Origin of the sequence: Haemophilus sp. CCUG 66565, assembly GCF_001679495.1 — a bacterium.
Taxonomy (GTDB): Bacteria; Pseudomonadota; Gammaproteobacteria; order Enterobacterales; family Pasteurellaceae; genus Haemophilus; species Haemophilus haemolyticus_K.
In genome coordinates this window covers 230,685-288,355 of record NZ_LZOX01000001.1, presented here as the reverse complement: position 1 = coordinate 288,355, position 57,671 = coordinate 230,685, and the positions used below count along the sequence as shown (strand labels likewise).

At 38.1% G+C, this 57,671-nt stretch carries 48 protein-coding genes and 2 pseudogenes (2 of these 50 cut by a window edge); 25 read left to right on the top strand and 25 right to left on the bottom strand.

The genetic code is table 11. The features are described from left to right. The 4 genes from A9501_RS01340 to aceE form a co-directional block, all read right to left on the bottom strand. Window positions 1-319 carry the 5' portion of an LTA synthase family protein gene (locus A9501_RS01340; RefSeq protein WP_065264629.1) on the bottom strand. It extends 1,607 nt beyond the left edge of the window, so only the first 319 of its 1,926 coding nucleotides appear in the window; the start codon lies at window positions 317-319; the stop codon falls past the left edge of the window. A gap of 266 nt (window positions 320-585) precedes the next feature. Continuing rightward, a complete protein-coding gene (gene lpdA / locus A9501_RS01335; RefSeq protein ID WP_065264621.1) occupies window positions 586-2,010 on the bottom strand; it encodes a dihydrolipoyl dehydrogenase in 1,425 nt (474 codons plus the stop codon). 109 nt (window positions 2,011-2,119) lie between these two features. Beyond that, window positions 2,120-4,009: a pyruvate dehydrogenase complex dihydrolipoyllysine-residue acetyltransferase gene (gene aceF / locus A9501_RS01330; protein ID WP_065264620.1), complete on the bottom strand. Its 1,890-nt coding sequence runs from the start codon at window positions 4,007-4,009 to the stop codon at window positions 2,120-2,122. Between the two features lie 63 nt (window positions 4,010-4,072). After that, window positions 4,073-6,733 carry a pyruvate dehydrogenase (acetyl-transferring), homodimeric type gene (gene aceE / locus A9501_RS01325; RefSeq protein ID WP_065264619.1) on the bottom strand — a complete coding sequence of 887 codons (2,661 nt, stop codon included), beginning with the start codon at window positions 6,731-6,733 and terminating at the stop codon, window positions 4,073-4,075. A gap of 303 nt (window positions 6,734-7,036) precedes the next feature. Here aceE and mgsA point away from each other — a divergent pair, with 303 nt between their 5' ends. Next, window positions 7,037-7,495, top strand: coding sequence for a methylglyoxal synthase (mgsA, locus tag A9501_RS01320; protein WP_065264618.1), 459 nt, complete (start codon window positions 7,037-7,039; stop codon window positions 7,493-7,495). A 68-nt stretch (window positions 7,496-7,563) separates the two neighbouring features. On the opposite strand, the gene A9501_RS01315 is transcribed toward mgsA, so the two are convergent. Next, window positions 7,564-9,003: a YdgA family protein gene (locus A9501_RS01315; protein ID WP_065264617.1), complete on the bottom strand. Its 1,440-nt coding sequence runs from the start codon at window positions 9,001-9,003 to the stop codon at window positions 7,564-7,566. Between the two features lie 265 nt (window positions 9,004-9,268). On the opposite strand from A9501_RS01315, the gene dnaK reads away from it, so the two are divergent. The 6 genes from dnaK (at window position 9,269) to hda (ending at window position 15,944) form a co-directional block, all read left to right on the top strand. After that, window positions 9,269-11,176, top strand: coding sequence for a molecular chaperone DnaK (gene dnaK / locus A9501_RS01310; RefSeq protein WP_065264616.1), 1,908 nt, complete (start codon window positions 9,269-9,271; stop codon window positions 11,174-11,176). Window positions 11,177-11,410: 234 nt separating this feature from the next. Beyond that, window positions 11,411-11,815, top strand: coding sequence for a GyrI-like domain-containing protein (locus tag A9501_RS01305; RefSeq protein WP_065264615.1), 405 nt, complete (start codon window positions 11,411-11,413; stop codon window positions 11,813-11,815). A gap of 62 nt (window positions 11,816-11,877) precedes the next feature. Beyond that, on the top strand, window positions 11,878-13,026 hold the full coding sequence (gene dnaJ, locus A9501_RS01300) for a molecular chaperone DnaJ (RefSeq protein WP_065264614.1): 1,149 nt from the start codon (window positions 11,878-11,880) through the stop codon (window positions 13,024-13,026). A gap of 178 nt (window positions 13,027-13,204) precedes the next feature. Next, the gene (upp, locus tag A9501_RS01295; RefSeq protein ID WP_065264613.1) at window positions 13,205-13,831 is read left to right on the top strand and encodes a uracil phosphoribosyltransferase; all 627 of its coding nucleotides are present in this window, start codon (window positions 13,205-13,207) and stop codon (window positions 13,829-13,831) included. A 106-nt stretch (window positions 13,832-13,937) separates the two neighbouring features. Further along, window positions 13,938-15,179, top strand: a complete 1,242-nt coding sequence (locus tag A9501_RS01290) for a nucleobase:cation symporter-2 family protein (RefSeq protein ID WP_065264612.1) — start codon at window positions 13,938-13,940, stop codon at window positions 15,177-15,179. 69 nt (window positions 15,180-15,248) lie between these two features. Continuing rightward, complete coding sequence (gene hda, locus A9501_RS01285; protein WP_065264611.1) at window positions 15,249-15,944, top strand: DnaA regulatory inactivator Hda; 696 nt, start codon at window positions 15,249-15,251, stop codon at window positions 15,942-15,944. Between the two features lie 28 nt (window positions 15,945-15,972). Here the strand turns inward: hda and yciH are convergent, their stop codons facing one another. The 10 genes from yciH to A9501_RS01235 form a co-directional block, all read right to left on the bottom strand. After that, window positions 15,973-16,293: a stress response translation initiation inhibitor YciH gene (yciH, locus tag A9501_RS01280; protein ID WP_065264610.1), complete on the bottom strand. Its 321-nt coding sequence runs from the start codon at window positions 16,291-16,293 to the stop codon at window positions 15,973-15,975. Between the two features lie 5 nt (window positions 16,294-16,298). Further along, the gene (gene pyrF, locus A9501_RS01275) at window positions 16,299-16,991 is read right to left on the bottom strand and encodes an orotidine-5'-phosphate decarboxylase (protein ID WP_065264609.1); all 693 of its coding nucleotides are present in this window, start codon (window positions 16,989-16,991) and stop codon (window positions 16,299-16,301) included. Between the two features lie 23 nt (window positions 16,992-17,014). Continuing rightward, entirely contained in the window at window positions 17,015-18,205 is a 1,191-nt protein-coding gene (lapB, locus tag A9501_RS01270) for a lipopolysaccharide assembly protein LapB (RefSeq protein ID WP_065264608.1), read from the bottom strand. Further along, window positions 18,205-18,498 carry a LapA family protein gene (locus A9501_RS01265; RefSeq protein ID WP_065264607.1) on the bottom strand — a complete coding sequence of 98 codons (294 nt, stop codon included), beginning with the start codon at window positions 18,496-18,498 and terminating at the stop codon, window positions 18,205-18,207. Before A9501_RS01265 ends, lapB begins: the two co-directional genes overlap by 1 nt. Window positions 18,499-18,579: 81 nt before the next feature. Further along, the gene (locus A9501_RS01260; RefSeq protein WP_065264606.1) at window positions 18,580-18,861 is read right to left on the bottom strand and encodes an integration host factor subunit beta; all 282 of its coding nucleotides are present in this window, start codon (window positions 18,859-18,861) and stop codon (window positions 18,580-18,582) included. A gap of 122 nt (window positions 18,862-18,983) precedes the next feature. After that, the gene (gene rpsA / locus A9501_RS01255; protein WP_065264605.1) at window positions 18,984-20,633 is read right to left on the bottom strand and encodes a 30S ribosomal protein S1; all 1,650 of its coding nucleotides are present in this window, start codon (window positions 20,631-20,633) and stop codon (window positions 18,984-18,986) included. 96 nt (window positions 20,634-20,729) lie between these two features. Then, a complete protein-coding gene (cmk, locus tag A9501_RS01250) occupies window positions 20,730-21,407 on the bottom strand; it encodes a (d)CMP kinase (protein WP_065264604.1) in 678 nt (225 codons plus the stop codon). 48 nt (window positions 21,408-21,455) lie between these two features. Next, window positions 21,456-22,682: a M20 family metallo-hydrolase gene (locus A9501_RS01245; protein WP_065264603.1), complete on the bottom strand. Its 1,227-nt coding sequence runs from the start codon at window positions 22,680-22,682 to the stop codon at window positions 21,456-21,458. Continuing rightward, entirely contained in the window at window positions 22,679-23,185 is a 507-nt protein-coding gene (locus A9501_RS01240) for an L-2-amino-thiazoline-4-carboxylic acid hydrolase (RefSeq protein ID WP_065264602.1), read from the bottom strand. Before A9501_RS01240 ends, A9501_RS01245 begins: the two co-directional genes overlap by 4 nt. Before the next feature lie 11 nt (window positions 23,186-23,196). Then, window positions 23,197-25,575: an ABC transporter permease subunit gene (locus A9501_RS01235; RefSeq protein ID WP_083071870.1), complete on the bottom strand. Its 2,379-nt coding sequence runs from the start codon at window positions 25,573-25,575 to the stop codon at window positions 23,197-23,199. Window positions 25,576-25,843: 268 nt separating this feature from the next. Between A9501_RS01235 and A9501_RS01230 the strand changes: the two genes are divergently transcribed. From A9501_RS01230 to A9501_RS01210, 5 genes are all read left to right on the top strand, one after another. Further along, the gene (locus A9501_RS01230) at window positions 25,844-27,439 is read left to right on the top strand and encodes a lactate permease LctP family transporter (RefSeq protein WP_048954077.1); all 1,596 of its coding nucleotides are present in this window, start codon (window positions 25,844-25,846) and stop codon (window positions 27,437-27,439) included. Between the two features lie 68 nt (window positions 27,440-27,507). After that, window positions 27,508-28,239 carry a (Fe-S)-binding protein gene (locus A9501_RS01225; protein WP_048954078.1) on the top strand — a complete coding sequence of 244 codons (732 nt, stop codon included), beginning with the start codon at window positions 27,508-27,510 and terminating at the stop codon, window positions 28,237-28,239. Window position 28,240: 1 nt separating this feature from the next. Continuing rightward, a complete protein-coding gene (locus tag A9501_RS01220; protein ID WP_048954079.1) occupies window positions 28,241-29,653 on the top strand; it encodes a LutB/LldF family L-lactate oxidation iron-sulfur protein in 1,413 nt (470 codons plus the stop codon). A gap of 5 nt (window positions 29,654-29,658) precedes the next feature. Continuing rightward, window positions 29,659-30,357, top strand: a complete 699-nt coding sequence (locus tag A9501_RS01215) for a LutC/YkgG family protein (RefSeq protein WP_048954080.1) — start codon at window positions 29,659-29,661, stop codon at window positions 30,355-30,357. A 178-nt stretch (window positions 30,358-30,535) separates the two neighbouring features. Then, window positions 30,536-33,382 carry a TonB-dependent receptor domain-containing protein gene (locus A9501_RS01210; RefSeq protein ID WP_048954081.1) on the top strand — a complete coding sequence of 949 codons (2,847 nt, stop codon included), beginning with the start codon at window positions 30,536-30,538 and terminating at the stop codon, window positions 33,380-33,382. 96 nt (window positions 33,383-33,478) lie between these two features. On the opposite strand, the gene mtnN is transcribed toward A9501_RS01210, so the two are convergent. The 4 genes from mtnN to dsbC form a co-directional block, all read right to left on the bottom strand. Further along, window positions 33,479-34,168 (bottom strand): 5'-methylthioadenosine/S-adenosylhomocysteine nucleosidase, encoded by a 690-nt coding sequence (gene mtnN, locus A9501_RS01205; protein ID WP_048954082.1) that lies wholly within the window; start codon window positions 34,166-34,168, stop codon window positions 33,479-33,481. Next, entirely contained in the window at window positions 34,168-34,872 is a 705-nt protein-coding gene (locus A9501_RS01200; protein ID WP_048954083.1) for a thiol:disulfide interchange protein DsbA/DsbL, read from the bottom strand. Before A9501_RS01200 ends, mtnN begins: the two co-directional genes overlap by 1 nt. After that, window positions 34,865-36,592: a single-stranded-DNA-specific exonuclease RecJ gene (gene recJ, locus A9501_RS01195; RefSeq protein WP_065264601.1), complete on the bottom strand. Its 1,728-nt coding sequence runs from the start codon at window positions 36,590-36,592 to the stop codon at window positions 34,865-34,867. Before recJ ends, A9501_RS01200 begins: the two co-directional genes overlap by 8 nt. A 75-nt stretch (window positions 36,593-36,667) precedes the next feature. Then, window positions 36,668-37,357, bottom strand: a complete 690-nt coding sequence (gene dsbC, locus A9501_RS01190; protein WP_065264600.1) for a bifunctional protein-disulfide isomerase/oxidoreductase DsbC — start codon at window positions 37,355-37,357, stop codon at window positions 36,668-36,670. 132 nt (window positions 37,358-37,489) lie between these two features. Here dsbC and prfB point away from each other — a divergent pair. Together prfB and lysS are read left to right on the top strand one after the other, a co-directional pair. Continuing rightward, a protein-coding gene (gene prfB, locus A9501_RS01185; protein WP_106013382.1) for a peptide chain release factor 2 occupies window positions 37,490-38,588 on the top strand; the annotation gives its coding sequence in 2 pieces (ribosomal slippage) (window positions 37,490-37,564 and window positions 37,566-38,588; 1,098 coding nt in all). A gap of 112 nt (window positions 38,589-38,700) precedes the next feature. Next, a complete protein-coding gene (gene lysS / locus A9501_RS01180; RefSeq protein ID WP_065264598.1) occupies window positions 38,701-40,209 on the top strand; it encodes a lysine--tRNA ligase in 1,509 nt (502 codons plus the stop codon). Between the two features lie 86 nt (window positions 40,210-40,295). Here the strand turns inward: lysS and mdh are convergent, their stop codons facing one another. Next, window positions 40,296-41,231, bottom strand: coding sequence for a malate dehydrogenase (gene mdh, locus A9501_RS01175; RefSeq protein WP_005634845.1), 936 nt, complete (start codon window positions 41,229-41,231; stop codon window positions 40,296-40,298). Between the two features lie 207 nt (window positions 41,232-41,438). Between mdh and argR the strand changes: the two genes are divergently transcribed. Together argR and A9501_RS01165 are read left to right on the top strand one after the other, a co-directional pair. After that, complete coding sequence (gene argR, locus A9501_RS01170; protein ID WP_005638679.1) at window positions 41,439-41,894, top strand: transcriptional regulator ArgR; 456 nt, start codon at window positions 41,439-41,441, stop codon at window positions 41,892-41,894. Beyond that, window positions 41,894-42,784 (top strand): TIGR01777 family oxidoreductase, encoded by an 891-nt coding sequence (locus tag A9501_RS01165; protein WP_065264597.1) that lies wholly within the window; start codon window positions 41,894-41,896, stop codon window positions 42,782-42,784. The genes argR and A9501_RS01165 overlap by 1 nt, the downstream gene beginning before the upstream one ends. Window positions 42,785-42,850: 66 nt before the next feature. Here the strand turns inward: A9501_RS01165 and purF are convergent, their stop codons facing one another. From purF to yfbV, 3 genes are all read right to left on the bottom strand, one after another. Beyond that, window positions 42,851-44,368, bottom strand: coding sequence for an amidophosphoribosyltransferase (purF, locus tag A9501_RS01160; protein WP_065264596.1), 1,518 nt, complete (start codon window positions 44,366-44,368; stop codon window positions 42,851-42,853). 10 nt (window positions 44,369-44,378) lie between these two features. After that, window positions 44,379-44,870: a CvpA family protein gene (locus A9501_RS01155; RefSeq protein WP_065264595.1), complete on the bottom strand. Its 492-nt coding sequence runs from the start codon at window positions 44,868-44,870 to the stop codon at window positions 44,379-44,381. 86 nt (window positions 44,871-44,956) lie between these two features. Then, entirely contained in the window at window positions 44,957-45,400 is a 444-nt protein-coding gene (gene yfbV / locus A9501_RS01150; protein WP_048954091.1) for a terminus macrodomain insulation protein YfbV, read from the bottom strand. Window positions 45,401-45,620: 220 nt separating this feature from the next. Between yfbV and A9501_RS01145 the strand changes: the two genes are divergently transcribed. From A9501_RS01145 to pta, 3 genes and pseudogenes are all read left to right on the top strand, one after another. Then, window positions 45,621-46,826: an acetate kinase gene (locus A9501_RS01145; RefSeq protein WP_048954092.1), complete on the top strand. Its 1,206-nt coding sequence runs from the start codon at window positions 45,621-45,623 to the stop codon at window positions 46,824-46,826. A gap of 65 nt (window positions 46,827-46,891) precedes the next feature. Further along, a pseudogene (locus A9501_RS09870) lies at window positions 46,892-47,215 on the top strand (AAA family ATPase); the annotation flags it as partial. Between the two features lie 75 nt (window positions 47,216-47,290). Then, window positions 47,291-48,340 (top strand): annotated as a pseudogene (pta, locus tag A9501_RS01140) (phosphate acetyltransferase); the annotation flags it as partial. 66 nt (window positions 48,341-48,406) lie between these two features. On the opposite strand, the gene grxD reads toward pta, so the two are convergent. Both grxD and ompA read right to left on the bottom strand, forming a co-directional pair. Next, window positions 48,407-48,730: a Grx4 family monothiol glutaredoxin gene (gene grxD, locus A9501_RS01135; RefSeq protein ID WP_065264593.1), complete on the bottom strand. Its 324-nt coding sequence runs from the start codon at window positions 48,728-48,730 to the stop codon at window positions 48,407-48,409. A gap of 151 nt (window positions 48,731-48,881) precedes the next feature. Then, window positions 48,882-49,958, bottom strand: a complete 1,077-nt coding sequence (ompA, locus tag A9501_RS01130) for a porin OmpA (protein WP_065264592.1) — start codon at window positions 49,956-49,958, stop codon at window positions 48,882-48,884. A 381-nt stretch (window positions 49,959-50,339) separates the two neighbouring features. On the opposite strand from ompA, the gene ydiJ reads away from it, so the two are divergent. The 6 genes from ydiJ to cydD form a co-directional block, all read left to right on the top strand. Continuing rightward, window positions 50,340-53,423, top strand: coding sequence for a D-2-hydroxyglutarate dehydrogenase YdiJ (gene ydiJ, locus A9501_RS01125; RefSeq protein WP_065264591.1), 3,084 nt, complete (start codon window positions 50,340-50,342; stop codon window positions 53,421-53,423). 14 nt (window positions 53,424-53,437) lie between these two features. Beyond that, window positions 53,438-53,854 carry a hotdog fold thioesterase gene (locus tag A9501_RS01120; RefSeq protein ID WP_048954097.1) on the top strand — a complete coding sequence of 139 codons (417 nt, stop codon included), beginning with the start codon at window positions 53,438-53,440 and terminating at the stop codon, window positions 53,852-53,854. Continuing rightward, window positions 53,851-54,837, top strand: coding sequence for a ferrochelatase (gene hemH / locus A9501_RS01115; protein ID WP_065264590.1), 987 nt, complete (start codon window positions 53,851-53,853; stop codon window positions 54,835-54,837). The genes A9501_RS01120 and hemH overlap by 4 nt, the downstream gene beginning before the upstream one ends. A gap of 63 nt (window positions 54,838-54,900) precedes the next feature. Further along, window positions 54,901-55,758: a co-chaperone YbbN gene (locus tag A9501_RS01110; protein ID WP_065264589.1), complete on the top strand. Its 858-nt coding sequence runs from the start codon at window positions 54,901-54,903 to the stop codon at window positions 55,756-55,758. A 109-nt stretch (window positions 55,759-55,867) separates the two neighbouring features. Further along, the gene (trxB, locus tag A9501_RS01105; RefSeq protein WP_065264588.1) at window positions 55,868-56,824 is read left to right on the top strand and encodes a thioredoxin-disulfide reductase; all 957 of its coding nucleotides are present in this window, start codon (window positions 55,868-55,870) and stop codon (window positions 56,822-56,824) included. 62 nt (window positions 56,825-56,886) lie between these two features. Continuing rightward, window positions 56,887-57,671, top strand: the 5' portion of a protein-coding gene (gene cydD / locus A9501_RS01100; protein WP_065264587.1) for a heme ABC transporter permease/ATP-binding protein CydD. Its footprint extends 976 nt past the window's final position; the window shows 785 of its 1,761 coding nt (coding positions 1-785); it begins with the start codon at window positions 56,887-56,889; its stop codon lies beyond the right edge, outside the window.

Sequence of the window (57,671 nt, the reverse complement as noted above, 5' to 3'; positions counted from 1 at the left end):
AGGTTTCAATAAAGGCAGGTGTGGCAATTTCCATAAAGATAATGAACACGCTACCAAGGGTTAACCAAATGCGTAAAATTTTTCCCCAAACTTTGCTGCTATGAAACAATGTTGTGAGCAATGCAGGTACGCCAAATAAATAACAAAGTGCCACAACATCCATTCGTACGCCTTGCAAAAATAATTGCAACCAGCCATCTACGGCGGACACACGCTCTGATTGCCATACAGCAAGTCCCAAACGTGATAAGGAAAGGATAATGAGATTAATCAACACAAATGTGAAGATGGGGAATAAAGGGGAATGCGCTTTTTTCATTGTAAAAACCACTAACACAACGGCATCCAAGCCGTATTAAATTGAAGAAAGATAGGCAACTGTCTATCGGTCGGTTCCTTTTCGACACGACAAAAGCCTTAAAGTGCGGTCAATTTTCGCATAGTTTTACTTAATCTCAAATGTATTCATAGATTATCAATCAATTTCACCGTTAAAATCTTAATGCCCCATGTTAAAAAATAACATTTGCTTTACTGATATAAAAAAAGCGAGTTTAACACTCGCTTTTCTTTATACTTAAAAAATTATTTTTTCTTCGCTTTTGCATTTGGAAGGTCAGTGATTGAGCCTTCAAATACTTCCGCAGCTAAACCAACAGATTCGTGTAAAGTTGGGTGAGCGTGGATAGTTAATGCAATATCTTCTGCATCGCACCCCATCTCGATGGCTAAACCGATTTCACCTAATAATTCACCACCGTTAGAACCAACGATTGCACCGCCAAGTACACGATGAGTATCTTTATCAAAGATTAACTTCGTCATACCTTCTGAACATTCAGATGCAATCGCACGACCTGATGCAGCCCAAGGGAATTTAGCGACTTCGTAGTTTAAACCTTCTTGTTTACATTCTTTCTCAGTTTTACCTACCCAAGCCACCTCTGGTTCAGTATAAGCGATTGATGGAATAACTTTAGGATCGAAGTAGTGTTTTTGTCCCGCAATGACTTCTGCAGCAACGTGGCCTTCGTGAACACCTTTGTGCGCTAACATTGGTTGGCCAACAATATCGCCTATTGCAAAGATATGTGGCACATTGGTGCGCATTTGTTTATCAACATGAATGAAACCACGCTCATCTACTTCAACCCCTGCTTTACCTGCATCAATCAATTTGCCATTTGGTGTACGGCCAATCGCGACAAGCACCGCATCATAACGTTTGGTGTCATTGCATGCTTTGCCTTCCATTGAAACGTAGATACCATCATCTTTTGCTTCAACAGCGGTTACTTTGGTTTCAAGCATTAACTTGAATTTTTTCTCGATTTGTTTGGTGTAAATTGCAACAACATCTTTATCCGCTGCTGGGATAACTTGGTCGAACATTTCCACCACTTCAATTTCTGAACCTAATGCGTGGTAAACCGTACCCATTTCTAAACCGATGATACCGCCACCCATAATGAGAAGTTTTTTAGGTACTTCTTTTAATTTAAGTGCATCTGTTGAATCCCAAATACGCGGATCTTCATGTGGAATGAAAGGTAATTGAATTGGGCGAGACCCGGCTGCAATAATAGCGTTATCAAATTTGATTGTTGTTGGGTGACCATCACGATCACGCGCCACTAAAGTATGAGGATCAGTAAATGCTGCTAAGCCTTCAACCACAGTGACTTTGCGCGCTTTTGCCATACCCGCTAAACCACCAGTTAATTTAGCGACAACCGCTTCTTTACCCGCACGAACTTCATCTAAATCAATTCTTGGCTCGCCAAAGTAAATACCATTTTTACTTGCGTGTTTTGCTTCTTCAATCACTTTTGCTACATGCAACAACGCTTTAGACGGGATACAACCTACATTTAAACATACCCCACCAAGAGTTGAATAACGTTCAACTAATACAGTTTCTAAGCCTAAATCCGCACAACGGAACGCCGCGGAATAACCTGCTGGGCCAGCACCAAGCACGACGACTTGGGTTTTAATTTCTTTACTCATTTTTACCTCGTAAAAACGTTTAAAATATTGACCGCACTTTTTGCGATCTTTGCGATCATAATGGATTTGCTAAAACGTCCTTTCTTCTAATTAGAAGAAAGGGGCTTTATTACATAATCAAACGGCGTAAATCTGCTAATACAGCACCGATATAGCTGATGAATCGTGCACCATCCGCACCATCAATGACACGGTGATCGAATGATAATGACATTGGAAGAATTAAGCGTGGCGCAAATTCTTTACCATTCCATACAGGCTCCATCGATGATTTAGAGACACCAAGGATGGCCACTTCTGGAGCGTTTACGATTGGTGCAAAGTGAGTTGTACCAATACCACCAAGACTTGAAATGGTGAAACAGCCACCTTGCATATCAGATGCAGTCAATTTGCCTTCACGGGCTTTTTTCGATACTTCCATTAATTCACGCGAAAGTTCGATAATGCCTTTTTTATTCACGTTCTTGAATACTGGAACGACCAAGCCATTTGGCGTATCTACTGCGACACCGATGTTAATATATTTTTTCAGGATTAAGCGTTGAGCATCTTCGGTAATTGAGCTGTTGAAACGTGGATATGCTTCTAATGCTTTTGCCACCGCTTTCATAATGAACACAACTGGAGTAATTTTCACGCCAAGTTTTTGTTTTTCTGCTAACGCATTTTGTTCTTTACGGAATGCTTCCAAATCCGTGATATCTGCTTTATCGAAGTGAGTAACATGTGGAATCATGACCCAGTTACGATGTAAGTTAGCGCCTGAAATTTTATTGATACGGCTTAATTCGACTTCTTCTACTTCACCGAATTTACTGAAATCAACTTTTGGCCATGGTAATAAGCCTAAGCCAGCGCCATTTGCTACACCATTGCCAGCAGCTTGTGCTGTTACACCGCTTTCATAAGCTTTAACGGCGGTCTTCACATAAGCTTCGATATCTTCTTTAACGATACGACCTTTACGACCTGTACCTTTTACTTTATCTAAGTTTACGCCAAATTCACGTGCTAAACGACGAATCACTGGGGTAGCATGCGCATAGCCAGCACTTGCCACCACTTGTTCTTGGCTTAAGCCAGATACATTGCCAGATTGAGCAGGTTGTGCAGCTGGCGCAGGTGATGCAACTTGTGGTGCTGGAGCAGATGTTGCCACAGCTGGCGCTGCACCTGCTACTTCAAAGCGCATAATTAATGAACCAGTCGATACTTTATCACCTGATTTCACGAGAATTTCTTTTACTACACCGCCAAATGGAGCCGGAACTTCCATTGATGCTTTATCACCTTCAACGGTAATTAATGATTGCTCTTCTGAAACGGTATCACCAACTGCAACCATAATTTCAGTCACATTGACTTCATCACCACCAATATCTGGCACATTCACATCTTTAATTGCAGATGTTGTGGCAGCTACAGGCGCAGCTGTTTGAGCTGGTGCTGATGCAGCAGCTGGAGCAGATGATGCCGTTTCAAATTTCATGATGAGTTTGCCAGTTGAAACTTTATCACCGACATTAATTAAAATTTCTTTTACTACACCTGCGATTGGTGCTGGAACTTCCATTGAAGCTTTATCACCTTCAACATTGATGATTGATTGATCAACTTCAACGCTATCACCCACTTTAACCATAATTTCAGTAACGTTTACTTCATCAGAACCGATATCTGGTACGTTTACTTCAACAACAGCCGACGCAGTTGGCGCAGTAGCGGCTACTGGTGCAGCAGGTGCTTCAGCTGCTGGCGAAGCGCCTGCTGCCTCTAAAACGAGCATTGGGGTGCCTGTTGTGACTTTATCACCGACTTTGACTAAAACTTCTTTTACAACACCAGCTTCTGGTGCAGGCACTTCCATTGAAGCCTTATCGCCTTCAACGTTAATGATAGATTGATCAACAGAAATGGTATCGCCTACATTTACCATGACTTCTGTTACTGTAACTTCATCACTACCAATATCAGAAATTTGAATTTGTTTTGACATTTTTTTGTTCCTTTTAAAGTGCGGTCATAAAACACGATGTTTTTTGACCGCAGTTTTCATCAATTACGCGTAAAGCGGATTGATACGATCTACATTCAAACCGAATTTCGCAATCGCATCTGCAACAACTTGGTTAGATACTGTACCTTCTTTCGCTAATTGAGAAAGTGCAGCAACCACAACATAACGTGCATCAACTTCGAAGTGTTCACGTAAGTTTGCACGGCTGTCTGAACGACCGAAACCATCTGTACCTAACACATGATAATGACGACTTGGTACGAATGCACGGATTTGATCTGCGTATGCTTTAACATAGTCAGTTGAAGCAACGGTTGGTAAATCAGCTAATACTTGAGCAACGTATGGTACGCGTTGTGTCTCTGTAGGGTGTAATAAATTCCAACGTGCCGCATCGTGACCTTCACGCGCTAATTCATTGAATGACGGTGCAGAGAATACATCGGAGGTGACACCATAATCTTTTGCAAGAATTTGTGCCGCTTCACGAACATGACGCATGATGGCACCAGAACCTAACAACTGAACGTGGCCTTTGCCTTTTTTACCTTCAACTGTTTCAAATTTGTATAAACCTTTTCGGATACCTTCTTCCGCACCAGCAGGCATTGCAGGTTGATCCATGACTTCATTTAATGTTGTCATGTAATAGAATACATCTTCTTGTTTTTCGCCGTACATGCGATTAATACCGTCTTGCATAATTACAGCAACTTCAAATGCAAATGATGGATCATAAGTGATACAGTTAGGAATGATACCTGCTTGAATATGGCTGTGGCCATCTTCGTGTTGTAAACCTTCACCGTTCAGGGTTGTACGACCAGAAGTACCACCTACCATAAAACCACGAGCTAATTGGTCACCAGCCGCCCACATCATATCACCCACGCGTTGGAAACCAAACATGGAGTAATAGATGAAGAATGGAATCATTGGTTGGTTATTAACAGAGTATGAATTCGCTGCTGCTAACCAAGATGCGGTTGCACCTAATTCATTGATACCTTCTTGTAGCACTTGACCATCTTTTGCTTCGCGGTAGTAAGCAACTAAGTCACGATCTGAAGGAACATAGTTTTGACCATGTGGGTTATAAATACCAACCTGGCGGAATAAACCTTCCATACCGAAAGTACGTGCTTCATCAGCAATCATTGGAACGATAGTTTTACCAATGTTTTTATCTTTTAATAAGATGTTTAATGCACGAGTAAACGCCATTGTGGTTGAAATACCACGAGGTTGTTCTTCTAATAATGCTTTAAATTCCTCTAATGCAGGAACTTTATATTCAACATCAAATTTAGTGCGACGAGCAGGAACATAGCCGTTTAATGCTTTACGGTGACCATGTAAATATTCATACTCAGGTGTGCCTTCAGCAAATTTAATGTATTCTAATTTTTCTACTTGCTCATCAGTCAATGGTAAATCGAAGTAGTCACGGAAACCTTTAAGGCTTTCGTAAGACATTTTTTTAGATTGGTGAGCGGTGTTTTTACTTTCCGCTTCGGGAATTTTATAACCTTTAACTTGATGCGCTAAAATCACAACTGGTTTCGTTGCATTTTGTGCTTTTGCATAGGCTGCATATAATTTTTCGCTATCGTGTGCACCACGGCGTAATGCCCAAATTTCATCATCAGTCATATCTGCAACTAATGCAGCAGTTTCTGGATAACGACCGAAGAAGTGTTCACGAATATACGCACCATCTTTAGATTTAAAGGTTAAATAGTCACCATCAACCACTTCCATCATTAACTGAGTTAATTTACCAGAAGTATCTTTCGCGAATAATTTATCCCAATCGCTGCCCCATAAAACTTTAATCACTTCCCAGCCCGCACCAGTAAATAATCCTTCTAATTCTTGAACAATTTTACCGTTACCATTAACCGGACCGTCTAAGCGTTGTAAGTTACAGCTGATAGTGAAGATTAAGTTATCTAATTTCTCACGAGCCGCAAAAGTTAATGCACCTTTAGACTCAATTTCATCCATTTCACCATCGCCTAAGAATGCATAGACTTTTTGATCTTTGGTATCTTTTAAGCCACGGTTATCTAAGTATTTTAAGAAACGCGCTTGGTAGATGGCGTTCACAGGGCCTAAACCCATAGAAACCGTAGAGAATTGCCAGAATTCAGGCATTAATTTAGGGTGTGGATATGAAGATAAACCATCGGTAAAGGCTTCTTGACGGAAGTTATCCATTTGTTCTTCAGTTAAACGACCTTCTAAGAATGCACGCGCATACATACCTGGAGCAGCATGGCCTTGGAAGAAAATTAAGTCACCACCGTTTTTCTCGGTTGCTGCTTTGAAGAAGTGGTTATAGCAAACTTCATACATGGTTGCAGCAGATTGGAAAGTTGAGATATGGCCACCTAAGTCAAGATCTTTCTTCTGACTACGCAATACCATAGCAATAGCATTCCAACGCACAGCAGAACGAATACGACGCTCAATAGCATGATCACCTGGGTAAGCAGGTTGTTCAGAAGCAGGGATAGTATTGACATAATCGGTAGTTACACCTGTCGGTAATGAAACACCGTTGGTGCGTGCTTGGCCGATAACTTGCTCAATAATATATTGTGCACGCTCTACGCCTTCTTCACGAATCAAAGAATCTAATGATTGTAACCAATCTTGAGTTTCGATTGGATCAACGTCATTTTTTAAAATCTCAGACATAGGTTTTCCTTATCTGTTAATTAAGTGAACATTAGTTTAGTCAGCACTAAACACGAATATCAGAAATGCTTGCCTTTTTACAAACATTTAACAAATCTTGCAAATTTTAGAAGATTTTTTGAGATAAAGATAGTAAATTTTCATCAAATATCCCTGTTGAGTGCTGTGTTAATCGGTAATCTTTTGAAAGTGCGGTAATTTTTTCTCGCCTTTTGTAAAGCCTATTAAAATCATAAGTAAAACATTGCATTCTGTAGGGCTTTGCTTTAAAGTTTTCAAACTTATTTCAAAAAGGAATCAATCATGCATATAACGACTCGAACGCTCACTCAACACAAACGTATTGCGCTTGTGGCTCATGACAGCTGCAAAAAAAATTTACTGAATTGGACGCAAAAACACAAAGATGCCCTTAAGCCTCATATACTTTATGCAACAGGTACGACAGGGCATATTTTAGAACGAGAAACAGGTTTAAGCATTCAATCTTTATTAAGTGGTCCAATGGGCGGCGACCAACAACTTGGCGGATTAATCGCAGAAAAGAAAATCGACATGATGATCTTCTTTTGGGATCCAATGAATGCCGCACCCCATGATCCCGATGTGAAAGCCCTCATGCGTATTGCAACAGTGTGGAATATCCCTGTTGCGATTAATCAAAGCTCCGCAGATTTTATGTTAACTTCAGTTTTATTTGAACAAGATGTCGAAATTGAAGTGCCAGATTATGAAGGGTATTTAGAAGAGCGTTTAGCTTAAAAAGATAAAGAATATTGACCGCTCTTCATCGTAAAACAGGGCGACAATTTATCGCCCTGTTTTTGTTATCATCCAAAGCCCCCCATCACAAGCATAAAGAGTACCATTTTCAGCTGTTCTTCTGGGATTGGCTTGCCGTTTAGTTTCAATTCGTTATTCTCTAAAGCAAGCGTTAATGTGACGGTTTTATCGGTGTTTACGATAATGCCATTTGCTTCGTCTTCAGCAATTAATTCGTCCATTCTGTAAACTAAATCTTGTTTTTGATTTTCTGGTACAAATTTAGATAATAATGAAATCGCGGTCTCTTTATTCACATCAAAATTGATCGAAAAATCTTTGAATTGTTTGTATAAGCCGCTGCGCATTAAATCAAATTTAGGATTTGGCACTAAAGCAATGTTCAGATCTAATGCCATTTTGCCTTTTTCATCAGAAATAGAAAGAGGGGCTAATTTAATTTGAGGCTGATTATTCGCAATGACCATGCCTGCTTGTTGTAATTTTTGCACCAATGGTTTAGGTAACGGCATATCTGAATCAGCCTTGCCTATTGCTACTAAAATGTTTAAAAGTTCTTGTAATGCGTTGCCATCAATATGGTTGAATTCTACATTGTTGGTCACTTTACCTAAGTTGTTACCGTTAATATTTAATTCATCCAGATTTGTTTTATTGATGATATTTACTGTATCACCCTGAACTTGTGTAGTTAAATTTGCTTGGCTGTTTTTCTGAATCAGAGAGAATTTTTCCCCAGTCTCTGCAGATTCGGTATTTTGCTCAAAATAGCCTATTTTACTATTGATATTTCCGCTATAAATAAGTGGCCATTTTGTGCTTTGTAGTGAGCCTTGTACGACAAGATCTTTTATTTTAATTGATGAAGCGGTTGAAACTGCATGATTTGGGTCATTTGAATTAAATGCATCTACAGATAGTGTATAATTGCTTGGTTCATTTTTGTCTAAATCTATATTTAATACGACATTTGACCAATCAAAATCAGCCTTGGATTGCTCATTGTGATATTGCCCCGATGCAAGTTTTAATTCCGCATTACCGCTTAATGAATAATTCATTGCGACATTTAGTTGTAACGGTTTCTCTGATTTTGTGATATCAAAGAATGCCTGAGTTGTTGCATTTTTTCCTAACAAGGTTTGGCTTGAAAAAATGGCTGGAACGAAATTTAGTTTCGCCACACGATCAAGCGGCAAAGGCCCGTGATAAAGTGTTGATGATAAAGGAATAAGGATCGTTTCATTTGCCTTGTGGATTTCTATTTGATCTTGAATATGAGATGCAAATAATCCTCTATCAAATTTTATATTTTTATAAAAAATTTTACTTTCTTCTAATGCATCTGTTTTGGCAAATAGTTGATTTAACTGTTTTAGTTGATGTAAATATTCTTCTTCCGCTTTTTTCCCTGTAAACCATGCACCGGTACACCAAACGGCAGCAAGAGCAACGACTACGCCTGCAGCAATTTTTGATTTTTTCATTTATTTCTTTCCTATTTTAAAGTAAAAATTTTCGCCAAATTTATCACAAATCCCTTTTTCTTGCCTGAAAATTTTTGTTTTCCCCTTGAAGTTCATCATTTGAGACTTATCTTGAAAACAAGAACGGAAATCACCGCACTTTAAGAAATAAAAAATTTTTAAAATTTTCTCTTGAAATGCGAAAGAATATCCACATCTTACAATTCGTAATAAATGGGTCTAAAAGCCCTACCCCGAATTTTAAAATTTTTACTAGGAGTACAAAATGGGAAAAATTATTGGTATTGACTTAGGTACAACAAACTCTTGTGTAGCAGTAATGGACGGCGACAAAGCGCGCGTAATTGAAAATGCAGAAGGCGCACGTACTACCCCTTCAATTATTGCTTATACAGATAATGAAACCTTAGTGGGTCAGCCAGCAAAACGTCAAGCAATCACTAACCCGAAAAATACATTGTTTGCGATTAAACGTTTAATTGGTCGTCGTTTTGAAAGCGAAGAAGTACAACGCGATATTAAAATCATGCCTTTCGAAATCGTGCGTGCAGATAACGGCGATGCGTGGGTAAATGTAAAAGGCGATAAATTAGCGCCGCCACAAATCTCTGCTGAAGTATTGAAAAAAATGAAAAAAACTGCAGAGGATTTCTTGGGTGAATCTGTAACAGAAGCAGTAATCACCGTGCCTGCATACTTCAATGATGCACAACGTCAAGCAACTATTGACGCGGGTAAAATCGCAGGTTTAGATGTTAAACGTATCATCAATGAACCAACAGCAGCTGCCTTAGCATTTGGTTTAGGTTCAAGCAAAGAAAACCAAGTGATCGCTGTTTACGACTTAGGTGGTGGTACATTCGATATTTCAATCATCGAAATTGATAACTTTGATGGCGAACAAACTTTCGAAGTATTAGCAACTGGTGGTAACACTCACTTAGGTGGTGAAGACTTCGATAACCGTGTAATTGATTACATTATTGATGAGTTCAAAAAAGAACAAAACATCGATTTACGTAATGACCCAATGGCATTACAACGCGTAAAAGAAGCAGCAGAGAAAGCAAAAATTGAACTTTCATCAGCGCAATCTACCGAAGTAAATTTACCTTACATCACTGCAGATGCTACAGGTCCTAAACACTTAGCATTAAATATCACTCGTGCAAAATTAGAAGCATTAGTAGAAGATTTAGTGGCAAGCTCAATTGAATCTCTGAAAGCAGTATTAAAAGATGCAGGTAAGAGTGTAAACGAAATCCACGATATTATTCTTGTGGGTGGACAAACTCGTATGCCACTTGTTCAACAAAAAGTTGCTGAGTTCTTTGGTAAAGAAGCTCGTAAAGATGTTAACCCTGATGAAGCGGTGGCAATCGGTGCGGCTGTTCAAGGTGGTGTATTAAAAGGTGATGTGAAAGACGTCCTTTTATTAGACGTTACTCCATTATCACTTGGTATCGAAACCATGGGCGGCGTGATGACCACTTTAATTGAGAAAAACACAACGATTCCAACCAAAAAATCGCAAGTTTTCTCAACAGCGGAAGATAACCAAAGTGCGGTAACCATTCACGTTCTTCAAGGTGAACGTAAACGTGCGGCAGACAATAAATCTTTAGGTCAATTCAACCTAGAAGGTATTAACCCTGCACCGCGTGGTATGCCACAAATTGAAGTAACATTTGATATCGATGCAAACGGCGTAATCAACGTATCTGCGAAAGATAAAAATACGGGTAAAGAACAACAAATTCGTATTCAAGCATCATCTGGTTTATCTGATGAAGAAATTCAACAAATGGTTCGTGATGCAGAAGCGAACGCAGATGCAGACCGTAAATTTGAAGAGTTAGTACAAGCGCGTAACCAAGCTGATGGTATTGCTCACGCAACACGTAAACAAATTGCAGAAGCTGGCGATGTATTGAGTGCCGCAGACAAAGAGAAAATTGAAGCAGCAGTTGCTGAGCTTGAAACAGCAGCAAAAGGTGAAGATAAAGCAGAAATTGAAGCGAAAATTGAAGCGGTAATTAAAGCCTCTGAACCGTTAATGCAAGCAGCTCAAGCAAAAGCTCAACAAGCTGGTGGCGAGCAACCACAACAATCATCAGCAAAAGATGATGGCGTGGTAGATGCTGAATTTGAAGAAGTGAAAGATAATAAATAATTCACCGCTCTTCTTAGCATAAACAAAGGGCGTGGAAACACGCCCTTTTGGTGTATATAAATGATCCCCCTCTTTAGAAAAGAGGGGTTAGGGGAGATTTGATAGCGATATCAAATTTTCTTATGAGCTAAATTTACTTCTGCCAAATCTCCCCCCCGCCCCTCTTTGCTAAAGAGGGGAGTATGTTATAAGCGGTCAAATTTACCCAGAATTTTGTAAATTTAAGGAATAGTTATGCCACTTACACTTTATCCACTTGCTACAATTCGTACGCATAACACAAAAGAAAATCCCGCAGAAAAGATAGGACAGCTTTGGCAGAATAATTTTGCAAAATTGCCTCAAAATGAGCCTTATTATGGTGTTTATCTGAATTACGAATCGGATTTTACGGGCTATTATGATGTTGCTGTTGCTCAAGAAAGTAAACCTGAAGGCAGTTTCTTAACCATTGAAATTGAAGATCTGACTTGGTATGAAATCTTCCCCACGACTTATGAATCAGTAGTTCAAACGTGGCAACGCATTTGGAATAAAGAAAAGCAAGGCTTATTAAAACGTGCTTATAAAGTGGATTTTGAGAAATATTATCCAAATGGAAAAGTGGATATTTACATTTCAATTTGCCCACATTGCTAAAAATAGCGAATGTAAGCGGTCAGAAATGACAAAATATTTGCAAATAAAAATACGGAAACACTATGGCAAAAAAAGATTACTACGAAGTCCTTGGATTGAAAAAAGGGGCGAGTGAGAATGATATAAAACGTGCGTATAAACGTTTAGCGTCTAAACATCACCCTGATAAAAACCAAGGTAGCAAAGAAGCAGAAGAAAAATTCAAAGAAATTAATGAAGCTTACGAAGTATTAGGAGACGATCAAAAACGCGCAGCTTATGATCAATATGGTCATGCAGCCTTTGAACAAGGTGGTGGCGCTGGTGGTTTCGGTGGCGGCTTTGGCGGTGCTGATTTTGGCGATATGTTCGGCGATATTTTTGGCGATATTTTTGGTGGCGGTAGCCGTGGTCGTCAACGAGTTGTTCGTGGCGAAGACTTACGCTATGACTTAGAAATCACTTTAGAAGAAGCCGTAAAAGGTACAACCAAAGATATTCAAATCAATACTCTTGCCCATTGTAATAGCTGTGGTGGTTCTGGTGCTGAAAAAGGCTCTAAAGTGGAAACTTGTCCGTATTGCCATGGTTCTGGTCGAATTCGTCGTCAGCAAGGTTTCTTTGTATCTGAAAGTATCTGTCCAACTTGTCATGGTAGCGGTAAGAAAATTGAAAAACCTTGTCGCAGCTGTCATGGAGAAGGACGAGTTCATAAGAAAGAAAATCTTTCAGTAAAAATTCCTGCAGGCGTAGATACGGGCAACCAACTTCGCTTAGCTGAAAAAGGAGCAGCGGGCGAAAATGGCGCACCAGCTGGAGATTTATATGTTGTGATTCATGTGAGAGAACATAACATTTTTGAACGTGACGGTAATAACTTATATTGCGAAGTACCGATTAGTTTTGCTACTGCAGCGCTTGGCGGTGAAATTGAAGTACCGACCTTAGATGGCAGAGTAAAACTTAAAATCCCAGCTGAAACGCAAACTGGAAAATTATTCCGCATGCGAGGCAAAGGTGTCGCCTCTACACGTAGTGGCTATGCGGGCGATTTGATTTGTCGTATCGCGGTCGAAACACCCGTTAATTTAACTAGCGAACAAAAAGAATTACTTCAAAAACTTGAGAAAAGTTTACAAGGTAAAGATTTAAGTAAGCATGCGCCAAAATCTTCAGGATTTTTGGACGGTGTGAAAAAATTCTTTGATAATTTGGGTAAATCTGACAAATAAAGATAATGAAAAAGTCCGCTTTCGCGGACTTTTTGCTTATAGCCTATCCAAATTATTATAGTTGTCCCTATTCCATTCTTGGTATTCTTTAAAATATTTTCATAAATTGCTACCTTTTTTCTTTTTTTTAATCTAGAATTCTTCAATTTGTTTTTTAAACGCCAAAAGGAGAGTAAATATGAAACTGGTTGAAGTAAAACACCCACTTGTTAAACACAAATTAGGTGTGATGCGTGAAGCTGAGATTGATACAAAAAAATTCCGTGAACTGGCAACAGAAATCGGTAGCCTATTAACCTACGAAGCAACGTCAGATTTAGAAACTGAAAAAGTAACGATCAACGGTTGGAATGGCCCAGTAGAAATCGACAGAATTAAAGGTAAAAAAGTAACGGTTGTCCCAATTTTACGTGCAGGTTTAGGTATGATGGATGGTGTACTTGAACATGTACCAAGCGCACGCATCAGTGTAGTGGGGATCTACCGTAATGAAGAAACCCTTGAACCAGTCCCTTACTTCCAAAAATTAGCTAGCGATTTAGAAGAGCGCCTTGCAATTGTTGTTGATCCGATGCTTGCAACGGGCGGTTCTATGATTGCTACCCTTGATCTTTTAAAAGCAAAAGGTTGTAAGCATATTAAAGTATTAGTTTTAGTCGCTGCGCCAGAAGGTATTAAGGCTCTTGAAACGGCACATCCCGACATTGAAATTTACTGTGCTTCTATTGATAGCCACCTAAATGAACATGGTTACATTATTCCGGGTCTCGGTGACGCGGGTGATAAAATTTTTGGGACTAAATAATCCCAGAAACAAAAGACGGTATTCATACCGTCTTTTTTCGGTGCATGAAATATTAAAAATATATTGACCGCACTTTCAGTTAATTCAAACAGAGAGTTGAAACTAAATGACACATCAAAATTCTTCCGTGGTAGAAAACCAGAGTAAACTTAAACAATCTTTTGTTGGCCTACAGATGCTCTTCGTCGCATTTGGTGCGCTCGTTCTTGTACCATTAATTACTGGTCTTGATTCCAATACTGCATTACTAACTGCTGGCGTTGGCACCCTACTCTTCCAACTTTGCACTGGCAAACAAGTTCCTATTTTCTTAGCTTCATCTTTTGCCTTTATCGCACCGATTCAATATGGTATTCAGACATGGGGGATTCCAACCACTATGGGGGGATTAGCATCGGCGGGTCTTGTATATTTAGCACTAAGTATATTGGTAAAATTACGTGGAACTGAAGCATTACAACGTATTTTCCCACCGATTGTTGTGGGGCCAGTGATTATTATTATTGGGATGGGGCTTGCCCCTGTAGCAGTTGATATGTCATTAGGCAAAAACAGTGCTTATGCTTATAACGACGCTATATTAGTTTCAATGGTAACACTTCTCACTACTTTATCTGTAGCTGTGTTTGCCAAAGGATTGATGAAACTCATCCCAATTATGTTTGGTATTACTACGGGCTATATTTTATGCTTATTCCTTGGTTTAATTAATTTCCAACCAGTGATTGATGCGCCTTGGTTCAGCTTACCAAAATTAACTGCTCCTGAATTTAACCTAGAAGCTATTCTTTATATGTTGCCAATTGCTATTGCACCGGCGGTAGAACATGTTGGCGGTATTATGGCTATCAGCTCTGTAACAGGTAAAGATTTTTTAAAAAAACCAGGATTACACCGCACTTTATTAGGCGATAGCTTAGCAACTGCAGCGGCTTCTTTAGTGGGTGGCCCACCAAATACAACTTATTCTGAAGTGACTGGTGCCGTAATGTTAACCCGAAATTTCAATCCTAATATTATGACATGGGCTGCCATTTGGGCTATTGCGATTTCATTCTGTGGAAAAGTAGGCGCCTTCCTATCAACGATTCCAACTATTGTAATGGGTGGGATTATGATGCTTGTTTTCGGTTCAATCGCAGTCGTGGGCATGAGCACCTTAATTCGTGGCAAAGTTGATGTTACCGAAGCACGTAATCTGTGTATTATTTCTGTCGTCATGACATTTGGTATCGGCAATATGTTTGTAGATGTAGGCAATGTATCACTAAAAGGTATCAGCTTATGCGCAGTTGTTGCTATCATCTTAAACCTTGTTTTACCGAAAGCAAAAAATGAAGTAGAATAAGAGTTCTTTTAAAAGGGTTAAATCCCAATTTAGCCCTTTTCTTACTTATAATCTGTAATACATAAATATTTGAATAAGCAGCTTCCCTTACCCATTCATCAAATTGATGATGCCACATTAGCAAACTTTTACGGCGATAATAATCTTTTATTGCTCGATTCTTTACGCAAAAATTCATCTGAGTTAAAACAACAGTTTTTCTATATTTGGGGAAATAAAGGTTCTGGAAAAACTCACCTTCTTAGAGCATTCAGTAACGAATATTTAATCAATCAACGTACTGCTATTTATGTACCGCTCAGCAAATCTCAATATTTTTCTACCGCAGTTCTTGAAAATCTAGAACAGCAAGAATTAGTATGTCTAGATGATGTACAAAGTGTGATCGGAAATGACGAATGGGAATTAGCTATTTTTGATCTATTCAATCGAATTAAAGCAAGCGGAAAAACGCTTTTGCTTATTAGTTCAGATAAATCGCCTTCTGCACTTTCTGTAAAATTGCCTGATTTGAACTCCCGCTTGACTTGGGGTGAAATTTATCAATTAAATTCCCTAACTGACGAGCAAAAAATTAGTGTGCTACAACATAACGCTTATCAACGAGGAATTCAATTACCCGATGAGACGGCTAATTTTTTACTTACACGACTAGCACGAGACATGCACACATTATTTGAAGCACTTGATCTACTAGATAAAGCCTCGTTGCAAGCACAACGAAATCTTACGATTCCTTTCGTTAAAGAAATTTTAAATCTTTAACAAAAAAGGCGCTAATGCGCCTTTTTAATCATCCACCTGATAATTTAACGGTAAACCCTTTTTGCTCTAAAAATTGCTTGAGCAAATCACGCTTTTCACCTTGAATCTCAATCATTCCATTTTTAACTGAACCACCACATCCACAACGTTTTTTTAATTCAGCAGCTAATTTTTTCAATTCCTCATTAGATAAATCTAAACCAGTTATAACCGATACGCCTGCACCTTTCCTACCACTCGTTTGTTTTTGGATACGTACAACACCGTCTCCTTTTGGACGAACTACAGAAGCCCTTTCCTCTTTAATTCGCCCCACATCAGTTGAATACACTAAAACAGAATCTGACATCATTCTTACCTAATAGACGCGTTAATAGAACGAAGAACCTCTACTGGATTATCAGCTTTAGTAATAGGACGCCCTATTACTAAATAATCTGAACCAGCACGAATCGCAGCAGTAGGAGTCATCACTCGTCTCTGATCACCAAAATCAGCCCCAGTTGGACGAATACCTGGGGTCACCAATTTAAACTCTTCTCCACAAGCGTTACGTAAAATTTCAACCTCTTGCGGAGAACAAACCACTCCATCCAAACCTGCGCGTTGGGTTAAATGAGCTAATCGTAAAACTTGTTCCATTGGCGATGCATTAATCCCAATTTGTAATAAATCCAAATCTTCCATACTAGTTAATACCGTCACAGCAATAAGCAATGGCGCATCTTTCCCATAAGGTTCAAGAATTCTCTTAGCTTCTTCCATCATTCGTAGCCCACCGCTTGCGTGCAAATCGACCATCCATACCCCCAAATCAGCGGCGGATCGGACCGCTCTTGCTACCGTATTTGGAATGTCATGATATTTAAGATCTAAGAAAACATCAAAATGACGTTGATGTAATTGTTTTACAAAATTCATACCAAGTGTAGTAAACATTTCTTTACCCACTTTTAATCGACACAAATTCGGATCAATTTGATCAACTAAAGCAAGAGCATCTGATTCTTTCTCATAATCCAATGCCACAATAATTTTGCTTGTCATAATGTTACCTCACTGAGTATCAATTAATTATGTTCTTGACTTGAAACTGGTTTAATACATTCCCATTGACGGCAAGATGGGCAATTCCATAACAACTTGTGGATTTGATAACCACAATTTGTACAACGATAAGCTGAAGTTTGCTTAATTCGTTCCCCCACCATTTTATGTAATAAAATTAGACTTTCTTTTCCACGTCCGTCTTCTGCCTCATCAATTTGATACTGCATAAAACGATGGAAAATTAAAGTACTTGGCTTTTTCGTGAGTTGCTGATAAAGCTTAGCTTGAGCAGCAGGTTTTCCATCTTTTTCTTCAATTAATTTAACTAGGGCTAACTCTACCTCATCATTATTAGTAATTTGGCCAGCACGGATTAAGAATAACTCAAAGTTATCTAACTGATTTAATTCTTCATAACAATGTTTTAAAGGTGATAAAATTTCACCAGTATAAGCTGGATTTTGCTCCAAAACATTTTCTAATATTTTTGCTGCTTGTTGATATTGACCTTCAAGCATTTCTAAATTTGCGAGTAATAAAGAAGCGCGAACACAAGTAGGAGAAACCAACAAGGCTTTTTGTAAAATACTGCGTTTTTCAACCTCATTTTCAGGCTCTAAACTTTGTGAACATTCACAATAACATTGCGCAAGTTCAATATTATTCTCTTGTGGTTTGATTTTTGCGAGTTTTTCAGCAATATTAACCGCTTTTTTCCATTCTTTAGTTTTTTGATAAATCACTAAAAGTTGCTGCAAAGCATTTTCTGCAAATTCAGGTTCATCCACTAGTAAAATATAAAGACTTTCAGCTCGGTCAAAAAAACCAACCGTCATAAAATCTCGAGCAAGCTGCTGCTTAGCGAGCAGTTTTTGTTCAAAAGTATAATTTGGGCTACGATCTAAAGCCTGATGAATGCGAAGAGCACGATCAACTTCGCCTCTAGAACGGAATAGATTGCCAAGTGTAAGCTCCGCTTCAAATTGGGAGTGACTTTCGATTTCATTTTCGGTTTCTTGCTTCTGAAGCATGTCCAAAAACAAATCTACAGCTTTATCGGTTTGATTGGAAAGTAAGAAGTTTACCCCCGTAACATAATCTCGGGAGAGTTTATTACTAATGTCATCTTGATCTTTCTTTACACTACGCTGCCCCATGTACCAACCATAGGCTGCAGCGATGGGCAATAGTAGAAAGAGTAATTCCAGCATTAGACAGCCTTATCGCGGGTAGTCGTTAATTCATGAAGTTGTAATGTTTGACGTTTAACTTGGCGCGCTAAAACCATATTCTTGAATTTTAATTTTAAATAGAAAAATCCACTAATTAACCAACCAAGAATTAACCCAAAACCAAATAAAATCGCGACAAGTGTAGAAAGTTGGAGCTGGCTTTCTGCCACAATATAGTTAAAGGTTATTATTTGATCGTTATTGGCTCCAACAGTAATCGCAACAAGTACAATAGCAATAACAATCACAAAACCTAAAATATACTTAATCATAATTCCCCTCTCAAATTACGCCACTATTATGCCAAACTTTCTAATAAAAAACGACACTTACGCGCCGTTTGTACTAATGAACTATAAACAATTTACTCGTTCTTTTAATTCTTTACCCGCCTTGAAATGTGGCACTGATTTCTCATCTAATTTTACTGAATCACCTGTTTTAGGATTACGCCCTAAACGAGGCTGACGATAATGTAACGAAAAACTACCAAACCCACGAACTTCAATACGATCACCATTTTCGAGAGACTGAGACATAAACTCAAGAATATCTTTTACAATATTTTCAACCATTTTCAGAGGTAACATTGGATGCTTTTCTGATAATTTTTCGATAAGTTCTGATTTAGTCATCGTCTTTTCTCCCCTCATATTATTCAAATTAAGATCTATTGCTAATACATTATTTCAATACATTAGCAATAAGCCCTAACAAATAAGGCTGGACATGAGCCCAGCCTTATTATGTGAATTAATTATTCACCTTTAGCTGCTTTAAATGCTTCAGCCATTGCGTTTGGAATAGCAACTTCTTCTTGTTTGTTATTCACATTTGCAACTGCTGCAGCTTCTTCAGCTTGATCTTTTGCTTTCACTGATAAGTGAACGATACGAGATTTACGATCCACCCCAGTGTATTTCGCTTCAACTACATCACCTGCAGTAACTTCATTTGTTAAATCAGCTGCGCGGATATAACCTTCAACGCCGCCCGCTAATTCAACTTTAGCACCTTTTGCATCTGCTTCAACTACAGTTACAGATACTACAGCACCTTTTTTGTTGATTGCTACGAAGTTATTGAATGGATCTTCTTCAAGTTGTTTGATACCTAAAGAAATACGCTCTTTCACTGCATCAACTGCTAATACTACTGCAGAAACTTCGTCACCTTTTTTGTAGTTACGAACGGCTTCTTCACCTGATACATTCCAAGAAATATCAGATAAGTGAACTAAACCATCGATACCACCTTCAAGACCGATGAAGATACCGAAATCAGTGATAGACTTGATTTTACCAGTTACTTTATCGCCTTTATTGTGAGTTTCAGCAAATTGAGTCCATGGGTTAGCTTTACATTGTTTTAAGCCTAAAGAAATACGACGACGTTCTTCATCAATTTCTAATACCATTACTTCTACAGTATCGCCTAAGCTAACAACTTTAGATGGGTGGATATTTTTGTTAGTCCAATCCATCTCAGAAACGTGAACTAAACCTTCAACGCCATCTAAGATCTCAACGAAACAACCATAGTCTGTTAAGTTAGTTACTTTACCAGTTAATTTGCTGTTTACTGGGTGATTTTCAGCAATTGCAGCCCATGGATCTTGGCCTAATTGTTTTAAGCCTAAAGATACACGAGTACGATCTTTATCAAATTTTAATACTTTAACAGTAACTTCATCACCAACATTCACGATTTCGCTTGGGTGTTTAACGCGTTTCCAAGCCATATCGGTGATATGTAATAAACCGTCAACACCACCAAGATCAACGAATGCACCGTACTCAGTTAAGTTTTTAACGATACCTTTAACTTCTGAACCTTCAACAAGATTTTCTAATACTTGTTCACGTTCTTGGCTGTTTTCAGATTCAATCACTGCACGACGAGAAACAACAACGTTGTTACGTTTTTGATCTAATTTGATTACTTTGAATTCTAATTCTTTACCAAGTAAGTGATCTGCTTCACGCGCTGGACGAGTATCAACTAGAGAACCTGGTAAGAATGCACGAACACCGTTTAACTCAACTGTGAAGCCACCCTTCACCTTGCCGTTGATTAAACCGATAACGGTCGCTTTTTCTTCGTAAGCTTTTTCTAATTCAATCCAAGATTCGTGACGAACAGCTTTCTCACGAGAAAGTTTAGTTTCACCGAAACCATCTTCAACTGCATCTAATGCAACATTTACAGTATCGCCAACTTGGATTTCAAGTTCGCCTTGTGCATTTAAGAATTCAGCAACTGGGATTGCAGACTCAGATTTTAAACCTGCATCAACAAGCACAAAGCCTTTTTGGATAGCTACTACAGTACCGCTAACGATTGAACCTTGACGAGTTTCAAGGCCTTTTAATGATTCTTCAAAAAGTTGAGCAAAAGATTCTGACATATAAATAATCTTCTTAATTTAAGTTAATAACATCCACATTAAAATCCATAAAATGCGGGGTTGAGGATAAATGTTTATTCTTCCTTGAACAAACAGTTAAATCGAAACTGACACCTTTTCTTGAATATAAGCTAACGCCCGATCAATAACTTCACCAATACTCAACGTTGTGCTATCCAATAACAGAGCATCATCAGCCGGTTTTAGAGGCGCAACCTCTCGATTTCTATCACGAAAATCACGCTCTTTTATCTCGGCTAAAATCTGCTCAAAGTTACCATTTATTCCTTTATTTTGCAACTGTTTATAACGTCTTTTTGCACGTTCTTCAGCACTCGCATCTAAAAATAACTTCACTTGAGCATTTGGGAATACCACAGTACCCATATCTCTACCATCAGCAATTAATCCATCATTTTTCGCAAAATCTTGCTGAAGTTGTAGCAAAGCTGACCGCACTTCTGGAAACACGGCTATTTTAGATGCAGCATCAGCGACTTCTTGAGTGCGAATTAAATGGCTTACATTCATTCCAGCAAGCAAAATATTCACCTCGCCATTTTGAGGAATGAATTGAATATTTAAGTGACGAGCTAATTCAGCTAGCGCCGACTCATTTGTTAAATCAGTTTTACGTTGTAATGCAGCTAATGCTGTAACGCGATAAATCGCTCCACTATCCAACAACGCATAACCTAGCTTTTCAGCCAAAGCGTAACAAAGCGTACCTTTCCCAGCACCGCTAGGCCCATCAACGGTAATAATCGTTCCCATGTAACAAATCTCTCTATAAAAATTTTGTATATTATAGAGAGAATTTGGTTAACTCGCTAATTTTAATAGCATATTAAATAAAATATTTCCCCCTTTTTCACACCATTCATCTGTAATATTTTCCTGCTCGTTATGACTTAATCCATCTATACATGGAATAAATATCATCGCTGTTGGCATTTCATTATTCAAATGACAAGAATCATGACCAGCACCAGAAACAATATCTTCTCGACTATAACCCAATTTATCAGCTATTTGTCGAATAATTCTGAGTAAATCAGAATTAAATACCAATGGAGGAAGATTGACTACTTGTTTAATCTGAGCATCTAACTGGTATTTATTCGATATATTATTTACAATTTTATAAATCTCTTTATCCAAACGATTTAATGCTTGTTGATCAGGATGGCGAATTTCTAATGTAAAATTTGCTCGCCCTGGAATAACGTTAGGAGAATTTGGAGTAAGTTGAATTGAACCTATCGTCACTCGTCCTTGATGTTTTATTTCTTTCATACCCAACTTATTAAATTCCATCATTGCTTCCGCCATACCTATACCAGCATCTTTGCGCATATTCATTGGCGTCGTTCCAGCATGAGAAGCCAGACCATCTAATTGAATCTGATACCAATTTTGCCCTAAGGCACCACTTACGACCCCAATATCTGTATGATTTCTTTCAAGAATAGGCCCTTGTTCTATATGAATTTCAAGTGCAGCATATGGTCTATAATTTAAAAAATCATCTTTTCCTAAATAACCAATTCTTTCTAGTTCAGACTCAACAGTTATTCCATTTTTATCTTGTTTCCTGAATGCTTCTTCAATAGATAATTTACCAGTAAATACTGCGGACCCCATCATGGCTGGAGAAAAACGAGAACCTTCCTCATTAGTCCACATTACAAGATCAATAGGTCGTTCAGTTTCAATCTGATAATCATTTAATGACAATAGTGCTTCTAAGCCTGCTAATACTCCATAAATACCATCATATCGACCTCCTAAAGGTTGAGAATCTCCATGAGAACCAACCAAAATAGGGGATAGCTTAGGATATTTTCCTTCTCTTCTAACAAAAATATTACCAATAGGATCAACTTTAACAGAAAAATCAGCTTGCCTTGCTAACTGAATGAAATAATCTCTCGCTAACTTATCTTCATTAGACAAAGCAAGTCGAGTCACCCCATTATTTTCTGTTTTACCAAATTGAGCAAAATCATCTAGTAACTTTAATAATCGTTCATTATTAATTTTTCTCATGATTGATTCTCATCAATTTTAAGTTTAAGTTGGTATCTAAAATCACAGAAACCATCACCATTCATCACTGTATGCGGACGAGTTAATTTAATATTGGGAGCATAACCTTCAATAAATTTACTATCGCGATTACAAGAAAGGAGAAAACCAATTTCCTCTAATCCCATTTCTTTGTACATTTCCGCATATCGGCAACGATGTACGTTATAGCTATATTTTTCATGTGTGTTATCAAGCACCTCAATACGCAAGGCATCATCTTTTTCCCATAAATATTGCAATGCAACAAAGCTTTCTACGCTTGTACCATTTGGTTCTCGTTTTGCATATTCTTTTCCAGCCTCTAAAGCAGCATTCGCGACTGCTTCTTCAATAATAGTCTTAGCCTTTTCCAAACCAAATTCACGTTTCATAATTTCGTAGATTGGTTTAACTATTTCTGCTTCAATTTTACGTTGTTGCAAAATACCAATTTCAACAAATTCAGAAAAATCTTGTGACATATTATTACTCCTTAAATACTAAAATCATTTAATAAAATTTCGTTATTTATAAAGCGACGTATACGCGGATCATCATTTTTTCTTAATTCACCTGGTGTTTGTAAAAACACAATTTCACCAGAATCCATAAAGGCAATTTTGTCAGAAATTTTTAACGCAAACTGCATTTCATGGGTCACAATAATCATCGTCATACCTTCTTTAGCAAGCCCTTCCATCACCAATAAAACATCACTAACTAATTCAGGATCAAGTGCCGATGTTGGTTCATCAAAGAGCATAATTTTGGGTTTCATAACTAGAGCTCTAGCTATGGCAACACGTTGTTGCTGCCCTCCTGATAATTGATGAGGGTATTTATTTGCATGCGAAAGTAATCCCACTTTATCCAACATTGCTAAGGCTAATAAATATGTTTCCTGTTCGGGTTTACCGTGATATTCTGGTGCTAATAAAAGATTTTCCAACACTGTTTTATGCGGAAATAAGTTATAGCTTTGGAATACCATTCCTAAATTCACAATTTTATTTTGAGCATTTGATACAAAATGTTTCCCATTAATAAACACTTCCCCTTCCAAATAAACCTTACCTTGATCAATAGTTTCCAACCCATTAATACTTCGGATTAAAGTTGTTTTACCAGAACCAGAATAACCAATAATTGACAATACCTCCCCCCATTTTAAGGAAAAATTAATATCTTTTAAGACTTCAATTTGATTGAATGATTTACTCAATCCTCTAACGTTTAATACATCTTCATTATTTGGTTTTTCTAGTTTAAGAATAGAATAAGATGAAAGTTCTTCTTCATTCACATTAATGTCAGAAACTTCCTGCTCTTTACGTAATGAAATATCTAATTTATTTTCAAATTTTTTTAGTATCCAAGTAAGTAATGTCACAATTATAATGTAATAAAATGCAACAGCTAATAAGGTTTCTAGCACTAAGAAATTACGCGTATAAAGCTGCTGTCCTACTAGTAAAATTTCAGTTAATGAAATTACTGAAACCAAAGACGTTAATTTAACAATAGTGATATATTGGTTTGTCAACGGCGGTAAAGCTACTTTTAAGGCCTGTGGAATCACAATTAATTGTTGAATTCCCCAGAAGCGTATACCTAAGGCTTTTCCTGCTTCATATTGACCCTTTGGAATCGCTGATAATGCACTACGGTGAATTTCTGCAATATAAGCCGATTCACTTAGCACCATAGCAATTAGACCTGCAATAAATGAGTTAGATAAAACAACAGAACTTGCTGGCCAAAATTGCGGAACGTTATAGATGAAAATCAGAAGCACTAATAATGGTAAGCTACGGAATAACCAAATATAGGTTTTACTACATTGATTAAAAACTTTATTAGTGGATTGAGAACCTAATGCTAGAAGAAATCCCCATAGAATAGCCAATATCCAAGTTAATGTACTGAGTTCTAAAACCGTTAAAACGGCTTTCCAGAAATCGGTATTAAAAAATAGGCTACCAAGATACTTCCAATTAAACCCTTGTTCAGAAACTGCTTCACTTTCTTCGTCTGAATTGGACACGATAGCTTGTTCAATGGCATTTTCTAGACCATTAGCTTTTAATAATTCATTTTTGGGAAATTCTAAGTTATATCTTTTCAAGAGCTGTTTATAAGAACCGTCAGCTAAGATGTCTTTAAGGGTCTGGGCAATTTCTGCTTTTCCTTTCACATCATCTTTATTAAAGGCTAAACCAATTAATACTGGATAAAGTTGTTCTTTATTGGTTATTTTTAATTTAGAACCTAATTGATTAATTACCATTTGAGCAACAGCAGCATCTTCATATTGCACATCTACTCCGCCAGATAATAAAGCTTGAGCAGCTTCTGGGGCACTAGGATATTCCTTAACAACAAGAGGTTTAAGATTATTTGGCAAACAATATTCTTGTGAGACTCTATTCATAGTTTGTATCCAGGCTGCACCTTTCATAGATGAAATACTTTTGCCACATAAATCTTCTAATCTTTGTGGTAAGAACCTATCATTACCACGGACAACAAGCACACCACCAGTTTGCAAATAAGGTAAAAAATCTACCTGTTTGGCACGTTGTGCATTCACATATAATGCAGAAGCCACCAAATTATAATGTCCTGCATTCAAGCCAATAATGATATTCTCAATACGTGTATCTTTGAATTCAACCTTCTTATCTAATTTTTTACCAATTAACTCCATTAAATCCGGATCAAAACCAGAGGCTTTTCCTCTTTCTAAATAAGCATAAGGCGCATAAGTTAAATCAATCCCCACTTGTAACGTACTATTTCCTTCTGCAAAGGATATTGCTGAATAAATAAAACAAAAAACACCTAGCAAGACTTTTCTTATAATGTTAAACATATATTTCCTTATATTTTTATATAATGTGTATTTGATTCTATAAATCTTTTATCTCCCCATCTAATAATTAATCCCCACATCATATTCCATTTTAGTCTATTAAGATTTTAATCAGAGAAGATTGGTAATAAAAATGTAAAAAATGAAAATAAAATGTTAATTTTTTATGAGATATTGATCACATTTTCCCAAAAGAGGTATATTCTTCTATGCCTAAATCCATACAATGCACGAGTCTTTTTTATTATAAATTTAAGGATATTTTCTGATGTCTTTTGTTCTGAGTATTTTTCCTATTGTTTTGCTGATTTATCTAATGGTAAAACGAAATGCCTTGCCTTCTTATGTCGCATTACCTTGGATTGCAACATTAGTAATGGGTGTCCATCTTCTTCACTTTAATACCGATATTGTCACAATTAGTGCCAATGTTGTTTCCGCTATTATTGCTGTACAAACTCCAATCACAGTTATTTTTGGCGCGATCTTATTTAATCGCTTTTCAGAAATTTCAGGTGCGACAGATACCATGCGTAAATGGCTAGGGAATATTAATCCCAATCCTGTAGCTCAATTAATGATTATCGGTTGGGCATTTGCTTTTATGATTGAAGGAGCAAGTGGTTTTGGTACACCTGCAGCCATTGCGGCACCTATTTTAGTCGGGCTAGGTTTTCATCCATTAAAAGTCGCCATGTTGGCACTAATCATGAACTCCGTCCCAGTCTCTTTTGGGGCTGTGGGAACGCCTACATGGTTTGGTTTCGGTCCACTAAAACTATCAGAAGATATAATTTTGGAAATTGGTTCTATTACAGCATTTATCCATTCTATTGCCGCATTTATTATTCCATTATTAGCATTACGAGTCTTAGTAAGTTGGAACGATATTCGTAAAAATATTCTATTTATCTATATCAGTGTCTTTGCCTGTGTCATTCCTTATTTCTTACTTGCCCAAGTTAATGATGAATTTCCATCATTAGTAGGCGGAGCAATTGGTTTATTTATTTCTGTATGGGCTGCAAATCGCAATATTGGCTTAACAAAAGTAGAAAATAGTCTGGATAATAATGCGGTAACAACTAAGCAAGTAATGAAAGCATTATTCCCAACAGGTTTATTGATTGCATTCCTAATCATTACACGTATCCATCAATTACCTTTCAAAGCAATGATGAATGACGCTACAATGTGGTTCTCAACAACCCTAGGATCATTAGGTACATTTGAAATTAGTAAAGGATTAATCTTTACCTTAAAAGATATTTTTGGTTCTGATGTATCATCAAGCTACAAATTGCTTTACGTACCAGCGTTAATTCCATTTGTAATTACAGTTTTAATTGCAATTCCTATATTTAACGTCTCAATTAGCAATGTTAAAAACGTTTTTACTTCAAGTTTACAACAATCAAAAAATCCATTTATAGCCTTAGTGGGAGCCTTGGTTATGGTGAACTTAATGTTAGTCGGAGGTGAACACTCCATGGTGAAAATTATTGGTCGCACCTTTGCAGAAATATCCGGCAGTAACTGGACAATTTTCTCCTCTTTCTTAGGGGCTATAGGGGCATTCTTCTCTGGATCAAACACCGTATCTAACCTAACATTTGGTAGTGTTCAACTTTCTACAGCGGAAACAACAGGAATTTCAGTAGCGCTAGTCCTAGCTTTACAATCTGTTGGAGGCGCAATGGGAAATATGGTATGTATTAATAATATCGTTGCTGTCAGTTCAGTATTAAATATTTCTAACCAAGAAGGTACCATTATTAAGAAAACCATTATCCCTATGATGATTTACGGTATTATTGCGGCACTCTGTGCGCTTTACTTAGTACCTTTACTTTATAATCTATAAATTTACTTGGAAAAATGACCGCACTTTTGCGGTCATTTATTACTTTTCTCTTATTGGAGTGATTAAAAATGAACGTAAATTTCTACGTAACCTGCATTGCAGACGTAGTAAAAAGTGATGTGGCCAAAAACACCGTTTTACTGCTTGAGAAACTTGGTTGCAATGTTACTTTCCTTGAAAAACAAGGTTGTTGTGGGCAGCCTGCATTAAATAGTGGCTATACAAAACAAGCTATCCCTGGCATGAAAAACTTAGTCGAAACCTTTGAAGTAAATGATTACCCAATCGTAGCACCTGCCGGTTCTTGTGTTTATGCGATCAAAAATTATCCCAACTACTTCACTAACGCAGGGGAATTAGACTGGGCTAAACGAGCCCAAAAAGTAGCTTCACGTTTCTGTGATTTAACCGATTTTATCGTGAATAAACTTGGAATAACTGATATTGGTGCCTATTTGCCAGGTAAAGCGGTTTATCACCCTTCTTGTAGTCTTACACGTAAACTGGGCATCGTAAATGAACCTATCGCACTGTTAAAAAATGTGAAAGGATTAGAACTACTTCCTATTCATAATCAACAAACCTGCTGTGGCTTCGGTGGGACTTTCTCTGTGAAAATGGCAGAGATTTCTGGCGAAATGGTGAAAGAAAAGGTTGAGCATATTGAAGAGGTTGAACCACAATATTTAATCGGTGCAGATGTAAGTTGTTTATTAAATATTGGTGGTCGTTTACAACGCGAAGGCAGCAAGATTAAAGTGATGCATATTGCGGAAGTATTAATGCAAGGGGAGAAATAAGATGTCATTAAAAACCAGTAATCTTCCTTTTAAAGCGCGTGTCGATCATGAAGTGCACAACACTATCATGCGTAAAGCGGTAGTGAAAGCCCAAGAAACTATTGGGGCTAACCGTCAAAAAATGGTGGACGAATTAGGTCATTGGGAAGAATGGCGTGATTTATCTAAACAGATTCGTAACCATGTTTTAGCTAATTTAGATGCTTATTTGTATCAATTGAGCGAAAAAGTGATGGAAAATGGCGGTAAAGTGTATTTTGCTGAAACGGCCGAAGAAGCGAGTGCTTATATTCGCAAAGTTGCATTAGAGAAAAATGCGAAGAAAATCGTAAAATCCAAATCCATGGTGACTGAAGAAATCGGTTTAAACGAAGTGCTTGAAAAAGAGGGCATGCAAGTGATCGAAACCGATTTGGGTGAATATCTATTACAAATTTCAGGTGATAAACCATCCCATATCGTTGTGCCTGCAATTCACAAAGATCGTCACCAAATCCGCAAAGATTTATCTGAAAAACTCGGCTATGAAGGTGAGGAAACGCCTGAAGATATGACGCGTTTCGTACGTGAAAAAATTCGTCAAGATTTTTTAGAGGCTGATATCGGTATCAGTGGTTGTAACTTTGCTGTAGCGGAAACCGGCTCAGTTTGTTTGGTGACAAACGAAGGTAACTTACGTTTAGCGACGACCTTACCAAAAACACATATTGCCGTGATGGGAATGGAGCGTTTAGCGCCAACTTTCCAAGAGGTGGATGTGTTAATTACGATGCTTGCTCGTAGTGCGGTAGGTGCAAAATTAACTGGTTATAACACTTGGTTAACTGGTCCTCGTCTTACTGGTGAAACTGACGGTCCTGAAGAATTCCATTTGGTTATTGTGGATAATGGCCGTTCAGATATTTTAGCGTCTGAATTCCAAGAAGTTTTACGTTGTATCCGCTGCGGTGCTTGTTTGAATACTTGTCCGGCATATCGTCAAATCGGTGGTCATGGGTATGGTTCTATTTACCCAGGTCCAATTGGTGCAGTAATTTCTCCATTACTAGGTGGCTATGATGAATTCAAAGAATTGCCGTATGCTTGTTCATTATGTAACGCGTGTAATTCTGTCTGCCCGGTGCGTATTCCATTAGCACAGTTAATCTTAAAACACCGTGAGAAAATGGTAGAGTTAGGTAAAACTCCTGCGATGGAACGTTTATCTATTTTTGGTTTCACCACAGCCAATGCTAACCCAACGCTATGGAAAACAGGTGTGAATATCGGTGCGAAATTAGCGGGTAAGCTGATCAAAAATGGGAAAGCACCAATTACATTTGGGGCATTGGGTGAATGGACAAAAGCACGAGATTTACCACAAGCAGATGGCGAAAGCTTCCGTCAATGGTTTAATAATAGAGAGAGAGGGTAATAAGCATGGATTTACAAAATCGCGAAAATTTTCTTAATAAATTAGCGGCGAAAATGGGGAAAGCCCGTGCTATCGTACCTGAACCGATGGAAGCACCTGTCAATACGTACCCTACTGAGCGTTTAACCCATTTAAGTGCGGTTGATTTAGCGAATGAATTTACCAATTCTGCTAAAACCATGATGGTGGACGTAAATGTGTGTAAAGAGTCTGATGCAGTGCAAACTTTACTTGCTCTTTGTGAAAAATATGGTGGCGGTGATGTTGTGCTTAATTCCGATGAAAGATTGAGTGCGCTTGGTATTCCTGCGGCGCTTGAAGCGAAATATACTTGTCATACATGGTCACCAGAAACGGCACAAGATAATATTAGTTTTTCTGAAAAAGCTAATCTTGGTGTGGTTTATGCAGAATATGGTTTGGCGGAAACTGGCGGAATCGTCTTATTCTCTAGCGCAGATCGTGGACGTTCAGTGAGTTTATTACCTGAAAAATCGATTGTTGTTGTACGTAAAAGCCAAGTACTTCCACGTGTTGCACAAGTGGCGAAGGTATTACACGATAAAGCACAACAAGGCGAGCGTATGCCATCTTGTATCAATATTATCTCAGGTCCAAGCTCAACGGCGGATATTGAATTGATTAAAGTGATTGGTGTCCATGGACCCGTAGCAAAAATCTATTTAATAATTGATGATCTATAATGCAGAAAGGGGTAAATGCCCCTTTTTCTTTCCCCTATCAAGACATTTTTCTACCTTCATCTGAAATTAGTTTTTTTCATTATTTTTTGTTATTTCATTAATTTTATTAAATTACCTCTTGAGTTTTTTAGTTAAAATGAAATAATGATAATCTTTCTCAATAAAAAAGGATATGATAATGAAGAAAGTTATTAAATTAAATTTAATCACACTCTGCTTAATCAATACCCTAAGTGTTTCTATCGTTGATGCAAAAGCTGAAGAAACATTAGATCAAATTGATGTAGTAGAAAAAAATGTCGCCAACGATAAAAAACCTTTTACGGAAGCGAAAGCAAAAAGCACCCGAGAGCATATTTTTAAAGAAACCCAAACTATCGATCAAGTTATTCGAAGTATCCCTGGTGCTTTTACTCAACAAGATAAAGGCTCTGGCGTAGTTTCTGTGAATATTCGTGGCGAAAATGGGTTAGGTCGTGTCAATACAATGGTCGATGGGGTTACACAAACCTTCTATTCCACCTCAATGGATTCAGGTCAATCAGGTGGTAATTCTCAATTCGGTGCATCGCTTGATCCTAACTTCATTGCTGGTGTCGATGTCAATAAAAGTAACTTTTCAGGTTCTAATGGCGTAAATACCTTATCTGGTAGTGCCAATTTTAGAACGCTAGGTGTTAATGATGTTATTACTGATGACAAACCATTTGGGCTTATCGTAAAAGGAATGACGGGGAGCAATGCAACTAAATCGAATTTTATGACAATGGCTGCAGGCAGAAAATGGCTTGATAATGGTGGTTATGTTGGTGTGGTATATGGTTACAGTCAACGTGAGGTGTCTCAAGATTATCGTATCGGTGGAGGAGAACGATTGTCTTCGCTAGGACAAGATATTCTTGCTAAAGAAAAAGAAGCCTATTTCCACAATGCAGGTTATGTTTTAAATTCAGCTGGACAGTGGACACCTGATTTAAACAAAAACCATTGGTCTTGCAATGCACCTAATCCAACATTTCATGGAAGTACAGAAAAAACGACAAGCTCTAATGATTTAACAGGAGAAACAGAAACAATATGGACCGATTCAAATTGTATTACTCATATTGAAAAATCCAATATATACGATCCTGAAGAAACAGAGACCAGTGTAAAAAATATTTATAAAAATCAAGCTAGAAAAAATATTCTACAACAATTAGGAGCAGGAAAAAAACCTGAGGATATTGAAGAGCTCCAAAAAGGTGATGATGGAATTGAAAAAACTGACAAATCATTTGAACGTAATAAAGATCAATATAGTGTCGCTCCTATTGAACCAGGCAGCTTACAATCTCGCTCACGTAGCCATTTGTTAAAATTTGAATATGGAGATGATCACCATACTCTAGGAGCTCAACTACGCACATTGGATAATAAAATTGGTTCTCGCAAAATTGAAAACCGTAATTACCAAGTCAATTATAACTTCAATAATAACAACTATCTTGATCTTAATTTAATGGCAGCACATAACATTGGCAAAACCATTTATCCTAAGGGTGGCTTTTTTGCTGGTTGGCAAGTTGCAGATAAACTTATCACAAAAAATGTGGCAAATATCATTGATATTAATAACAGCTATACCTTCTTATTGCCAAAAGAAATCGATTTAAAAACCACATTAGGGTTTAACTATTTTACTAACGAATACAGTAAAAACCGTTTTCCAGAAGAATTAAGTTTATTTTATAATGATGCTTCACATGATCAAGGTAACTACAGTAATTTAGGACGATTTAAAGGTAGTCGTAATTTACTGCCACAACGTTCAGTGATCTTACAACCTTCAGGTAAGCAGAAATTTAAAACAGTATATTTTGATACCGCACTTTCTAAAGGAATTTACCATTTAGACTATAGTGTCAATTTTACGCATTATGCATTTAACGGTGAGTATGTAGGTTACGAAAATACACCAACACAAATTAATGAGCCGATTTTGCATAAATCAGGTCATAAAAAAGCATTCAATCATTCTGCTACATTAAGTGCAGAACTGAGTGATTATTTTATGCCATTTTTTACTTATTCACGAACACACAGAATGCCGAATATTCAAGAGATGTTTTTCTCTCAAGTGTCTGATGCTGGAGTGAATACGGGATTAAAACCTGAGCGAGCTGAAACTTATCAACTTGGTTTTAATACCTATAAAAAAGGCGTTTTCACTAAAGAAGATGTATTAGGTTTAAAATTAGTGGGCTATCGTAGTTTTATCAAAAATTATATTCATAATGTATATGGTGTATGGTGGAGAGATGGCATTGTTCCTGACTGGGCTTCTGAGAATGGATTTAGATTTACCATTGCTCATCAAAATTATAAGCCAATTGTGAAAAAGAGCGGTGTTGAATTAGAAGTAAATTATGACATGGGACGTTTCTTTGCAAATCTGTCTTATGCATACCAACGAACAAATCAACCAACCAATTATGCAGATGCTAGTCCACGTCCTAACAATGCGTCAAAAGAGGATATTCTGAAACAAGGTTATGGTCTATCCCGTATCTCAATGCTACCTAAAGATTATGGAAGATTAGAACTTGGATCTCGCTGGTTTGATCAAAAATTAACTCTTGGTATCGCAGCACGTTACTATGGGAAAAGTAAACGAGCAACCATTCAAGAAGATTATATTAACGGTTCTCAATTTGAATTAAATACGAGCCATGAACGAACTTATTATGCAATCAAGAAAACAGAGGAAATTAATAAACAACCGATTATTTTAGATTTGCATGTAAGTTATGAACCTGTTAAAGATTTAATTATCAAAGCTGAAGTACAAAACCTACTAGATAAACGTTATGTTGATCCTTTAGACTCAGGCAATGATGCTGCTTCACAGCGCTATTATTCAAGCTTAAATGATTCAATTTGTAGTAAAAATAATACTTGTGAAGATGGAGGAAAAGATAAATCTGTACTTTATAACTTTGCACGTGGAAGAACTTATATTCTAAGTTTGAACTATAAATTCTAATTGGCTCATATAAAAAGGCATAGCTAATAAGCTATGCCTTTTAAATAATATTTATGATTTAATTGTAAAATTTATTATCTGATTAAAAGATTATTACTACAGTCTATCAATCATCCCTAATACTAATGATGAAGACTGTTTTGCAGCCAACGGTAAGAACTCTTCAAAAGACATACTTGCTTCACCATTGCCTGCATCAGAAATTGCTCGAACCACTACAAAAGGCACATTAAAAGCATAGCAAACTTGTGCAATCGCTGTGGCTTCCATTTCAACCCCCGTCACATTCGGGAAGTCAGCTTTTATTTGTGCAATTTTGTCTTCACTATTAATAAAACTATCGCCAGAGCAAATTAAACCACGTTTTACTGATTGTCCTTGCTTTTCTGCAATTTCTTGAGCGAGGTCAGCTAGTTTTTGGTCTGATAAAAATGCCGCGGGATTAGCGGGCAGCTGCCCTTTTTCATAGCCAAAAGCTGTCACATCCGCATCGTGGTAGCGTGTTTCATCAGAAATCACAATATCCCCCACTTTCAAGCCTTTTGCTACCCCACCCGCAGAACCAGTATTGATCACAAAATCTGGCTTGGCTAATTGCAACAATGCAGTCGTACCAATTGCGGCAGCCACTTTTCCAATACCTGATTGCAATAATGCAACATTTTTACCATTAATTTTGCCTTCAAAAATGACCGCACTTGCTACTCGAGTTTCAGTTCTCTCTGCCATTAAATTTTTTAAAATTTCTACTTCTTGCGCCATTGCGCCAACAATTCCGATTTTCATCACTTTTGTTCCTGTTCTATTTTATTTACCAAAAAATCTAACACCGCCACGCTATAATCATCGTTATAAAGGGTGCTCGCCGTGAGTACATATTTTCCCCCAATGACAACGTAAGGATAGGTAAACACACCATATTCTTCCGTCAATTCAATCGCATCTTGAATTTGCTCTTTTACTCTTTCTGAATTTTCAGCCTGAATAAATAACTGTTTATCTAGAGCTTGTTCTTCCGCCCATTGTTGAATTTTATTTGTCGCAGACAACTCTGCATAACGGGATTTTTCTGAAGTTTCAAATAATAAAACATTAGATAATTCACCCGCACTTAGTGCTTGCAAGGTATAAAAAACGCGTGCGCTAAACTGACTATCCGCAGTTGCAATAGGATATTGCTCCAACGCAACTTTATTTGTACGCATTTGACTATAAAGCTCTAAAATATCTTGCGCTGACGAACATACGCGGCAATCGTAATCAAAAAAGAATTGAATACGTATTTTTTTGTCTGCTCTAGGCGCTTGTTCAATAGGTTCTTGATAAGAAAAATAATCCCGCCCATCTTCAAAATGCATGACATCAGAAGATGGTAAGTGCGGTGGATTTTGAGTAGAAAATTCTTTTTGATTTACTTCAGCTAAAACCGATGATGTAAACCCAAATAAGCCTAATACGAATAATCCATAAAATTTCAAAACATTACTCATCAATCGCTTCAATATATTCTACTAAAAGCTGTACATTTCGGTTACCACGAAACTCATTAACATCCAATTTATATGCAAATCTTGCCTGTTTAATTGAAAGATCGGGATATAATCTTGTGTCAATATTAAACGCAACCGCATCTAATAAAGGGCCACCTTGTTTTGGCTCCACTAACATTTTGAGATGATTTTGATTTTGTCCAATTGCACGCTGATCTAAAATTTTGAATTCACCATCAAAACAAGGCTCTGGGAAAGCTTGTCCCCAAGGGCCTGCTGATTTTATCAATTCCGCCGTTTCAAGATTAAATTCATTTGAATTTAATTCGCCATCGGTCCAAATTACACCTTGTAAATGTTCTTCATCAAGCCAATCGGCAACAGTTTGATTAAAAATATGTTGGAAATCGTCAAAGTGTTCTTCTCGAAGGCTTAATCCTGCAGCCATCGCATGGCCACCAAATTTTAAAATCATATTAGGATGTTGCGAATGAATACGCTCCAAAACATCACGCATATGTAAGCCTTCAATAGAACGCGCGGAACCTTTCAAAACTCCCTCACCATCTTTCGCGAAGGCAATGACTGGACGGTGATATTGCTCTTTAATCCGAGAGGATACTATTCCCAACACACCTTGATGCCAATCGGGTTGATAAAGTGTAATCCCCGAAGGTAACTCTTTAAAAAGTGCGGTGAGATTTTGGCAAATTTCTAGCGCCTCAAGTTTCATGCCTGCTTCAATTTCTTTACGCGTTTGGTTAAGTTGGTCAAGCTCTAAAGCGAATTCTCTGGCTTTTAGCATATCGTCCGCCAGTAAAAGCTCTACCCCAATCGACATATTGTCTAAGCGCCCTGCTGCATTTAAACGAGGCCCGATACAAAAACCGAGATCACTTGAAGTAAACTGTTCAACATTACGGTTAGCCACTTCAGCCAACGCAACAATACCTGGACGGCAACGCCGTGCACGAATCCGCATTAAGCCTTGATAAGCAAGGATACGATTATTTTGATCTAAAGGCACCACATCTGCGACAGTACCCAATGCTACTAGATCGAGCAAATCAGTAAAATTAGGTTGTGTTTCTGCAGTAAAAATACCGAGCTCACGAAATTTTGCTCGTACGGCTAACATCAAATAAAACGCAACACCAACGCCCGCTAAGGATTTTGAAGGAAAACCACACTGGCTTAAATTAGGGTTAACAATAGCATCGGCTGGCGGCAAAGTTTCGGGTGGTAAATGGTGATCCGTCACTAAAACACGGATACCTTTCTCTTTCAAAAATGCAACGCCTTCAAAAGATGAAACGCCGTTATCCACCGTCATTAAAAGCTGTACACCCTTTTCAATCGCCATTTCAGCCATAGGAATACTCAAACCATAACCTTGTTCAAATCGATTTGGTACAAGATAATCCACGTCAGCAAAACCAAGTTGTTTTAAAGCCAGCACACTCAATGCTGTACTAGTTGCACCATCAGCATCAAAATCCCCAACAATCACTATTTTTTGCTGTTGTTGGTAAGCTTCCACTAATAAATTTACGGCTTGATCAATACCATATAGCTGATTTGGATTCAGAATTGATTTTAAAGTGCGGTCTAATTCTTCAGTGTTTTGAATATGGCGTGCGCGATAAAGGCGATCTAATAACGGATGGTTTGAAACAGAATTTCCAACTGGAATTTCACGGCGTTTGATAATTTTTTTCACGGTGTATTTTGTTTTAATTTATCACATTCAAAGGGCATACAAAATATGCCCTTATAAATATGAATATCGCTAGAATTATTTTGTTGTTTCTTCAAGTGCGCTTAATAAATCAGCTGGTTTTAAATAACCGCCAATAAGCTCACCAGTTGAGGTAACAATACTAGGTGTGCCATTTACGCCAAATTGCGCGCCTAATTCATAATGCTTTTTCACAACATTTGGGGTTTTAACTTCTTTCGGTAAATTGCCTTTTTCAGCTTCGTTTAAAGCAAAAACAGGATCTTTCGCCGTCCAAATAGCTTCCATTTGTTTTGCAGTTTGGTTATTCATGCCCGCACGAGGGAAAGCTAAATAACGCACGGTAATACCAAGATCGTTATATTCTTTTAATTGCTGATGTAATAAATGGCAATAATGGCAAGTAATATCCATAAATACCGTCACAACATGCTTTTCATTTTTAGCGGGATAAACAATCATCTCATTTTTATAAGAATTAAGTTTATCCACTAAAATTTTACCCGCCACATCAACAGGACCATTATTTGTGAGTTCGTAAAGTTTACCTTGGAAAGCATATTTTCCATCTTCCGTCACATAAAGTACGCCTTGATCTGTGACGGCAGTTTTGATACCTGAAATTGGCGAGGATTTCACATCAATATTTGATGCGCCAAGAGACTGTAATTTGCTTTTAATCGTGGCATCGTTTGCCATTGCATTAGCCGCAGCCATGCACAAAAGTGCGATAAAAATTTTCTTCATTTTTTGTTCCTAAATTAGCTTGAGTAAGAAAGTCTGAAATTATAGAGAGATTGCTAATTTCTGCAAGGTCAAACTATCCAAAAATCAGAAAATAGCATATAATTCCACACTTTATCACACAGTGAATTTATTATGTTTGAAATCAATCCTGTAAAAAATAAAATCACCGACTTATCCGACCGCACTTTGGTGCTTCGGGGGTATCTTTGACTTCGATGCCAAAGTTGAGCGTTTAGAAGAAGTCAATGCGGAATTAGAACAGCCAGATGTTTGGAATGATCCAGATAAAGCCCAAGCGCTTGGTAAAGAACGCGTTTCCTTAGAACAAGTTGTAAATACCATCAAAAATTTAGAACAAGGTTTAGAAGATGTTGATGGATTATTGGAACTTGCCATCGAAGCAGAAGACGAAGACACCTTCAATGAAGCGATAGCTGAATTAGATGAACTCGAACAACAACTCGAAAAATTAGAGTTCCGTCGAATGTTTAGTGGCGAACATGATGCTTGCGATTGCTATGTGGACTTACAAGCTGGTTCTGGCGGTACGGAAGCTCAAGATTGGACAGAAATGTTGCTCCGTATGTATCTCCGTTGGGCTGAAAGCAAAGGTTTTAAAACAGAACTGATGGAAGTATCTGACGGTGATGTAGCTGGGTTGAAATCGGCAACGATTAAAGTGAGCGGTGAATATGCTTTTGGTTGGTTACGAACAGAAACTGGTATTCATCGTTTGGTGCGTAAAAGTCCATTTGATTCCAATAACCGTCGTCACACATCGTTCAGCGCGGCATTTGTCTATCCTGAAATTGATGACGATATTGATATTGAAATCAATCCCGCTGATTTACGTATTGATGTGTATCGTGCATCGGGAGCTGGTGGACAGCACGTAAACAAAACTGAAAGTGCGGTGCGAATTACCCATATGCCAAGTGGTATTGTTGTGCAATGTCAGAACGATCGTTCACAGCACAAAAATAAAGATCAAGCGATGAAACAATTAAAAGCGAAATTGTATGAGCTTGAATTACAGAAGAAAAATGCAGATAAGCAAGCAATGGAAGATAATAAATCCGACATTGGTTGGGGAAGCCAAATTCGCTCTTATGTATTAGACGATTCACGCATTAAAGATTTGCGTACTGGCGTGGAAAACCGTAATACGCAAGCCGTATTAGACGGTGATTTAGATCGATTTATTGAAGCGAGTTTAAAAGCTGGGCTTTAATCATGATTTGCTGGATAAGTAAAGACGCGTTACTTATCCCATCATAAGAAATAACCCCAAAGTGCGGTTATTTTTAAAGGTATTTTTAAAGTTAAAATTAAAGGTAAACAACATGTCAGAACAAGAAGTTAAAGAATTAGATCTCAATGGCGAAATGCTCGTTCGTCGTGAAAAATTAGCCGCATTACGTGCAAAAGGTAATGCATTTCCAAACAAGTTTCGTCGTGATGCTCTCGCACAAGATTTGCACAATCAATATGATGCAGAAGACGGTGAAATCTTAAAAGAGAAAGGCATTGAAGTACAAGTTGCAGGCCGTATTATGACTCGCCGTGCAATGGGTAAGGCGACGTTTATCACCATTCAAGATATGAGCGGTAAAATCCAGCTTTATGTTGCACGCGATAATTTGCCTGAAGGCATTTATAAAGATGACGTTGGTACTTGGGATTTAGGGGATATCGTTGGCGTTAAAGGCACTTTATTTAAAACAAAAACCGATGAACTCACAGTGAAAACCACTGAAGTTCAACTTTTAACTAAAGCACTTCGCCCATTACCAGATAAATTCCATGGCTTAACTGACCAAGAAGTTCGTTATCGCCAACGTTATTTAGATTTAATTTCTAACGAAGAATCTCGCCGCACTTTTATTATTCGTTCTAAAGTTGTCGCGGGTATTCGTGAATATTTCATTTCTAAAGGCTTTATGGAAGTGGAAACACCAATGTTACAAGTGATTCCTGGCGGTGCATCTGCGCGTCCTTTCGTGACCCATCACAATGCATTAGATGTGGATATGTATTTACGTATCGCACCTGAACTTTATTTAAAACGCTTAGTAGTGGGTGGCTTTGAACGAGTATTTGAATTAAACCGTAACTTCCGTAATGAAGGAGTTTCTGTTCGTCATAATCCAGAATTTACTATGCTTGAATACTACCAAGCGTATGCAGACTACCATGATTTAATGGATAACACCGAAGAACTTCTTCGTAAATTAGCGATTGATATTCTTGGTACTACCATTGTGAAATACGGCGAATACGAATTTGATTTTGGTAAACCATTCGAACGTATTACGTTACACGATGCAACCATTAAATACGGTGCAGACAAAGGTATCATAAAAGAAGATTTATATGACTTTGATCGTGCAAAAGCCACGGCGGAACGCTTAGGTATTGAAGTACAAAAATCTTGGGGTTTAGGTAGCATTGTCAATGCAATTTTTGAAGAAGTGGCTGAACATCACTTAATTCAACCAACATTCTTAATGGCTCACCCTGCGGAAATTTCACCACTTGCACGTCGTAATGATGAAAATCCTGATGTAACAGATCGTTTTGAACTCTTTATCGGTGGTCGTGAAATCGGTAATGGTTTCTCAGAATTAAATGACGCGGAAGATCAAAATGAACGTTTTGATGCACAAGTGGCTGCGAAAGAAGCGGGCGATGATGAAGCAATGTTTAAAGATGAAGACTTTGTTGTTGCGCTAGAACACGGCTTACCACCAACAGCTGGCGAAGGTTTAGGTATCGACCGTCTAGCGATGCTTTATGCAAATGCACCATCAATTCGTGATGTTATCTTATTCCCTGCAATGCGTCAGAAATAATAAAGATATAAACAAAAGCCACCATTTGGTGGCTTTTTTATCGAAACATGAAAAAGGGAGCTAATGCTCCCCTTATTTTTTAATGATTAACCATTAATAAATTTTTCACCTAATTCAATATCTGCACGTAAAGTCGGCAACATATTTTCTAGAGCTTGTTGTTCAAAATTGCTTAATGGACCAATTGGTAAAATTTCTTCTACACCTTCTTTACCTAAACGAACTGGTTGAGAGAAGAAACGAGCATATTTGCCATCACCTTCAACATAAGTACATTCAACAACTGTCTCGCCACTTAATCCTTTCACTAAAGAACGAGCGAAACGCGCTGCAGCTTGCGCCATTGAAAGCGTTGCAGAACCACCACCCGCTTTTGCATTGACCACTTCTGTACCTGCATTTTGGATACGTTTTGTTAATGGTTCGATTTCATCTTCATTCCATTCAGCATATTGAACCTGAGAAAGTAATGGAAGAATAGTCACACCTGAGTGACCACCAATAACAGGAACGCTAGTACGAGAAACATTTAAACCTTTTAATTCAGCCACAAAAGTTTCAGAACGTAACACGTCTAAAGTTGTCACACCAAATAATTTACGTTTGTCGTAAACGCCTGCTTTTTTCAATACTTCAGCCGCAATCGCAACAGTAGTATTTACTGGGTTAGTGATGATACCAACGCATGCTTTCGGGCAAGTAACCGCGACTTTTTCAATTAAACCACGAACAATGCCTGCATTAATATTGAATAAATCAGAGCGGTCCATACCAGGTTTACGTGCAACACCAGCAGAAATTAATACAACATCCGCACCTTCAAGTGCTGGAGTTGGATCTTCACCAGAAAAACCTTTCACATTCACTGCAGTTGGAATATGGCTCACATCCACTGCAACACCTGGGGTAACAGGGGCGATATCATATAATGCTAAATCTGAACCAGCAGGCAACTGAAGTTTTAGTAATAACGCTAATGCTTGACCAATACCGCCTGCGGCGCCTAATACTGCAACTTTCATAAATACTCCTTATGTGTTAGTTAATTTAAGATGACCTGATTTTAAAATTTTCATCTCACAATTACAAACAGAGAAATATCATTCTATGATCTAGTTCACATTTCTGAGGTAATTTTTTCCTTCTCTTTGCTTTTATTCACATTCAAGTTGCTGAAAATGAATTTTTATGCAATTCTTATGCAAATTTTTGACTATTGAAAAATAAAAATGACTGACAATTTAACTCGTGCTTTTAAAGAATTACTCAATCAAGAACGCTTTGGATCTCAAAGTGAGATTGTTGATGCCTTAAAAAAACAAGGCTTTACAGGTATAAATCAATCAAAAATCTCCAGAATGCTCACCAAATTTGGCGCGGTTCGCACCCGTAATACCAAAATGGAAATGGTCTATTGCTTACCGGGTGAATTAAGTGTTCCTAATACCAGTAGCCCATTAAAAAATCTTGTATTAGATGTTGATTACAATGATATGTTAATTGTCATTAAGACTTCTCCAGGCGCGGCACAACTCATCGCTCGCTTGCTCGATTCAATCGGAAAATCAGAAGGCATCTTAGGCACTATCGCAGGCGATGACACAATTTTTATCACACCAACTCGTGGCACAAAAATTGTCGATTTACTCAAAAATGTCCAACGTTTATTTGAAAACGCATTGTAATGAACATTTTATTAACTGGAGGCACAGGACTTATCGGTAAAGCACTTGTTGAACAACTCTGCTTACGCAACGAACAAGTGACGATCTTAACGCGCTCAAGTAGGCCGCCCACTATCTCAAAGCAAAAAAACATCAAATTTATTACCGTACTTTCAGAACTCGATTTACAAGAACAGTTTGATGCCATCATCAATCTTGCTGGCGAGCCGATTTTTCATAAAGCTTGGTCGAAAAACCAAAAATCTATTTTACGAGAAAGTCGTTTAAACCTTACCACTCAACTGGTTGAATTCATTAATCAATATCAGCAACACCCTATTTTTATTTCGGGTTCAGCGACTGGAATTTACGGCGATCAAGACGAACAAAAAATTACCGAAACAAGCAAAACAGCAAAAAACTTCACCGCACAATTATGCCAAGATTGGGAAGATATTGCGCGACAAGCTAATGCGAGGGTTTGTTTGATTCGAACAGGCATGGTCTTTTCTAAGAAAGGAGGCGCCCTTGCTCAAATGTTGCCTTTATACAAATGGGGACTTGGCGGCAAACTGGGCAATGGAGAGCAATATTTCCCCTGGATTGCTTTGGAAGATATAGTAAATGGCATTTTATTTTTACTCGATCATTCAGAATGCCAAGGCTCATTTAACTTCACCGCCCCGAATCCCATAAAACAACATAAATTTAACCGCACTTTGGCTCGAATATTAAAACGTCCTGCCTTTGCAATCATTCCAAAATGGATATTACATTTCATTCTTGGCGAACGAGCGAATCTATTACTCGAAAGCCAAAATGTTGTGCCTGAAAAATTACTCAACATGGGATTCCAATTTAAATATTCTAATTGCGAAAACTATCTAGAAGAAATTCTAAAAAACAAATAAAAAAATCACCGCACTTTTTTAATGCGGTGATTTTTTATCAGATTAAATATCTCGCCTTATCGCCATTTATTGCTCATTATAAATTTCAAGATTAGATGTTTGTTTTTCACGTTTTTTCTTTGCACTATCGTTCCGTTGACTTGCGATTTTGTCTAAATATTCTGGCGTGATGTCACCTGTAATATACTTGCCTGTAAATACTGAACAATCAAACCCTCGAATAGCCGAATTTTCTAATTGAACAGATTCGGTAAGTGCGGTCAGATCTTGGAAAATTAATTTGTCCACACCAATTAAATGCGCAATTTCATCAACATCTCGACCGTAAGCGATCAGTTCATCACGACTCGGCATATCAATACCATATACATTCGGATAACGAATTTCTGGAGCAGCAGAGGCAAAGTAAATTTTCTTCGCACCAGCTGAGCGAGCCATTTCAACAATTTGCTCAGAGGTTGTGCCGCGAACGATAGAATCGTCCACCAATAAGATGTTTTTACCTTTAAATTCAGCTTTAATGGTATTCAATTTGCGACGAACTGAACTAATACGCTGTGCTTGTCCTGGCATAATAAACGTACGACCAACATAGCGATTTTTCACAAATCCTTGGCGATAAGGTTTCCCTAGTACACGAGCTATTTGTAACGCAATATCTGTGGAGGTTTCAGGAACGGGAATCACCACATCAATATTATCAATTTCATCCGCCCATTGTTTTGCAATTTTTTGTCCGAGTTTTTCCCCCATGTGAACACGTGCAGCATAAACAGAGACGCCATCAATTGTTGAATCTGGGCGTGCAAAATAAACATACTCAAAAATACAAGGATTTAGCACCGCACTTTCGGCACATTGTTGCGAATAAAGCTCGCCATCAAAAGTGACATAAACGGCTTCACCAGGGGCAATATCACGAACAAAGTCAAAACCCACAATATCTAAGGCTACTGTTTCAGAGGCAAACATATAATCAGTTTTGCCATTTTCTTCGCGTTTACCCAACACCAAAGGACGAATACCAAAAGGATCACGAAACGCAACCATACCATGCCCAATAATCATCGCTAAACAAGCATAAGCACCACGAACATCGTTGTGAGTTTGACGAACAGCATTAAAAATATCTTTTGGATCAAGTTTCTCTTGAGGAATGTGATCAAGGTGATTTGCAAGAATATTTAGAAGAAGTTCGGAATCTGAATTAGTGTTTACATGGCGGCGGGCAGTTTTAAAGACTTTTTCTTTTAATTCGACTGAGTTGGTTAAATTGCCGTTATGCACCAAAGTGACACCATAGGGAGAATTCACATAAAAAGGCTGCGCCTCTGAGACGCTAGAACTCCCTGCGGTAGGATAGCGAACATGTCCCAACCCAGCATTTCCTTGCAACCGTAACATATGCTCTTGATGGAAAACATCACTCACTAAACCGTTAGCTTTGCGTAAGCGGAAACGATTTTCATCGTCAACCGTCACTATGCCTGCAGCATCTTGCCCACGATGTTGCAAAAGCGTCAATGCCGCATAAATAGATTCATTAACCGGACTTTGGCTAACAATACCGACAATACCACACATTTTGTGTTCCTTATTGATTAAGCGTTGGATTTAAAAAACTTGAACTAGCCTGAAGTTGTTGAAAGAACCATTCAATAATAAAACCAAAGTGCGGTATTAATTGAGATTCTTTCCACCAATCAGTTTGTTCAAAATTGGTGAAGGTATCCATGAAAAATAATAGCGCAGCGACAATCAGTGCACCGCGCACTAAACCAAAAATCGCCCCTAACACACGATCTGTGCCACTTAAACCCGTCTTATCTACTAATTGACTAATCACATAATTTACTATGGCGCCCACGATTAAAGTCAGTATAAATAAAATCCCGATTGCGGTTCCATTACGAATATACATTGATTCAATTTGCGTAAGATAAGCTGCAAGATAAGGATAGAACTGGCTTGCTACTATAAATGCCACAACCCAGCTACCGAGTGAAAGCACTTCGCGTACAAAACCGCGTAATAAACTGACAAGAATGGAAAAAGCGATAATGCCAATAATAATGTAATCGATCATTAAAAAATCTCTCAATGAAAAACGGCCGTTTAAAACGACCGAGGTATTCTACAAAAATAAAGCCGAAAAGAAAACGTTTGCGTAAACTAAATTTCCTGCCAAAAAGCTCGTTCAAATTTGCTTTGAGCTTTCTTTAAGACTTCTGCTAAATGTTGGTATGTCGGTTGATCTTGCACAAAAGGCAAAGGTTCATGTAGTTGTTTTAACCGTTCGCAAATATCATAAAACCATACTGCACTTTGATTTTCTAATGGCGAATTCGCACGCTTACCAAGCCAATAAAGACCTTGAAAAGGAATAAGCAAGGCAAAAAGTGAGGTCAAAATTGCAATAGAAAAGGCCATCAAATCATTTTTTGCATAAATCTGTTGCCACACCACTGCAAATACAGCAACAAAGGGCATGAATTTTTGTGCAAAACTCGTGGCTTTCATAATACGGTTTTCAGGGAAAATCATGCCTAACTTAGCCTCCTGCGGCCAAGTATTAAGATAAACTTGTCCCTGTTTTAAAATGGAAAAAAATGCCATAAAAATGCTCGTTAAAATAACCGCACTTATCATACCCCACTTTATATTATTTTGTCACCTTACCTAAAAAGTTTAAATTTTCAAAAAATTTAATAACCTGATGAATTTTTATGCATAGACGAATTTATTTTATTTGCCAAAAAGTGTATCCTATGTTCGATTTTTTCAGTCCATTCAACTGAGTGGATTTTCATTAACTTTAATCAAATATAGGGTTCCTATGTCAAAACTTGTTCTAATCCTTAACTGTGGTAGTTCTTCATTAAAATTTGCAATCCTTGATCCAGCAACAGGTGAAGAAAAATTATCTGGTTTAGCTGAAGCATTTTTCCTTCCAGAAGCTCGCATTAAATGGAAACTTAACGGTGAGAAAGGGAGCGCAGATTTAGGTGCAGGTGCAGCACATACTGAAGCACTTGACTTCATTGCATCAAACATTATGACTGATGAGCTTAAAAACTCAATCACATCGATTGGTCACCGTATCGTTCACGGTGGTGAAAAATACACTCAATCCGTTGTAATCACAGATGAAGTGGTTAAAGGTATTGAAGATGCAGCACAATTTGCCCCACTTCACAACCCTGCTCACCTAATCGGTATTCGTGAAGCCTTTAAAACCTTCCCACATTTAAAAGATAAGAACGTTGCCGTATTTGATACTGCTTTCCACCAAACTATGCCTGAAGAAGCATTCTTATATGCGCTTCCATATTCACTTTATAAAGAGCACGCTGTTCGTCGCTATGGTGCTCACGGTACAAGCCACTACTTCGTTTCTCGTGAAGTCGCTGAATATGTCGGTAAACCTGCAGACCAAGTCAATACGATTATTTGTCACTTGGGTAATGGTGGTTCTGTTTCTGTTGTTCGTAACGGTAAATGTATTGATACATCAATGGGCTTAACTCCGTTAGAAGGTTTAGTCATGGGCACTCGTTGTGGTGATATCGACCCTGCAATCGTATTCTACCTATACAAAAACTTAGGTATGTCAATGGAACAAATTGAAGAGACTTTAGTGAAAAAATCCGGTCTTTTAGGTTTAACTGAGGTAACCAGTGACTGTCGTTATGCAGAAGATAACTACGACGATCTGTCTAAGCCTGAAGCAAAACGTGCATTAGACGTCTATAGTTACCGTTTAGCAAAATACATCGGTGCTTATATGGCGGTATTAGGTGATGATCACTTAGATGCCATTGCATTTACTGGTGGTATCGGTGAAAACTCCGCTCATGTTCGTGAATTAGCATTAAATCACTTAAAATTATTTGGTATTAAAGTGGATAACGAACGCAATCTTGCGGCACGCTTCGGTAAAGATGGCGTAATCACTACTGATGATTCTGCATTTAAAGCAATTGTACTTCCAACTAATGAAGAGTTAGTCATCGCTCAAGATACCGCACGTTTAGCGGGCTAATCAACTTCCATCAAACCTGCTGAAAAATCAGCAGGTTTTTTTCATTTATTAAAAGGTATATCAAAATGACTAAAGCAGTTATTCTTATTCCAACTAGCACAGAAGCCAATTTAGCATCAGCATTACAAATCGCTAAAACAACAAATGCGGTTATATTCAATGCAGTAGAAGATGTAAAAGCCGCTCAAGCATTCATCGCAAATAATCAAAAAGACGTGCTGTTAGAAAAAATCGTTGCTGATTTCCAAGCATTAAATGCAAATCTAGTGGTTGTTAAAGGTGTTCAACCTTCAGCTCAAGCGCCTTTTGCAAACAGCTTAAACTTCGCGATTGCGCAAACCTTAGATGCACAAATCATCTTAGTAGCAAACAATGAAGAAGGCACATTAGTAGAAGCCGTTGCTTCAGAATTTGGCGGTGTGAACAACACTGAAATCTTAGGTGTGTTTGGTGCGCACGCAGGCAAAATTAAAACCTTCGATGAACAAGCATTAGTTGCGGCAATCTCTGCACCACTTGCTCGTGAAGCACGTATTTCTCCAGCTGCATTCCGTTTCAAATTAACTGATTTAGCACGCAAAGCAGGCAAAACTATCGTATTACCAGAAGGTGACGAACCTCGCACTGTTAAAGCGGCTGCAATCTGTGCTGAACGTGGTATTGCAAAATCAGTATTATTAGCGGATCCTGAATCAGTGAAAAAAGTCGCAGCAGAACAAGGCGTGACTTTAAGTGCTGACGTAACAATCATCAATCCAGCTGACGTACGCGAAAACTACGTTGCTCGTTTAGTTGAATTACGTAAATCTAAAGGCTTAACTGAAGAACAAGCTCGCGCGCAATTAGAAGACACCGTTGTATTAGGCACCATGATGTTAGAAGCTGGCGAAGTGGATGGTTTAGTTTCTGGTGCCGTTCATACAACGGCAAACACTATTCGCCCACCGATGCAGATCATCAAAACAGCACCTGGCAGTTCAATTATCTCATCTGTATTCTTTATGTTATTACCAGACCAAGTATTAGTCTATGGCGACTGTGCGGTAAATCCAGAACCTACAGCGGAACAATTAGCTGAAATCGCAATCCAATCAGCCGAATCTGCAAAAGCATTTGGTTTAGAACCAAAAGTGGCAATGCTTTCTTATTCAACTGGTACTTCTGGTGCGGGTCAATCAGTCGAGAAAGTAAAAGAGGCAACCCGTATTGCACAAGAAAAACGCCCTGATTTATTAATTGATGGTCCATTGCAATACGATGCAGCTGTGATGAAAGATGTGGCAGCTTCTAAAGCACCAAATTCTAAAGTAGCGGGTCAAGCAAATGTATTTGTATTCCCTGATATCAACGCGGGTAATATCGGCTATAAAGCAGTTCAACGCTCTGCTGATTTAGTTGCGGTGGGTCCAATGCTTCAAGGTATGCGAAAACCCGTTAATGACTTATCTCGTGGCGCATTAGTCGATGACATTGTTTACACTATTGCATTAACTGCAATTCAAGCAACACAATAGTCTAAACAAGCTAAAAAAATCCCGCACTTTTAAAAGAATGCGGGATTTTTTATTGATTAATCAATTTTATGCATGTTTTGCAGAAACTTCATTTAATAAAGTTTGCAACTCCCCAGATTGATACATTTCCAAAATAATATCACACCCACCAATTAACTCTCCCTCGACCCATAGTTGTGGGAAAGTAGGCCAATTTGCATAAACAGGCAATTCAGCACGAATATCAGCATGTTGTAAAATATCAACATAACCAAAAGGTACTTTACAATTGATCAGTGCTTCTACTGCTCGCGCCGAAAAACCACAAGATGGTAATTTAGGTGAGCCTTTCATATAGATAAGAATTGGATTTTCACTAATTTGTTTTTTAATTTTGTCTAAGGTTTCCATAATGTTCCCCACGAATAAAAGAGGATTAAATTCTACCACAAGTTAAAACTTGAGTGAAATTCTAGGATTATTATCTTAATAAAACAAAAGGCCTAAACCGAAGTTTAAGCCTTTTTTCTGTATTTAATCTTTCGTTAAACGAATACTGAAATTATTTAGTACCGTTAACTGCGATTTCAACACGACGGTCTGGTGCTAAACAAGCGATAAGCGCTTTACGACCTTTAACTTGGTCACAAGTTGCGCCAGTCACTGGATTTGCTTTACCGTAACCAGTTGCAGAGATTGCGTTAGTTGCTACACCTTTTTGTACTAAGTAGTTAGCTACAGTCTCAGCACGTTGTTGAGAAAGTTTAACGTTGAACGCATCAGAACCGATACGGTCAGTATAACCAGCAACAGCTACTTTAGCGCTATGAACTTGTGCGATTTCACCGTAGATACCATCTAAAGTTGCTTTAGCTTGTGGTTTTAAGTTTGCTTTACCGAAAGCGAAAGTTACATCAGAGCTTAAGTTGAAAGTTTTGCTTACAACTTCAGGAGCCATAGCTGGTGCAGCCACTGCGCCTTGACCGAAACGGTAAGAAACGCCAGCGTTGATAGAACCAATCCATGGATTGTAATCTACAGAGCTGTTGTGAGTTTCTTGAGTACGGTATTTACCTACACGAGTTAACCATTGGTATTCTAAACGAACTGCTAATTCTGGTAATACAGCATATTCTGCACCGACTGCAAATAAACCAGAGGTACGTAAGCTGTGACGACCTTTTTCGTGATCACGAGCACCATTTGCATCGTAGAATTTATAGTCAGAACGTACTAAAGCCACACCTGCTTTACCGTAAACATCTAAACCATTTAACACTTCATAGCTACCTTTAAAGCTTAAGTGAGCACCGTGGTTAGTGTGTTTAGCAACAGTTTTGCCAGCTTCACGCGCTTTTGCACGACCAAAATCATCGTAACCTAATTCAACCGCTAAACCTAAATTATCACGGTTTAAAATTTGGTAACCACCAAATACACCATAAGTGAAAGAGTTACGCTTATAACCGTATTCTCCCTCTAATCCTTTCTCAATCACATGGTTACGATTAATACCATCGTGGAAAGATGCTTGACCTGCTTTAACACCTGCATAGAAAGTGTTTTCTTGTGGTGCAGCTTGAGCTACTGAAGCTGCTGCTAAACCAGCAACTACTAATGCGATTGCAGTTTTTTTCATTTTGATGTCCTCTATTTAGTCATCGTTTATTAATAAGAAAAGTTTCCTTGCTTATAATGGAACTTTTAGGGAAAGTTACACTCAAAGCATTTGCTTAACTAGGGTTTTGAATTTGCCCTACTTTTTACCTTTTGACAAATTCAATTCCTTTGTTTACGCCAAAGGAACGTTCAAAAGTGCGCCTATTATCCTATAAAAATTAAAAAGATCAAATTCTTTTGAGCTTTTTGTTTGCTTTTTATACAAATAACACGCTTTTCTTGACTAATTTACTCCACAAAACGCTTCTTTAAAACGCTCAAAATCTAATTCGACATTGTGCGCTCCTTAAGATATTATCGAGAACACCCTGTATTTATAGCTTTAAATGAGTTAAATGCTATGTTGCCAAGTCTAAACCGCACGCCACAAATTGAACAAGATGTCCTTAACTATCTCCAAGCACTAAAAAAACAACATTTTGAAGGGGATATTGCTACAAATTATGCAGATAGATTAAGTCTTGCTACGGATAACAGCGTTTACCAGCAGCTTCCCCAAGCGATTCTTTTTCCGAAAACTGTTGCTGATATAGTACGTATAACCAAATTGGCTAATTTACCTGAATATCAATTAATCACCTTTACGCCTCGTGGTGGAGGCACTGGGACAAATGGACAATCTATCAATAACAATATAATAGTAGATCTCTCTCGCCATATGACTGCCATTTTAGAACTCAATGTAAAAGAACGTTGGGTTCGAGTACAAGCAGGCGTAGTAAAAGATCAACTTAATCAATTTTTAAAACCACATGGTTTATTCTTTGCCCCAGAGTTATCCACCAGTAATCGAGCGACTTTAGGTGGAATGATTAATACGGATGCCTCTGGGCAAGGTTCATTGCAATACGGTAAAACCTCTAATCACGTTTTGGCATTACGCGCAGTATTAATGAACGGTGAGATTTTAGATACGAGTGCAGCCAATTCTGTTGATGTTTTAGAAAACATCGATGCGCTTGAATTAAGTGGCGATAGCAAAAAACTTCATCAAACCATTGCGCAACACTGTAAAGAAAAAAGAGCGGCAATCATTAAAGAGCTGCCACAACTTAACCGTTTTTTAACAGGATACGATCTGAAAAATGTATTTAATGAAGATGAAAGTGAATTTAATCTCACCAGAATTCTCACTGGTTCTGAAGGTTCTCTCGCATTTATTTGTGAAGCTAAACTCAATCTTCTGCCTATTCCTCAGTATCGTACGCTCATCAATATTAAATATCGTTCTTTTGATGCGGCATTACGCAATGCCCCTTTTATGGTGAAAGCCAATGCGCTTTCTGTGGAAACTGTTGATTCCAAAGTCTTAAATCTCGCTAAACAAGATATTATTTGGCACTCTGTAAATGAACTTCTTACAGAAGATGAAAAAGATCCAATTCTCGGTTTAAATATTGTGGAATTTGCTAGTAATAATAAAGAAAAAATAGACCGCCAAGTCACCGCACTTTGTCGCTCACTTGATGAAAAAATCGAACACAATCAAGATCACATTATTGGCTACCAAGTTTGCTCGGATTTACCTTCTATTGAGCGTATTTATGCAATGCGAAAAAAAGCCGTGGGCTTACTTGGTAATGCAAAAGGCGTAGCCAAACCGATTCCTTTTGTAGAAGATACTTGTGTCCCCCCAGAAAATCTTGCGGATTACATTAGTGAATTTCGCACTTTATTAGACAAGCACCATTTACAATATGGCATGTTTGGTCACGTGGATGCGGGCGTATTGCACGTTCGCCCAGCGCTTGATTTATGCGATAAAGAACAAGTGAAATTATTCAAACAAATTTCAGATGAAGTCGCCGAACTTACGATTAAATATGGTGGATTACTCTGGGGAGAGCATGGAAAAGGCGTGCGTTCCCATTACGGCGAAAAATTCTTTACGCCAGAACTCTGGCACGAACTTCGTTATATCAAAACCTTATTCGATCCAAACAATCGCTTAAATCCAGGCAAAATCTGTATGCCTTTGGATTCCAAAGAGGAACTTTATTCTATTCTTTCGCCGATGCGGGCTGATAACGATCGCCAAATTCCTATCCAAATACGAGATGAATTTAAGGGTGCGATGAACTGCAATGGAAACGGCTTATGTTTCAATTTTGATGAACACAGCATTATGTGCCCATCGATGAAAGTAAGTAAAAACCGTGTATTTTCGCCGAAAGGTCGTGCAGCCATGGTTCGAGAATGGCTTCGATTAATGGCAAATGAAAATGTTTCGCCCGAACAATTAGACTTCCATAAAACAGAAATAAAACTAACCTCACTTGTGAAAAAAGTAAGCAATACGGTTCAAAAATGGCGAGGGGATTATGATTTTTCTCACGAAGTAAAAGCGGCAATGGATACTTGCCTTGCTTGTAAAGCCTGTGCGAGCCAATGCCCGATTAAAATTGATGTGCCAAGTTTCCGTGCGAAATTCTTTTATTTTTATCACAGCCGCTACTTACGGCCCGCAAAAGATCACATTGTGGCAAATTTAGAAATCGCTGCGCCTTATATGGCAAAACAGGCAAAATTCTTTAATTATTTTACCAAGCTAAAAATCACGCAAACATTAGTGGAAAAAACGCTAGGCATGACCGATTTGCCCTTGCTTTCTGAACCCAATTTGCAACAACAACTGGTGGAAATTCATTATCAAGGCAAATCCTTAGAAGAATTGGAAGACCTAAGTGCGGTGGAAAAAAACGATATTTTATTTATTGTGCAAGATCCTTATACCTCTTACTATGATGCAAAAGTGGTACGGGATTTTGTTATGCTTACGCAGAAATTAGGTTTCACACCAATTCTGTTGCCATTTAAACCAAACGGCAAAGCAATGCACATTAAAGGTTTCTTAAAACTCTTTAGCAAAACAGCACAAAACCAAGCCGAGTTTTTAAATCGCATGGCAAAATTAGACATTCCACTTGTAGGAGTAGATCCAGCCATCGTGCTGTCTTATCGAGATGAATACAAGGAAGCACTACAAGAAAAACGTGGCGATTTCCACGTTCTCACTGCTCACGAATGGTTAAAACAAAGATTACAAAATGCGGCGTTACAAGATAAACTGAAAAACATCGCCAAAACTGACCGCACTTCCGCTTGGTATTTATTCCCGCATTGTACGGAATCTACTTTTATGCCGAACAGTCCAAAAGAATGGCAAGAAATTTTTGGAAGATTTGGGCAACAACTGAATGTAGAAAAAGTAGGATGTTGCGGTATGGCTGGTGTATTTGGACATGAAGTGCAAAATCAAAAAATGAGCCGAGAAATCTACGATGTATCGTGGCACAAAAAACTGCATGGAAAAGATCCGCACTTTTGTTTAGCAACCGGTTATTCTTGTCGCAGTCAGGTAAAACGTTATGAACATGTGGTGCTAAAACACCCTGTGCAGGCATTATTAGAAATTTTAGCGTAATGTAAAGGAACATCATGATTTGGCAAAAAAACTTCACGCTCGAAAACTTAAATCAACTTTGCTCCAACAGTGCAGTTAGCCATCTTGGCATTGAAATTTCTGCTTTTGGCGAAGATTGGATTGAAGCGACAATGCCAGTGGATCATCGTACAACCCAACCTTTTGGTCTATTACATGGCGGAATATCTGTTGCATTAGCAGAAACGATAGGTTCATTGGCGGGATACCTGGCAATAGAAGAAAATAAAATTGCAGTGGGACTTGATATTAATGCTCATCACCTACGTTCAGTAAAGCAAGGCATTGTTACAGCAAAGGCTACACCTATTAGTTTAAATAGAAATATCCACGTATGGCAAATTGACATTCGTGATGAACAAGATAAACTTTGCTGCGTTTCTCGACTTACACTTTCTATTCTAAACTTATGATAGCAAATCAAAAAATAGGGATTATTTTAGCCAATTTAGGGACACCCGATGCGCCCACCTCATCTGCTATATCCCGTTATTTATGGAAATTTTTAACCGACCCAAGAGTAGTCGATTTATCTCCTTACAAATGGTATCCATTACTCAAGGCTGTTATTTTGCCATTACGTTCAAAACGTATTGCTAAAAATTATCAAGCAATTTGGACAGAGCAAGGTTCGCCTTTACTTGCCATTTCACGACGACAAAAAGATGCATTACAAGCCTATTTAGATAAGCAACATATTGATGCTCAAGTAGAAATTGCGATGACATACGGCAACCCATCAATGCAAAGTGCGGTGAAAAATTTACTTAAAAATAAAGTTGAACGAATTATTGTACTCCCCCTTTACCCACAATATTCTAGTACGACAACAGGTGCGCTATTTGATGCCTTTGCCCATGCCCTTAAAGAAGAGCGGGGAATGGTGCCGTTCGATTTTATTCATTCTTATCATGTTGATGAAAATTACATTAACGCCTTAGCCGATTCCATAAAAGTGCGGTTAAAATCCGATGAATTTTTGCTATTTTCTTATCATGGTATCCCTTTACGTTATGAAAATATGGGCGATTACTACCGTGAACATTGCAAACAAACAACACTTGCTGTTGTAGATAAGTTGGGATTGACCGAAAACCAATGGGGAATAACCTTCCAATCACGTTTTGGACGAGAAGAATGGTTACAACCTTACACGGATAAATTTCTCCAAAATGCAGCATCACAAGGCATTCATAAAATAGCCGTCATTTGCCCAGGTTTTTCGGTTGATTGTTTAGAAACTATTGAAGAAATTGATGAGGAAAACCGCGAGAATTTTCTCACTAATGGCGGACAATCTTACCAATATATTCCTGCACTCAATGCAGAACCGCAACATATTGAAATGATGGGAAAACTGCTCCTAGCAAAAATCTTTCCCCCATTGAAAGAGTAAAACGTTTCTAAAATCTTCCGCACTTTGCTAAAATCAGCCATTATTTTTTCACAAGGATAAAACATGGCTGATTTTCCTTTTATCGTTGACATCAACGAACAAAATCTTACTGAAATACTGCAACAATCCTTAGAAAAACCACTTGTCATCAATTTTTACGCACCAACGCATAAAGAATCGGCTGATTTATTGGCACTACTTGAGCAAGTTGCAGAACAATATCAAGGACAATTTGTTCTTGGAAAAGTAAATTGTGAAAAAGAGCAAATGATTGCCGCACAATTCCGCATCCAAGCATTGCCAACCACCTATTTGTTTAAAGAAGCCCAGGCATTAGATGCATTTCCAGGCGCGCTTGATAAAGCGTCATTAATCCAACGATTAAGCATTATTTTACCGAAAGAAGAAGATTTAAAATTCCAACAAGCATTAGATTTCTTGCAAGTAGAAAATTATGAGGCTGCATTGCCATTATTGAAAGACGCATGGGAACTTTCTGATAAGAAAAATAGTGATGTCGCCCTACTCTACGCTGAAACCTATATTGCAATGAAAAAAACGGAGCCAGCACAGGAAATTCTAAAACAAATTCCATTGCAAGATCGAGATAGTCGTTGGCACGGATTACAAGCACAAATTGAGCTACAAATTCAAGCAGCCGATACACCTGAAATCCAACAATTACAGGCCGATTATGCTAAAAATCCAACAGCTGAAATTGCAATAAAACTTGCTGTACAACTTCATCAAGCAGGACGAAATGAAGAAGCGCTGACACTACTTTTCGGCATTTTAAAAACAGATTTAGGGACGCAAAATGGTGAAGTTAAACAACAATTTTTATCCATTTTAAGTGCAATGGGCAATGCTGATCCGTTAACAAATAAGTTTCGCCGATTGCTTTATTCACTGCTCTATTAATCGAAAGGTTTATAATTGATAAGGTGTATGGAACAATTTCATACATAGCAATCATCAAAATAAACTTAAATTCAATTAATTCTCTCTTTACGAAAAACAAGGATTCTTTATGTCAGATATCAAACACGCAAAACTTTTAATTTTAGGCTCAGGCCCTGCTGGTTATACTGCAGCTATTTATGCGGCACGTGCAAACTTAAAACCAGTATTGGTGACGGGTTTACAACAAGGCGGTCAGCTTACCACCACAGATGAAATCGAAAACTGGCCAGGTGATTTTGAGATGACTACCGGTTCAGGTTTAATGCAACGTATGTTGCAACATGCTGAAAAATTTGAGACAGAAATCGTCTTCGATCATATCAATCGCGTAGATTTATCTTCTCGCCCATTCAAACTTTTTGGCGATGTACAAAATTTCACTTGTGATGCGTTAATTATCGCAACAGGTGCCTCTGCACGCTATATTGGCTTACCTTCAGAAGAAAACTACAAAGGCCGTGGCGTTTCTGCTTGTGCAACCTGTGATGGTTTCTTTTATCGTAATAAGCCAGTTGGGGTGATTGGTGGTGGAAATACTGCAGTGGAAGAAGCCCTTTACTTAGCCAATATTGCAAGTACAGTGCATTTAATCCACCGTCGCGATAGCTTCCGTGCAGAAAAAATCCTTATCGACCGTTTATACAAAAAAGTAGAAGAAGGAAAAATCGTTCTTCATACTGACCGCACTTTAGATGAAGTGTTAGGTGACAACATGGGCGTAACCGGATTACGTTTAGCCGACACTAAAACTGGAGAGAAAGAAGAACTCAAATTAGATGGTTTATTTGTAGCGATTGGTCACTCGCCAAATACGGACATTTTCCAAGGGCAACTAGAACTGAATAATGGCTATATCGTTGTAAAATCTGGTCTTGAAGGAAATGCAACAGCCACTTCTGTGGAAGGCGTGTTCGCAGCAGGCGATGTAATGGATCACAATTATCGACAAGCCATTACCTCTGCGGGGACTGGTTGTATGGCAGCATTAGATGCAGAACGCTATTTAGATGCTCAAGAAGCATAAATTCTCTAACTCATTCCCCTCTTTTTAAAAGAGGGGAACTTTTTCTATATCACGATAAAACTATGAACAAACTTCGCCAAAAATATTTACAAAAATGGCTTCGCGCACAACAAGAACCTATCAAAAAATTAATGCGCGCAAACATTGTTTTAGCTACGCTTTCTGCACTCATTTTAGTCGCACAAACTTATTTTCTTGCAACATTGCTTGATAAACTGATTATGCAAAATGTGCCTCGTGATGAACTCATTCCTTATTTTCTCGGGCTAATTATCGGCTTCGGGATGCGTGCTATTATTTTATGGGCAAGAGAAAAAATTGGTTTCCGAAGCGGACAATTATTGCGCAACCATATTCGTCAAAAAATTCTGGATAAAATCCATCTTGTCGGCCCCGCAACAATCAATCAAAAACCAGCTGGAAGTTGGGCAAGCATTATGTTGGAACAAGTTGAAAATTTACATAATTTCTATGCCCGTTTTCTGCCACAACAAAGTCTTTCAGCCATTGTTCCAGTCGTTATTTTAATTGCTGTATTTCCGTTGAACTGGGCTGCAGGCTTAATCTTAATGATTACCGCACCGCTTGTTCCTCTGTTTATGATCATTGTCGGTATTGCTGCGGCTGACAACAGCCAAAAAAATATGGATACCCTTTCTCGCCTAAGTGCCCAATTTTTAGATCGCTTACGCGGCTTGGAAACCTTGCGTCTTTTTAACCGCACTTCTGAACAAACTGAACATATTGAAAATGCCACTGAAGATTTCCGAGAAACCACAATGGATGTGCTAAAACTCGCTTTTCTCTCTTCTGCCGTATTGGAATTTTTTACCTCTATTTCCATTGC

Coding starts and splice junctions, on each gene's coding strand:
- lpdA (WP_065264621.1), bottom strand. CDS start 2,010: ATGAGTAAAGAAATTAAAACCCAAGTCGTCGTGCTTGGTGCTGGCCCA.
- aceF (WP_065264620.1), bottom strand. CDS start 4,009: ATGTCAAAACAAATTCAAATTTCTGATATTGGTAGTGATGAAGTTACA.
- aceE (WP_065264619.1), bottom strand. CDS start 6,733: ATGTCTGAGATTTTAAAAAATGACGTTGATCCAATCGAAACTCAAGAT.
- mgsA (WP_065264618.1), top strand. CDS start 7,037: ATGCATATAACGACTCGAACGCTCACTCAACACAAACGTATTGCGCTT.
- A9501_RS01315 (WP_065264617.1), bottom strand. CDS start 9,003: ATGAAAAAATCAAAAATTGCTGCAGGCGTAGTCGTTGCTCTTGCTGCC.
- dnaK (WP_065264616.1), top strand. CDS start 9,269: ATGGGAAAAATTATTGGTATTGACTTAGGTACAACAAACTCTTGTGTA.
- A9501_RS01305 (WP_065264615.1), top strand. CDS start 11,411: ATGCCACTTACACTTTATCCACTTGCTACAATTCGTACGCATAACACA.
- dnaJ (WP_065264614.1), top strand. CDS start 11,878: ATGGCAAAAAAAGATTACTACGAAGTCCTTGGATTGAAAAAAGGGGCG.
- upp (WP_065264613.1), top strand. CDS start 13,205: ATGAAACTGGTTGAAGTAAAACACCCACTTGTTAAACACAAATTAGGT.
- A9501_RS01290 (WP_065264612.1), top strand. CDS start 13,938: ATGACACATCAAAATTCTTCCGTGGTAGAAAACCAGAGTAAACTTAAA.
- yciH (WP_065264610.1), bottom strand. CDS start 16,293: ATGTCAGATTCTGTTTTAGTGTATTCAACTGATGTGGGGCGAATTAAA.
- pyrF (WP_065264609.1), bottom strand. CDS start 16,991: ATGACAAGCAAAATTATTGTGGCATTGGATTATGAGAAAGAATCAGAT.
- lapB (WP_065264608.1), bottom strand. CDS start 18,205: ATGCTGGAATTACTCTTTCTACTATTGCCCATCGCTGCAGCCTATGGT.
- A9501_RS01265 (WP_065264607.1), bottom strand. CDS start 18,498: ATGATTAAGTATATTTTAGGTTTTGTGATTGTTATTGCTATTGTACTT.
- A9501_RS01260 (WP_065264606.1), bottom strand. CDS start 18,861: ATGACTAAATCAGAACTTATCGAAAAATTATCAGAAAAGCATCCAATG.
- rpsA (WP_065264605.1), bottom strand. CDS start 20,633: ATGTCAGAATCTTTTGCTCAACTTTTTGAAGAATCATTAAAAGGCCTT.
- cmk (WP_065264604.1), bottom strand. CDS start 21,407: ATGGGAACGATTATTACCGTTGATGGGCCTAGCGGTGCTGGGAAAGGT.
- A9501_RS01245 (WP_065264603.1), bottom strand. CDS start 22,682: ATGAGAAAAATTAATAATGAACGATTATTAAAGTTACTAGATGATTTT.
- A9501_RS01240 (WP_065264602.1), bottom strand. CDS start 23,185: ATGTCACAAGATTTTTCTGAATTTGTTGAAATTGGTATTTTGCAACAA.
- A9501_RS01235 (WP_083071870.1), bottom strand. CDS start 25,575: ATGTTTAACATTATAAGAAAAGTCTTGCTAGGTGTTTTTTGTTTTATT.
- A9501_RS01230 (WP_048954077.1), top strand. CDS start 25,844: ATGTCTTTTGTTCTGAGTATTTTTCCTATTGTTTTGCTGATTTATCTA.
- A9501_RS01225 (WP_048954078.1), top strand. CDS start 27,508: ATGAACGTAAATTTCTACGTAACCTGCATTGCAGACGTAGTAAAAAGT.
- A9501_RS01220 (WP_048954079.1), top strand. CDS start 28,241: ATGTCATTAAAAACCAGTAATCTTCCTTTTAAAGCGCGTGTCGATCAT.
- A9501_RS01215 (WP_048954080.1), top strand. CDS start 29,659: ATGGATTTACAAAATCGCGAAAATTTTCTTAATAAATTAGCGGCGAAA.
- A9501_RS01210 (WP_048954081.1), top strand. CDS start 30,536: ATGAAGAAAGTTATTAAATTAAATTTAATCACACTCTGCTTAATCAAT.
- mtnN (WP_048954082.1), bottom strand. CDS start 34,168: ATGAAAATCGGAATTGTTGGCGCAATGGCGCAAGAAGTAGAAATTTTA.
- A9501_RS01200 (WP_048954083.1), bottom strand. CDS start 34,872: ATGAGTAATGTTTTGAAATTTTATGGATTATTCGTATTAGGCTTATTT.
- dsbC (WP_065264600.1), bottom strand. CDS start 37,357: ATGAAGAAAATTTTTATCGCACTTTTGTGCATGGCTGCGGCTAATGCA.
- lysS (WP_065264598.1), top strand. CDS start 38,701: ATGTCAGAACAAGAAGTTAAAGAATTAGATCTCAATGGCGAAATGCTC.
- mdh (WP_005634845.1), bottom strand. CDS start 41,231: ATGAAAGTTGCAGTATTAGGCGCCGCAGGCGGTATTGGTCAAGCATTA.
- argR (WP_005638679.1), top strand. CDS start 41,439: ATGACTGACAATTTAACTCGTGCTTTTAAAGAATTACTCAATCAAGAA.
- A9501_RS01165 (WP_065264597.1), top strand. CDS start 41,894: ATGAACATTTTATTAACTGGAGGCACAGGACTTATCGGTAAAGCACTT.
- purF (WP_065264596.1), bottom strand. CDS start 44,368: ATGTGTGGTATTGTCGGTATTGTTAGCCAAAGTCCGGTTAATGAATCT.
- A9501_RS01155 (WP_065264595.1), bottom strand. CDS start 44,870: ATGATCGATTACATTATTATTGGCATTATCGCTTTTTCCATTCTTGTC.
- yfbV (WP_048954091.1), bottom strand. CDS start 45,400: ATGGCATTTTTTTCCATTTTAAAACAGGGACAAGTTTATCTTAATACT.
- A9501_RS01145 (WP_048954092.1), top strand. CDS start 45,621: ATGTCAAAACTTGTTCTAATCCTTAACTGTGGTAGTTCTTCATTAAAA.
- grxD (WP_065264593.1), bottom strand. CDS start 48,730: ATGGAAACCTTAGACAAAATTAAAAAACAAATTAGTGAAAATCCAATT.
- ompA (WP_065264592.1), bottom strand. CDS start 49,958: ATGAAAAAAACTGCAATCGCATTAGTAGTTGCTGGTTTAGCAGCAGCT.
- ydiJ (WP_065264591.1), top strand. CDS start 50,340: ATGTTGCCAAGTCTAAACCGCACGCCACAAATTGAACAAGATGTCCTT.
- A9501_RS01120 (WP_048954097.1), top strand. CDS start 53,438: ATGATTTGGCAAAAAAACTTCACGCTCGAAAACTTAAATCAACTTTGC.
- hemH (WP_065264590.1), top strand. CDS start 53,851: ATGATAGCAAATCAAAAAATAGGGATTATTTTAGCCAATTTAGGGACA.
- A9501_RS01110 (WP_065264589.1), top strand. CDS start 54,901: ATGGCTGATTTTCCTTTTATCGTTGACATCAACGAACAAAATCTTACT.
- trxB (WP_065264588.1), top strand. CDS start 55,868: ATGTCAGATATCAAACACGCAAAACTTTTAATTTTAGGCTCAGGCCCT.